This window comes from Crateriforma conspicua (assembly GCF_007752935.1).
Lineage (GTDB): Bacteria > Planctomycetota > Planctomycetia > Pirellulales > Pirellulaceae > Crateriforma > Crateriforma conspicua.
The window spans coordinates 6,134,289-6,191,959 of the sequence record NZ_CP036319.1 but is presented as its reverse complement, the minus strand read 5'-3'; the positions used below and the strand labels follow the sequence as shown (position 1 = coordinate 6,191,959).

Annotated in this window: 33 protein-coding genes (2 of these 33 cut by a window edge); 14 read left to right on the top strand and 19 right to left on the bottom strand. The window is 57.9% G+C overall.

Annotated elements, in window-relative coordinates; translation table 11 throughout:
• Positions 1 to 1,423, top strand: the 3' portion of a protein-coding gene (locus Mal65_RS22655) for an Ig-like domain-containing protein (RefSeq protein WP_145303006.1). 413 nt of this gene lie to the left of the window's left edge; the window shows 1,423 of its 1,836 coding nt (coding positions 414–1,836); its start codon lies beyond the left edge, outside the window; the stop codon is at positions 1,421 to 1,423.
• Positions 1,424 to 1,499: 76 nt separating this feature from the next.
• Here Mal65_RS22655 and Mal65_RS22650 read toward each other — a convergent pair whose 3' ends face one another.
• Positions 1,500 to 3,074 carry a hypothetical protein gene (locus Mal65_RS22650; protein ID WP_145303003.1) on the bottom strand — a complete coding sequence of 525 codons (1,575 nt, stop codon included), beginning with the start codon at positions 3,072 to 3,074 and terminating at the stop codon, positions 1,500 to 1,502.
• 278 nt (positions 3,075 to 3,352) lie between these two features.
• On the opposite strand from Mal65_RS22650, the gene Mal65_RS22645 reads away from it, so the two are divergent.
• Positions 3,353 to 5,791 (top strand): HzsA-related protein, encoded by a 2,439-nt coding sequence (locus Mal65_RS22645; protein ID WP_145303001.1) that lies wholly within the window; start codon positions 3,353 to 3,355, stop codon positions 5,789 to 5,791.
• A 14-nt stretch (positions 5,792 to 5,805) separates the two neighbouring features.
• Positions 5,806 to 7,650, top strand: coding sequence for a c-type cytochrome (locus Mal65_RS22640; protein WP_165701468.1), 1,845 nt, complete (start codon positions 5,806 to 5,808; stop codon positions 7,648 to 7,650).
• Positions 7,651 to 7,718: 68 nt separating this feature from the next.
• Here the strand turns inward: Mal65_RS22640 and priA are convergent, their stop codons facing one another.
• Positions 7,719 to 10,064: a replication restart helicase PriA gene (gene priA, locus Mal65_RS22635; RefSeq protein ID WP_145302995.1), complete on the bottom strand. Its 2,346-nt coding sequence runs from the start codon at positions 10,062 to 10,064 to the stop codon at positions 7,719 to 7,721.
• A gap of 237 nt (positions 10,065 to 10,301) precedes the next feature.
• Here priA and nadD point away from each other — a divergent pair, with 237 nt between their 5' ends.
• Entirely contained in the window at positions 10,302 to 10,922 is a 621-nt protein-coding gene (gene nadD, locus Mal65_RS22630; RefSeq protein WP_145302992.1) for a nicotinate (nicotinamide) nucleotide adenylyltransferase, read from the top strand.
• Between the two features lie 114 nt (positions 10,923 to 11,036).
• On the opposite strand, the gene Mal65_RS22625 is transcribed toward nadD, so the two are convergent.
• The 3 genes from Mal65_RS22625 to Mal65_RS22615 form a co-directional block, all read right to left on the bottom strand.
• Positions 11,037 to 12,644: a calcineurin-like phosphoesterase C-terminal domain-containing protein gene (locus Mal65_RS22625; RefSeq protein ID WP_231131218.1), complete on the bottom strand. Its 1,608-nt coding sequence runs from the start codon at positions 12,642 to 12,644 to the stop codon at positions 11,037 to 11,039.
• 196 nt (positions 12,645 to 12,840) lie between these two features.
• Positions 12,841 to 13,392, bottom strand: a complete 552-nt coding sequence (locus Mal65_RS22620) for an NADPH-dependent FMN reductase (protein ID WP_145302988.1) — start codon at positions 13,390 to 13,392, stop codon at positions 12,841 to 12,843.
• A 109-nt stretch (positions 13,393 to 13,501) separates the two neighbouring features.
• Positions 13,502 to 14,212 carry a hypothetical protein gene (locus Mal65_RS22615; RefSeq protein WP_145302985.1) on the bottom strand — a complete coding sequence of 237 codons (711 nt, stop codon included), beginning with the start codon at positions 14,210 to 14,212 and terminating at the stop codon, positions 13,502 to 13,504.
• 511 nt (positions 14,213 to 14,723) lie between these two features.
• Here Mal65_RS22615 and Mal65_RS22610 point away from each other — a divergent pair.
• On the top strand, positions 14,724 to 16,520 hold the full coding sequence (locus Mal65_RS22610; protein ID WP_165701467.1) for a transglutaminase domain-containing protein: 1,797 nt from the start codon (positions 14,724 to 14,726) through the stop codon (positions 16,518 to 16,520).
• 7 nt (positions 16,521 to 16,527) lie between these two features.
• Here the strand turns inward: Mal65_RS22610 and Mal65_RS22605 are convergent, their stop codons facing one another.
• Complete coding sequence (locus Mal65_RS22605) at positions 16,528 to 16,974, bottom strand: bis(5'-nucleosyl)-tetraphosphatase (protein ID WP_145302979.1); 447 nt, start codon at positions 16,972 to 16,974, stop codon at positions 16,528 to 16,530.
• Between the two features lie 207 nt (positions 16,975 to 17,181).
• Here Mal65_RS22605 and Mal65_RS22600 point away from each other — a divergent pair, with 207 nt between their 5' ends.
• From Mal65_RS22600 to Mal65_RS22580, 5 genes are all read left to right on the top strand, one after another.
• Positions 17,182 to 17,730: a cob(I)yrinic acid a,c-diamide adenosyltransferase gene (locus tag Mal65_RS22600; protein WP_145302974.1), complete on the top strand. Its 549-nt coding sequence runs from the start codon at positions 17,182 to 17,184 to the stop codon at positions 17,728 to 17,730.
• Between the two features lie 235 nt (positions 17,731 to 17,965).
• A complete protein-coding gene (locus Mal65_RS22595; RefSeq protein WP_145302971.1) occupies positions 17,966 to 18,304 on the top strand; it encodes a P-II family nitrogen regulator in 339 nt (112 codons plus the stop codon).
• A 267-nt stretch (positions 18,305 to 18,571) separates the two neighbouring features.
• Positions 18,572 to 21,217 (top strand): [protein-PII] uridylyltransferase, encoded by a 2,646-nt coding sequence (gene glnD, locus Mal65_RS22590; RefSeq protein WP_145302967.1) that lies wholly within the window; start codon positions 18,572 to 18,574, stop codon positions 21,215 to 21,217.
• A 651-nt stretch (positions 21,218 to 21,868) separates the two neighbouring features.
• Positions 21,869 to 22,675, top strand: coding sequence for a hypothetical protein (locus Mal65_RS22585; protein ID WP_145302966.1), 807 nt, complete (start codon positions 21,869 to 21,871; stop codon positions 22,673 to 22,675).
• A 409-nt stretch (positions 22,676 to 23,084) separates the two neighbouring features.
• Positions 23,085 to 24,110 carry an ROK family protein gene (locus Mal65_RS22580; RefSeq protein WP_145302963.1) on the top strand — a complete coding sequence of 342 codons (1,026 nt, stop codon included), beginning with the start codon at positions 23,085 to 23,087 and terminating at the stop codon, positions 24,108 to 24,110.
• On the opposite strand, the gene Mal65_RS22575 is transcribed toward Mal65_RS22580, so the two are convergent.
• The 7 genes from Mal65_RS22575 to Mal65_RS22545 form a co-directional block, all read right to left on the bottom strand.
• Positions 24,107 to 25,105: a glycosyltransferase family 2 protein gene (locus Mal65_RS22575; protein WP_145302962.1), complete on the bottom strand. Its 999-nt coding sequence runs from the start codon at positions 25,103 to 25,105 to the stop codon at positions 24,107 to 24,109. The two genes, Mal65_RS22580 and Mal65_RS22575, sit on opposite strands and share 4 nt — an antisense overlap.
• Before the next feature lie 38 nt (positions 25,106 to 25,143).
• Positions 25,144 to 26,577: an O-antigen ligase family protein gene (locus Mal65_RS22570; protein WP_165701466.1), complete on the bottom strand. Its 1,434-nt coding sequence runs from the start codon at positions 26,575 to 26,577 to the stop codon at positions 25,144 to 25,146.
• Between the two features lie 435 nt (positions 26,578 to 27,012).
• Complete coding sequence (locus Mal65_RS22565; protein ID WP_145302958.1) at positions 27,013 to 27,672, bottom strand: PEP-CTERM sorting domain-containing protein; 660 nt, start codon at positions 27,670 to 27,672, stop codon at positions 27,013 to 27,015.
• 93 nt (positions 27,673 to 27,765) lie between these two features.
• Positions 27,766 to 34,578, bottom strand: a complete 6,813-nt coding sequence (locus Mal65_RS22560) for a DNRLRE domain-containing protein (RefSeq protein ID WP_145302956.1) — start codon at positions 34,576 to 34,578, stop codon at positions 27,766 to 27,768.
• A gap of 436 nt (positions 34,579 to 35,014) precedes the next feature.
• Positions 35,015 to 36,091, bottom strand: a complete 1,077-nt coding sequence (locus Mal65_RS22555; protein ID WP_145302954.1) for a DUF1559 family PulG-like putative transporter — start codon at positions 36,089 to 36,091, stop codon at positions 35,015 to 35,017.
• An 85-nt stretch (positions 36,092 to 36,176) separates the two neighbouring features.
• Positions 36,177 to 36,341: a hypothetical protein gene (locus tag Mal65_RS22550; RefSeq protein ID WP_165701464.1), complete on the bottom strand. Its 165-nt coding sequence runs from the start codon at positions 36,339 to 36,341 to the stop codon at positions 36,177 to 36,179.
• An 88-nt stretch (positions 36,342 to 36,429) separates the two neighbouring features.
• Positions 36,430 to 37,503: a DUF1559 domain-containing protein gene (locus Mal65_RS22545; protein WP_145302952.1), complete on the bottom strand. Its 1,074-nt coding sequence runs from the start codon at positions 37,501 to 37,503 to the stop codon at positions 36,430 to 36,432.
• 202 nt (positions 37,504 to 37,705) lie between these two features.
• Here Mal65_RS22545 and Mal65_RS22540 point away from each other — a divergent pair, with 202 nt between their 5' ends.
• Entirely contained in the window at positions 37,706 to 38,377 is a 672-nt protein-coding gene (locus Mal65_RS22540) for a hypothetical protein (protein ID WP_145302951.1), read from the top strand.
• Between the two features lie 54 nt (positions 38,378 to 38,431).
• On the opposite strand, the gene Mal65_RS22535 is transcribed toward Mal65_RS22540, so the two are convergent.
• Positions 38,432 to 39,292, bottom strand: a complete 861-nt coding sequence (locus tag Mal65_RS22535) for an SDR family NAD(P)-dependent oxidoreductase (protein WP_145302950.1) — start codon at positions 39,290 to 39,292, stop codon at positions 38,432 to 38,434.
• Positions 39,293 to 39,418: 126 nt separating this feature from the next.
• Here Mal65_RS22535 and pyk point away from each other — a divergent pair, with 126 nt between their 5' ends.
• Positions 39,419 to 40,858, top strand: coding sequence for a pyruvate kinase (pyk, locus tag Mal65_RS22530; protein WP_145302949.1), 1,440 nt, complete (start codon positions 39,419 to 39,421; stop codon positions 40,856 to 40,858).
• Between the two features lie 51 nt (positions 40,859 to 40,909).
• Here the strand turns inward: pyk and Mal65_RS22525 are convergent, their stop codons facing one another.
• Positions 40,910 to 41,542 (bottom strand): thymidine kinase, encoded by a 633-nt coding sequence (locus Mal65_RS22525; protein WP_145302947.1) that lies wholly within the window; start codon positions 41,540 to 41,542, stop codon positions 40,910 to 40,912.
• 95 nt (positions 41,543 to 41,637) lie between these two features.
• Between Mal65_RS22525 and Mal65_RS22520 the strand changes: the two genes are divergently transcribed.
• Complete coding sequence (locus tag Mal65_RS22520; RefSeq protein ID WP_145302945.1) at positions 41,638 to 42,507, top strand: hypothetical protein; 870 nt, start codon at positions 41,638 to 41,640, stop codon at positions 42,505 to 42,507.
• Positions 42,504 to 43,202, top strand: coding sequence for a class I SAM-dependent methyltransferase (locus Mal65_RS22515; protein ID WP_145302943.1), 699 nt, complete (start codon positions 42,504 to 42,506; stop codon positions 43,200 to 43,202). The genes Mal65_RS22520 and Mal65_RS22515 overlap by 4 nt, the downstream gene beginning before the upstream one ends.
• Positions 43,203 to 43,215: 13 nt before the next feature.
• On the opposite strand, the gene Mal65_RS22510 is transcribed toward Mal65_RS22515, so the two are convergent.
• From Mal65_RS22510 to Mal65_RS22495, 4 genes are all read right to left on the bottom strand, one after another.
• Positions 43,216 to 43,644, bottom strand: coding sequence for a hypothetical protein (locus tag Mal65_RS22510; RefSeq protein WP_145302941.1), 429 nt, complete (start codon positions 43,642 to 43,644; stop codon positions 43,216 to 43,218).
• Positions 43,645 to 43,652: 8 nt separating this feature from the next.
• On the bottom strand, positions 43,653 to 48,185 hold the full coding sequence (locus tag Mal65_RS22505) for an Ig-like domain-containing protein (protein WP_145302940.1): 4,533 nt from the start codon (positions 48,183 to 48,185) through the stop codon (positions 43,653 to 43,655).
• Positions 48,186 to 48,434: 249 nt separating this feature from the next.
• Positions 48,435 to 51,014 (bottom strand): dockerin type I domain-containing protein, encoded by a 2,580-nt coding sequence (locus Mal65_RS22500; RefSeq protein ID WP_145302938.1) that lies wholly within the window; start codon positions 51,012 to 51,014, stop codon positions 48,435 to 48,437.
• Between the two features lie 262 nt (positions 51,015 to 51,276).
• Positions 51,277 to 57,671: the 3' portion of a dockerin type I domain-containing protein gene (locus tag Mal65_RS22495; protein ID WP_165701463.1), read on the bottom strand. The gene runs 8,344 nt beyond the window's last position; 6,395 of the gene's 14,739 nt are visible here — the last part of the coding sequence; its start codon lies beyond the right edge, outside the window — the gene reads right to left on this strand; the stop codon is at positions 51,277 to 51,279.

Below are 57,671 nucleotides of genomic sequence, written 5' to 3'. Positions count from 1 at the left end.
GTCGGATACGCAATTCCATCACTGGAATTTGTTCGACAGTCCTCCACACCGAGTCAATATCATGGATGACTCGTTTCGAGAGATCGGCGTCGGCGCGGTGGCGATCGACGGCGATGATCTTCTGACGCAGGTATACGGCACCAGGAACGGGAATGCCTTCTTGACGGGCGTGGCGTTTGCCGAAGGCAACTTTGATCGGATGTACTCGATCGGTGAAGAGTTAGCGGAGCTTCGAATCGAAGCACGCAATCAAAATGGCGGTGTGTACGAGACCGTCACAGGACCGTCGGGCGGGTATGCATTGGCGGTTCCCAACGGTGTCTATGAAATGACCGCGACGGGTGCAGGGCTTGATCAGCCGATTGTGGTGTCGGGGGTTACCATGGCCGGTCGAAATGTCAAAGTCGACTTTGTCACGGGGATGACGGAGATTGGCCCCGATTCGTACGAGCCCAACGATGGGTTTGCCAAGGCTGTCGCGATCGACAGCGGTTCTGTTGTGATCAACGATCTGACCATTGATCATGCCGGTGACTTGGATCATTTTCGGTGGCAATCCCGATCGGCGGGCACCGTCACGGTCTTGCTAGAGGGCCAGTCCGATGGTGGCGACATCGATTTGTCGGTCTACGATGCCGATGAGGCGTTCGTTACAGGATCGACGAATTACGGTGACGAGGAATCGGTGCTGTTTCAGGCCGAGGCGGGGGCTGTCTATGTCTTGAAAGTCGAAGGATATGCGGGCGAATTGCATCCCGGATATCGTTTGATTGTGGAGGCGCCCCGACCACCGAAACTGAACGATGATGGTGCGTTGACCGCGGCAGGCACCTCGGTTCAGATCGATCTGCTTGCCAATGATGTTGTGGGCGATCAGCCATTGGATGCCTTGACGATGCGGATTCGTGTGCCAGCCAACAACGGAAACGTCGAAATCGATGAGGCGGGGATCGCAACGTACACTCCGGATCCGGAATTCCTTGGCACAGATTCATTCACCTACGATGTCGCCGATGAAATGCAGCGGGTCGGCGAACCCGCCACAGTATTTATTCATGTCGGCGTTCAGCCAGAGCACAATCCCCAGAATCGCTATGACGTCAGCGGTGAAGGCGACGTGTCGGCGTACGACGCGTTGCTGGTCATCAATCGGCTTGGCAGGGAACTTGGATCCACGCAGTCGGAGATCCCTGTTTCTATGGCCGGTCACGGTTATCCGTTCTATGACGTCGATGGAAGTGGAACGATATCCAGCTACGACGCATTGCTGGTGATCAATCAGGTATCGCGTGGTCGCTATGCCGCGGAACCAGAATCGACGGAGGCCGACGTGCAGCGGCCGAACCGTGTCTCACCAGCGATGCAAAGCAAAGATGACCCGTTCGTCCAATGGATCGACGAAGGATTGAAGCAGCTGTTTTAGGACTTGGGTAGACGCGTGCACCGATCGACACGGTGGAGGCTTCGACAAAACGTGCCGTAGGAAGGCTAGGGCGATTTCAGTGTTCTTCCATCCACTGCGATGCCCAGTGGTTCGCTTCGACGCAATGCGATCGACCGTTGATTGTGATTTGGATCGGCTTGTCATTAAAATTTTCCACGACCCAGCTTCCGTCACTGTAGCAATAGATGGCTGTTCGCTGCGGCGCGGTGATTGCCAAGTTCAACGGCTTGAGAACTACGTCGCGTAGCATCGATAATTCTTTGACGGGCAATGAGTAGGCGTTTTCCACATTGCCATCCAACGTCAATATCGAGAAGTGGTCGTCTGACAGGTCGATATCTTTAGCGATCTTTTGCGCAAGCGAATCCGTCAGAATCACCGGTCGTTTGGATTGCAAAAATTGGGCAAGCTTCTTCACGAAGTCTGCATCGTGCAATGCATGCACCGAAAAGAACGCGGCGTCCGCGTCATTCGGAAAGCGATCGGTCGTGACAAACGGAATGCCCATCATCCCGACGAATTCAAAGACACGCCGTTCATTTTCGCCCTCGCTGTTTGGTGGTTTGTACATGGTGACGCCAATGGCTTGGCGCTTGCGGACCTGCGTGGCGAGTCGCAACAGTTCGGGGAGGGCGTCTTGCAATGCCTCCGCGTCGGAGCGTCCGGGATCTTTGAAACGCAGATTTCCAGCGTTGAACAGCATTGATTCATTGGCGCCACCCAAAATGGTTTGCCTGGCTTGGGAAAGGTAAGTTGCGGGGGTGGTCCCGAGAGTGTCATACCAACCGCCGCCGCATTTTCGGCCGCTGATTCCCTCCAGCCAGGACTGCAAAAAGTAGGCGGTCGTGCGACCACGCCCGCCCCAACGCTCGTCAAATTCGTCTCGGATCTCGGTGCCCACCCAAGTCTGGTCAAAGACCTCGGTTTGACGGACGACGTCGTATCCTCGTTCTTGAAAATTGTCGTACCACTGTGGGTATTTGATGATCACCGAAACGTTCGGATTGACTTCTCTTGCCGGTTTCAGGACAAGGTTTTTGGAAACCTGAAGCATCAGTTCGCGTCGATAATCACTCCACTGGTCACCGTCGACATCAAACGTTTCTCCATCGACAACGACGCGCCCATTCGCTCGTGCTTTTTCACACTGTTCACACTGGCAATCGGTGAACCAGAAGTCATCGATCATGATTTCGTCAAACAGGCCTGCGGTAAACTCGAAGATCTGGCGAGTCTGCTGTTGCGTTTCCTTGGCCGTGTAACAGGAAATCAGATCCCATCCGGTCGAAATCTTGCCGACCCGCGTGGTGGTGACACAGCCAGAGACAAGAAAGCCGGCTTTGCGAAATCGGTCTCGAGCGTGGGCGATGGTTTGTGAGTCCGCCCAGTGCTGCGTGCGAAACGTTTCCAGGTAGACCTTGGTGATTCCCATTTCGCGGCACCAACGAATCGCTTGATCAATGTCGTCATCGTTGGCCAAGTCGGACGTGACCTGCTGTGCCGTGAAGAGTGTCGAAAAACGATGCGTGTCCGCATGTTCTTGCGCCAGGTTCCACAGGTCGGTTTGTGCGTCTGCAGAGGTGCTGAACGCAAGAACGCCGACGATCAGAAGGGCGGGGATGCGTGACATGGTGTTCGGCCGGAAGGCGGGAGGGAATTGAGGGAAGGCACGGATACTCTTGGACATCCATATTTTAGGCATGCGAAGTTTACGGTCGGAAAGTGCATGCCGTCCTGCACCGTGGTGCGTCGATTTGACCGCGTTGATCTGGCAGTGATCCGTTCGCTGTTTGCTACACTGGGATCACACGTGGAATCGTCCTCCATGCCCGCCCCCGCCAAAGAATCCAACCGTCACGGACCGTCGGATCGAATTCGCCGACATGCTCCGGTCGTGGATTGACCGCTATGCCCACCGTTAAGTCTTGTTGTGCGATCGGCATCTTGTTTTGCAGTTTCCGCTTTTTGGATGCTGCGTCTATTGAACAGGATTTGTTGCCAGGCGATGTCGCGCAAATCGTGTTTGCCGAACGGTCATTGAACTATGACGGGCATTGGTACGCCAATTTTGGATACTATGCCGATGACCGTGATCGCAAAGCGTACGGGGCTTTCGGGCGTTTGGCGAAATTGGATGTCGCAACAGGCAAAGTCACCGTCTTGTTAGACGATCCAAAGGGGGCGGTTCGCGATCCGGTGGTGCATTATGACGGTCAAACGATCGTGTTTTCATACCGCCCCGGCGATAGCGATTTCTATCATCTGTACGAGATTCAAACCGATGGCACGGGGCTTCGGCAGCTGACCGATGGACCCTTTGATGATATCGAACCGACCTGGATGCCAGACGATTCGCTGGTGTTTGTTTCCACACGTGCCAAGCGATGGGTGAACTGCTGGCTGACGCACGTCGCGGTTTTGTATGCTTGCGATCGAAACGGTCAAAACATTCACCAGTTGTCGGCCAACATTGAACACGACAACACACCATGGCCATTGAATGATGGTCGTATCTTGTACCAGCGTTGGGAATACATCGACCGATCGCAAGTCGACTATCATCATCTTTGGACGATGAATCCCGATGGTTCCGGTGCGATGGTTTTCTATGGAAATCAAAGCCCGTCAACGTTGATGATCGATGCCAAGCCCATCCCGGGAACGGACAACGTCGTGTCTATCTTTTCGCCCGGCCACGGACGCAAGGAACATGCCGGCGCGGTGTACGTCGTCAGTCCCAAACAAGGGCCGGATCAAGAATCGTCAGCGATTCGAATCACGCCAGAGAAGGATTTCAACTATCGCGACCCCTATGCTGTCACGCCCGACCTGATTCTTTGTGCCCGAACCAGCAAATTGCTTTGGATTAGCCCTGATGGCCAGCAGGGTGAACTGTATCAAGTGGACGCCGAACGCGCCGAGCAATCCGTCTGGGTTCACGAACCACGTCCCCTGGTCCCGCGGCAACGCGAGCCCGTCATTCCATCGCGGGTCAATGCACGACAAGCGACAGGACGAATGTTTCTGTCGGATGTCAAGCAAGGACGGCGGATGAAGAAGGGCGGGAAACCGATCACTCGTCTGCTGGTGGTCGAATCCTTGCCAAAGCCGATCAACTACACCGGTGGTATGGAACCGATCAGCTATGGCGGAACCTTTACGCTGGAAAGACTGTTGGGAACGGTTCCGGTCGAATCAGACGGATCTGCATTCTTTGAAGTGCCGGCGTTGCGATCGTTGTTCTTTATCGCGGTCGATGAGGATGGGGACACCGTGAAGCGAATGCAGTCGTTCACCAACGTGATGCCTGGTGAGACCACCGGGTGCGTCGGATGCCACGAGCATCGGACACAAAGTCCCGACATGATCGACACCACTCAGGACTATCTGGCCATCGGCCGGCCGCCAAGTCAGATCCAACCCATCGAAGGTGTTCCCGACGTTTTTGATTTTCCGCGTGACATCCAGCCCATCTTGGATCGACATTGCGTCACTTGCCACTGCACCGAACGTCGCGAAGGTGGTGTGATGCTGACGGGAGACCATGGGCCGGTGTATTCGCACAGCTATTACATGCTGACGTATTTGAAGCAGTTCGTTGACGGACGCAATGAAGCGAAAAGCAATCTGTCACCCTATTCCATCGGTGCCGCGGTCAGTCCGTTGATGCAAAAGTTGTCAGGCGAACACTACGGCGTAAACGCAACCGAGACGGAACGAAAGATCGTAAAGTACTGGATTGAGACGGGGGCACCCTATCCGGGAACCTACGCGGCGTTAGCCAGCGGCATGATTGGTGGCTATCAAGAAAACAAACAGGTGCATCACACGGGTCGAGAGTGGCCGGAGACGATTTTGGCCGCTGCTGCGATCCGGCGACGATGCGTTTCCTGTCACGAGAAGATTCCGAAGGATCTTTCCGACAATTCCCAGATCTCGTTTTGGCGTCCGACGTGGGACGAGCCGAATTTGGGGAGAACACGTCACATCGTTTTCAATCTGACGCACCCCGAGAAGTCTTTGGTGTTGCGTGCACCGCTGGTCAAGGAAGCGGGGGGCGAGGGCCGATGTGGTGGCAAGCCAGTGTTTCGGTCCAAGCATGATCCCGATTATCAAGCGATTTTGTCAATGATTCGCGCCGGGCATCAAGATTTGCAGAAGCGAAAGCGATTTGACATGCCGGGTTTCGAACCAACCGCCCCGTATGTTCGCGAAATGAAGCGGTTCGGTATTTTGCCTCCGGAATTTCAGCTCGGACGCGACGCTATTGATGTGTACGAAACGGATCGAGCCTATTGGGAATCGCTTTGGTATCACCCGGTGGATCACGAGGTCACGGTGCCATGAACAGGTTCGGTCGGATGCCAAAGTTGCTCGTCGTATTCTGGTTAGGATTGCTGGCCTGGGGATGTCGATCTGGCTTGGCGGAGTCGGCCGATGCCGGTGAATCTGGATTCAAATCTCCGATGCATTTGCTAGTGTCGGAAGACCAGCAGAGGTTGTTTGTGTGTGAGACGACCGGACGAGCGCTCTCGGTCATTGATACTGAAAGTCGGGTGTTACGTAAGCGAATCCGTTTGCCGCAGAATCCAACCGGGGTGGCGATGCTGGATTCCAATCGTTTGTTGGTGACCGCGGGTGCCGCTGACGGGGTGGTGCTGGAGGTGGATGTCGATTCGTCAGAGGTTCGTTCGGTCCAACAGGATTTGCATGCGCCGGTTGCTCCCGTGGTCGATGCAAAGCGGAAACGGATCTACGTCGCCGACCGCTATCGATCCAGCATCGTCGTGATGGGGTTGGACGGCAGGGTGATCGATCGTGTGGCGGTATCACGCGAGCCCTGTGCCGCGGTGATGACACCCAATGGCCGGGCGTTGGTCGTTGCACACGAATTGCCCGATGGCACCGCCGACGGTCAATACTTGGCGGCAAAGGTGGTATTGATCGACCTCGATTCGCTGCACACGGTCACGCTGGAGCTGCCCAACGGATCCAATTCGCTACGGGATGTTTGTGTGGATGCCGATGGCCGGTTCGCGTACGTGACGCACGTTTTGGCCAGGTATCGGTTGCCGACCACTCAATTGGAACGCGGTTGGATGAACACCAACGCGGTGACAGTGATCGATGTTCCGGATCAGCGAGTGGTCAATACGGTTTTGCTGGATGAAATCGATCGTGGGGCTGCCAATCCTTGGGGCGTTGCGGTTGATGGGGGCGGCAATCGACTTTGTGTTGCCCATGCGGGCACGCAAGAAATCAGCGTGATCGATCGCGCCGATTTGCATCGCAAGTTGAACGATGCGGCGGCCGGACGAAAGGTGACCGAGGTGTCGAATCAAGCGAAGAACGTTCCCAACGATTTGGCATTCTTGGTGGGGGCTCGGCAACGCATCGACGTGGAAGGCAATGGCGCGCGGTCGCTAGTCATCTTTGGTCATACCGTGGCGGTCGCCATGTTTTTTACGGACGAAATCGTTTTCGTTGATTTATCGAGAACGAATCCGAAGCAAGTCGACCGATTGAAGCTTGGCGATGATGTGGAAATGACGCCGCAGCGTCGAGGCGAGATGTATTTCCATGATGCTTCCCTGTGTTTTCAGACTTGGCAAAGTTGCTCCAGTTGCCATCCCAGTGATGGGCGGGTGGATGGATTGAACTGGGACTTGCTGAACGATGGGATTGGCAATCCGAAGAACACCAAATCGTTGTTGCTATCGCATCAGACACCTCCGGCCATGGCGTTGGGCGTTCGTGCGAATGCAGAGGCCGCCGTGCGAGCTGGGATTCGGCACATTCAATTCGCCGTGCGTCCGGAGGCGGATGCGTCGGCGATCGACGAGTATTTGAAAAGCCTGCGTCCGCTGCCCAGCCCCCACCGCATCGATGGCGAACTGAGCGAAGCGGCCGAGCGAGGCCGCGAGGTATTCGCGACGTCGGGCTGCATCCACTGTCACGCTGGACCGAATTTCACCGAAGGCAATGCCTATGACGTGGGCACTGGTTTAAGCCGGGAACGTGGAAAGCGGTTTGACACGCCGTCGCTGGTGGAAGTGTGGCGTACCGCGCCGTATCTGCACGACGGACGTGCGGCCACCATCAAAGACGTCTTCGTGAAATTCAATGAAAACGATCGTCACGGACGAACGTCCGAACTGAGCGACGAACAGGTCAACGATCTGGTCGCGTACGTTCTGTCGTTGTAATCAGGTGGGAAAGTCGCTTGGGGATCCGATGCGGGCACGAACGCGTGGCAGCGAAGGAGCCAGTTTGGCTACAGCATGTCCATCGGGTCGATGTCCACCACGTACTGAACGTCATCCTTTTCGGGGATACGGAAATCCTGGCAAGCACGCCGAATGGTTTCACCCAGCGGGCCAGATTCCGGGCACTGCAGCAGAGCGTGGAAACGAAACTTGCCGCGCAGACGGGCGATCGGGGGCGGGGCAGGGCCCAGGATGCGAATTTCGTGTTTCAGCAAGTCCCGCGTTGCTTCGATGCGTCCCACCAATTCTTCCGCGATACGTTCAGTGGTTTCTTCTTCGGTGCCACGGATGATGATCCGGGCGACGCTACCCCATGGCGGGTAGTTGTACTTTTTTCGATTGACCAGTTCGTCTTCGGTAAACCCGATGTAATCGTGTCGCGATGCCGCTTGGATGGCGGGATGTTCCGGTGAATAGGTTTGCACGATCACGCGACCACCGCGGTCACCACGGCCGGTTCGTCCGGCGACTTGGGTGACCAGTTGGAACGTCCGTTCGGCGGCGCGAAAGTCGGGGAAGTGCAGGGCACTGTCAGCGTTGATCACGCCCACCAGCAAAACATTGGGAAAGTCCAAGCCTTTGGCGATCATTTGTGTTCCCAACAGGATGTCGATCTTTCCTGATCGAAACGCCGAGAGCACCTTTTGGTGGCTGCCCGGTCGCCGCATGGTGTCACTGTCCATCCGCGCGACATTGGCGTTGGGGAACCGTGCTTTGACTTCGACTTCCAGTTTTTGTGTGCCCAGGCCTCCGTATCGGATACCGTCGAATCGGCATGCCGGGCACCATGGGGGCGTCGCGATGCAAAAGTCACAGTAGTGGCACATCGCTTTGCCGCCGTCGCGATGGTGCGTCAGTGGCATGTCGCAATCCGGGCACGCGACCACATGACCGCACGATGGGCACTGGATGGTGGTCGCGAACCCTCGCCGATTTAGCAGCAAAATGCATTGGCCATTTTCATGGATTGTTTCTTGAACCGCCTGGTGAAGCGGGCGGCTGATCGCACCCACGGTTCGATCGTCTTTGATGCGCATGTCGACCAATTGAACATCGGGCATGGCCCGGTCACGCACTCGATCCGGCAGCGATAGACGTTCGGCGTGGCCGGTTCGTGTGGCATGCCAAGATTCCAGCGACGGCGTGGCGGATCCCAACAGCACGGGAATGCCCAGCGAATTCGCACGAGCGATGGCCACCTTTCGAGCGTGGTATCGTGGCTGGGTGTCTTGTTTGAACGACCCGTCGTGTTCTTCATCGATGATGATCAGCCCCAGTTTGGGCAGTGGGGCGAACACGGCGCTGCGTGGGCCGATGACGACTTGAACTTCGCCGCTGCGAATACGCTGCCACTGGAAATGGCGTTCGGCGGGCGTCATCTGGCTGTGCAACACCGCAACGCTATCGAAGCGTCTTTCGAAACGTCCTCGTGTTTGCGGAGTCAGACTGATTTCGGGCACCAACACGATCGCGCCGCGGCCAAATTTCACCAAGTGTTCGATCGCACGGATGTAGACTTCGGTTTTTCCACTGCCGGTCACACCATGCAGCAGCATGACTTTGGTTTTCTCCGATTCAACGGCTTGATTGATCTGTTTCAATGCGTCCGATTGCGAGTCGGTCAGGTGGTGTGTTTTTTCCGCTTCCCCGTCGTTGATTTGCCAGCGGGTGGTCATGCCGCTGTTTTGTTCACGTCGGCGTTCGCTGGACAGCAGTCCCTTTTTATGTAGACGCCGAATCGGGTCTTCGGTGCAACCGACTTGGATGCTGATCTGGGCCGCCGTCATGGGGGCGTTTGCGGCCAGCAGCATTCGGGCGACGGCTTGTTGTTTGGGCGACAGGCCCGCCACAATTTCTTCAGTCAAATCCTTGGGGTCGGCCCGGAAATACGTCTTTTGTTTCGTGCCGGCGCTGCTTCGGACACTGGAAGGGATCAGCGTATCGAAGACTTGTCCCGCGGGAGCCTGGTAGTAGTGGGCGATCCAAAGGACCAGTCGAACCAAAGCCGGATCGCACAGAGGTTCCTCGTCCAGCAGTTCACTGATTTCACGCAGTTTGTGGCGGCTTTTGCCAGCCATGTCGACATGAATGCACCAGCCCATCGTGCCGCCCCGTCGTCGCCCCAGCGGGACACGGACTCGCGACCCGGGTTGGATGTGTGACCGTATTGCATCGGGAATCGCGTAGTCATAGGGACCGTGCGGCGACTGGCTGAAGACAACGCGGGCGATTGCGGTTTCTTCGGCTGCGACCAATTCCCAGGGCGGCGGCGATTTATCGAACAGATCCACCTGACGCGACGCGTCATCCCCGCGGTTGCGGTGGGGCGGATCGTGGTCAAAATCGTGCGTCATGGCGTTGCCCGACGGCGGACTCGTGTCGTGGGGGGCGTGATTGCAGGCATCTGTCAACATAATGCATCCCTTCGAAAGTGTCGTTGGCTGGCATTTTGCCGACGTCGTTGACACGTTTGGTCACCCGCGGGGCGATCTTGGACATGCCGATGCGTTGGGTTCCCCGACTTGGGGATGATTCACGGTCGAAAGTTGGGCGTTGTTGCCCGGACCGATAAACGAGAGTGACATTTCATCATGCGTATTGGCGTTTTTGGGGGATCGTTCGATCCGGTGCATTTGGGGCATTTGTGGATCGCCGAATCAGCGATCGAAACGCTGGGGTTGGACCAATTGAGATGGATCCCGACGGCGAAGTCTCCACTGAAACAGGATCGGCAGGCGGCCGCGGATGAGACCCGCGTGGCCATGCTGCGGTTGGCATTGGGCGGCGCCAGCCAACACGTCGTCGACGATCGCGAAATTCGCCGGGGTGACGTCAGCTATACCGTCGACACGTTGTCGGAGCTGAAGGAAGAGTTTCCCAACGATGATCTCGTGTTGATCGTCGGCAGCGATTTGGTCCCCACCTTGCCAAAGTGGCGTCGACTGCAAGACATCTTGTCCCTGGCCGATCTGTCGGTGTTTCATCGCGGTGGCGAGCCGCCGATCGACTTTGGGGGGCTGGAGCAGGCGTTGGGGGCTTCGGTCGTGGGGCGACTGAAAGGCAGTCTTGTCGAAGTCCCGCGAATTGAAGTTTCCAGCAGCGAGATTCGCCAGCGGATAGCCGACGGAAAAAGCATCCGGTTTCGTGTGCCCCACGCGGTCGAAGTGTTGATCAGAACCGAATCGTTGTACATGCGGTCCGCGGAGACCTGAGATCCGCGACCATTGCGATACTTCGGTCAGGTCAACGGATAGATTCAGGCTTTCAATCACAGCAGCATCGCACCGGTGTAGCGATCACCGGTGGGAACCAATGCTGGAAGCTAGTTATTCGACCCGCATGATCCGGTGATCGATGATTTCACGGCCATCGGCAAAGACCGCTTTGACTTCGATGCGGTGCGTGCCGGCCGGCAAATGTGTCGGCAGCATGCCACGGAACATGTGCGGCGTTGCGTGTGGTTTGGGAAGGTCGATCCACGTTCGCTCGGGCAACGCTTCTTCAACCTGTTTGGCACGAACGTACGCCGGGTCTTCGATGCGGATCGCGTCCATGTCCGACCAGTCAGCATCGTTCACACGAATTTGGCACTGGGTGTTCGCATCGGCGGCGAACACGTTGGCGATCGCAACGGTGGTTGCCAGATCCGATGACGCGGCCTGTTCGGGCAGGTAGATGTTCATTTGGTGTTCGGCGGGACGACTGGCCGCACGAAATTCCAACGAATAATTTTGGCCGTCGAACGACATGATGGAATAGCCGTTGGGGGCACCGTCGCTCATCGTGGCGTGCGGGATTCCACGTTCATCAGGTTGGCCACGCCACCAACTGCCACACACCGTGACGTTGATGATGTGGTGATGAGGCTTGGGGCCTTGCCAGCCGTCTTCGTCACCGATCAGCACGTGTTCCATGTAGTGGGTGTGAGCGGAGATTGACACCGTGGCGGGGCGTTTTTCGATCAGTCGATAAAGATCTTGGCGATCGTCGACGTTTTGCAGCGGGATGTGCATCATCAGCACGACCAATTGGTCTTCCGGGATCATGGCCAAATCGTTGCGGATGAAGGTCAATTGATCTTCACCCAATCCACCGTGATAGTGGGCCCGCTGACCGTCGTGTTTGGCGACCCAGGTCACGTCATCCAAAACCAAGAAATGCGTCGGGCCGTGGTCAAAGGAGTAATAATTCGGGCCGTAATGACTTTCGAACGTTTCATCGCTTAGCCGATCGTTCGGTGCGTCGTAGTTGATGTCGTGATTGCCGATCACGTTGTACCAGGGGATACCGATCAGCGCGATGGCTTGATTCAACGGTGGCATCACCGACAGGTCATCAAACACAATGTCGCCTAGCGTGACACCGAACGAAGCGCCGTGACCATCTTCGGCAATGATCTGTTCGATCACATCGTGCGCCATGTATTCGACTTCCTTGATGTTGCGTGGTTGGGTGTCACCGAACAACAGAGCTTTGAATTGGTCTGGTTCGTTGCGACGCGTCAAAGGAAAGTCGACGGATTCGGGCAGCGGACCGGTTGGTTCGACGCCGGGATATTGAAAGTCCTTGGGTGATCCGTTCGGTTTGTGGATGTAATAGAACTGAGGCAGATTGTCGGAATCGACCGGTGTCATCCAGTTGCGAGGTTTGATGACGAACAGAATCGTGTCGTCGGTGACCGGCAAGCTGTACTTTCCTTGCTGGTCGGTTTTGACGATGTGCTTTCCGTTGCTGACCTTGATGTTTGCCAGTCCGGGTTCGTCTTCATCGCGAACGCCGTTCGCATTGATGTCTTCGAAAACAATGCCGACGGCGGTTTGGCCGTTAGCCAGGGCGTGATGCGAATCGTGCTGGTGGGCGGTCAGGTTCTCGCCACAGATCGCGACAATCGCGACTGCAACGCAAAACCGAGTGCGAGGGAACCGAATGTTCACGAGGGGCCTCAGGCGGGTGCATGGTTCGGACTACGAAGCATCGGCCGCACCGCCACTGGGAAGTTTTAAATCTGGACAAGGCGGGCGACCGAGTTTCCTTTAAAGACAGAACTGTACTCGTTGGTTTCAGAATGATCGCCGCTGGATCCGTAAAGGACCGATGAAGATTTCCTGTGGCTCACCTCCGTCGTGGGGCCTAGGTGTCGTCAGAGGCTTCATCGGAGGGCTGAGCCAGCAGGGCGTCGGAGATCGTCAGCGTTTCGCGGATCAGCAGGTCGACACGGTCAGAAATGCTGTCGTCGGCCAGGGAGTTGCCTTCGAAACTTTCGCCGGTCGCATAGATGAAACGCGGCACGATCAGACAGCGAAAATCCAACATCAGGCTATTCGCCAGCCCCATCGCTGACATGTAACTGCCGGCACCGCCGGCGGCCAGCATCAGTCCAACGACCTTGCCGGTCCAAGCTTTGCCGGTCAATTCCACCGCGTTCTTGATGGCCGCGTTGACGTCATAGTTGTAGACCGGCGACGCGATCAGAACGGCTTCGGCGTCGCGAATCCGTTGGGCCAGATCGGCCACGTTCTCGTGCCCATAGGCGGTGGCGCCGTCGCAGGGAGGCAGTGGGGTTTCGGCCAGGTCAAAGAAGTGACACTGGCGGCCTTGTTGGACCAGGCGTTGATGCGTCGCCTTGGCCAAAATGCGGCTGCGGCTGGTCGGGTGCAGGCTGGAGCTGAGAACAAGCAACATGAACGAATCCTTGGCGTCGTGAATCGCCAATGATTGTTTCGGACCTTACGTCCAGGGGGAAGGCCGTCGGTGATGGCTTTCCCGACGTGATTGCTTTTTTCGAGAGGATTCAAACGCCCCAGGATTCCGCATCCAAACTCGTTTCGGAATCCATCCCCAGGCGGTTCTTCAGCATGGTGAATCGGTTCAGGTAGGCTTCGCTGCTGCTGTGGACGTGTTCCGCCTCGGTGATGAATTTCAGTTTTTCATCGGGGTACACGTCGCCTTGGATCAGCACTTGCCGAAAGTCGTCCAGTGGTTCGCCGTAGGCGATCAACAGTTTGTGTTCATCCAATTGGACTTCCTGTTTCTTGGCCGGGTTGATCACCGCGATCCCGGTGCAGCCGTCATTGAGCAACAGGTCTTCGAATTCCCACAGGATGCTGTTGAGCACCGGGACATCAATGTGTTCGCGGTACAGATCTTCGTCGCGGCCGCGGGCGTGATGGCTGGATTCCAACGCGACGTCGACCACCGCGCCGAGTGGTTCGATCAGCTCCAGGAACAGTTCCATCAGGCTGCCGCGTGTGGCCGAAGCCATGATCACCGGGGTCCGTGTCTTGCTGGCTTCGTCGACGTATTCGTCGTAGCGGAAGCCTTGCCTTGGCTTGATTTGCACGTCGTAGGACGGTCGGATCGCGTCGGTCAATTCGAACGCATCGTAGGTCCGGATGCCCATGTGGACTTGCAGTTCTTCGTCGCTTAACGATTCAAAGCTTCCCGATGCTTTGCCGGTGGCGTCGCTGGCGTTGGTTCGAAGGATGCGTTTCAGGAAGCCCATGATTGAAACTCTGTGGCGTTAGCCCTTGGATAATGACGACCCCGTCTTGGTCGCCTCGGATGCCGTGCGTGTGCGAAACTTGATCGACCGCACCGACGACCCTGTACACCCAACGCTAGGCCCCGATCCGCCCGCAAGCGTGCCGAAGTGAACCGCCGAACGGCAAATCTGGGAACCGAAGGTCACCCCAAGCGTCAAAGGCGGAAGAGTTGATACGACCGCGCTGATTGCGATAGCCGACGAAAGATCGCCCTCCCGTGGCCGACGGCGACATCGAATGGTCCAGCGGCGGAGGGACAAATCGGGTAATCGGGATAGACTGGTGGGGGCACCCGGCGTTGCTTGTTGCCCTTGGGCAGGTCATTGGCCCGACCGGCCCGGCGGTTTTCCGATGGGCGTTGGGCGTGTTCCAATGGTGCGATCGGATGGACCGAATGTTCACGCGACATCATTGAATCAAGTCTTTTCTTCGATCCCCCATTGCTTCTTACTGGCACGGTTAGGACCCAACATGATCGATCCCATCGCAGATTCGCCGCACGCGATCCGACAGGCCGCGTGGGCTTTGCCGCTGACGCACGGACTGGGGGTGATATTGGCACTCGGGCTGTGCGTGGGATGCGATTTGCCGGAACGACCGATCGTGGATAAGAAACCCGCGGCTCGGCCGACCGTGCCCAGCGACGAAGAGACGTTCGAGGTTCCCACCACGGTGTGGAACGATGACTGGGATGCCTGGTTTTACTACGTGATGGATCAGCGACCGGTCGGGTACAGCCACATTTCTGCCCGCATGGGTGGCCAGCGACGCGACGACTTTCTGATCGATGTACCTGCCGCGCCGGCGTTGGAACTGATGCGGACCGAGACCCGTTCCAATTCGCTGTGGTTTGATGTCCGCGACGTGATCCGGTTTGATCGCGGAAATGCATCCTTTATTCAATCACTAAGCCAGGTGACGCGTGAGTCGGTCGAGGGGGAACTGCGTTCGTTTTGGAGTCAATTGCGCGTGGGCCCCGCCGAAACACAATCGATCGGCGTGGTCGAAAATGATCAGCTGTCGATTGAAACGTTTCGCGGTCAACGCCGGATCACGCAAAACGCTCCATGGGAAGACAGTGTGCGGGGGGCGATGGCGGTGATTCAGTCGCTGCAGTCCAGCCCCATGCAGCCGGGGGAAACACGAAAGATCAAACACATCCTGCCGATCACCAATGAACTGGCCACGGTGAATCTGAGCGCCATTTCCAAGACATCCGTGCCCTGGCACGACGGTACCACGCGAATGTTGTTGGAAGTCATCGAAGAAGTGAACACCGGCGGACAGACCAGTAATGAACTGGTTTTGTGGGTCGACGATGAAGGCCAGATCCAGCGGACGTTCACACCTGCGCTTCGATTGTTGTCATACCGCGTGAACGAAGAAGAATTGCCCGACTTGTTGGAACCGGCGGACGGCCCGGGAGCCCAACTGGACACTGACAACTTGGCGATGACGCCCCCGGCATGGGCGGCGGTCGAAGGCAAAAAGATCGATGCCCCCGAGCGGGCGTCCCGAGTGGCGTTTGTGATCACGCCGATCCGCGAAAATCCGGACCAACCGACGGTCCTGGAACCCGCACCGGATCAATACTTCAATCGCATGAAGGATGGGCGGATTCGTCTGTTGATCAGCCGCCAACGTGAAAAGATCAGTCAGGGATTCGAGCCGTACGAGACCGAATCCGGCCCCGGTGACACTCGCCCGACGTCCTTGTTGAACTTCAACGCATCCAACGTTCGAGAACTGGGACGCGTTGCGTTGAAAGGGTTGGACCTGACCGAGCGAGAAATGGCGGTGGAACTGAATCGCACGGTTCACACTTTGGTTCAGCAGTCCACCTACGCGGGACAGTTCACCCGCGCGTCGGATGTTTTGCTGGCGTCCCAGGGCGGTGCGATGGAGTCGTCGGTCTTGCTGGCCGCTCTTTTGCGTGAACGCAAACTGCCGTCGCGGTTGGCACTCGGGTTGGTCTATGTGCCGGGAGACCAATCCAAGTTGGCATTCACCGTCTGGACGTTGGCGTTGGCCGATGGCAGCTGGATTTCATTGGACCCGGTGACCGGACGCGAAGCTCCGGCCGATCGTATCGTGCTGAAGATGTTGGACACGACCAAGCCGATCGATCGCGATGTGTTCGTCCCGATCTTTCAATGGATGCAGAACACAAAAATTCGTGTCCAAGGGTTTTCCCTGAAGAAGGAAGAAGAACCTGTGGCGGAGGACGATGATCTGAACCCAGAACTATTGTTACCGCTAAGTCAGTGACCGGTGGCTAACGGGAATCACCCCAGAACTGCGCAACGCTTTGCAGCAATGGGTCGATCGTTTGCGTTTGTATTTCGTGTGGCGGCGCCCAGGTCCACCATCGGAATCCTTCGTGTTCGGTCAGTTTGATTTCGGGCTTATGATCGATGTGCCCTAAGAAGTAGGTCACCACTTTCTCAAACGATTGTCCGGCCCATTTCTTGTACTGGACGGGATAGCGGATTTGAAAACGAAAGTCCGGGTCCCATCGCACAAGGTCCGGGGAAACACCGATCTCTTCTTCCATTTCCCGCTTGGCGGTCTGCAAATCGTCTTCGCCCGGATCGCGATGCCCTTTGGGTAAATCCCAGCGATTCGGGTGTCGCATCAACAGGAACTCGCTGACCGGATCACCGGTAACCAACAGCACCCCCGCCGCGTAAACCTTGCCGTCGTCAGCGATGTGTTTTGTCATACGGGTTCAAGCGATCCGAACAGATGTGAAACGGAAACGAGACACGCCAAGATGACCCGCGTTGGAATCCCACGGCCAGGCGTTTGGGGGACTTGTCGTCTTGGTGCGAACGTCTACAAAGCAATCGATACAAACAGGCTTGGCCCCTTGCCCGAGGCGAGTCAAGTCGACACGAATCACCCACGAACAAGCGAAAGCCCGGCTCAAGTGAAAATCTATACCCGAAGCGGTGACGGTGGCAGTACGGGATTGTTCGGTGGGCCTCGTGTTGAAAAGGACGATGTCCGGATCGAAGCTTACGGAACCGTCGATGAACTGAACGCCGTTTTGGGATGGTCGCGGTCGGCGGGATTGCCCGATGCGATCGACGGCCAGGTCGAACAGGTCCAAAGTGAATTGTTTTCATTGGGCGCGGAATTGGCGACACCCGATCCGGACAAGCACGGCTTGCGGGTGATCGGATCCGATCACATCGAACGGTTGGAATTTTGGATCGACGATGCCGAGCGGTCACTGCCCGATTTGAAGTCGTTTATCCTGCCGGCCGGTGATGAGGCGTCCACCCGGTTGCACATCGCACGCGGGGTTTGCCGCCGAGCCGAGCGCCGGGTCGTTTCGCTGCGTCGCCACGTCGGCGATGCGATATCGGAAGACTTGGTGATCTATTTGAACCGGCTCAGCGATTTCCTGTTCGTCCAGGCAAGGGCGGCCAACCATCGGACGGGGCAGGGTGATCAGCCCTGGCGAAAACCCTAGCGAAAGGCCCCCATTTTCGCTCTGCGACCGCCATTGTGGCGATGGTCCGCCACGGCTTTCACATCGGTGTCGCCCGGCTGTTCCCAAGCCCTTGACGTTGTACAATGCAAACCGAAATTGGGACCCTCGTTCGGACGATTTGATCTGTCGTTCGGCGGCCCACCCGTCCATCGGCTCGCCGCATCTCTGCCGGTAGCCACCCCTATGATCAGCTGCCTGTTAGAGGAAATCGGTCGTGAAGAAAGTCGAAGCCATCGTCCGCCACTTCAAATTGGAAGACGTCAAAAACGCGTTGACTGATCATGGGATCCACGGAATGACAGTCAGCGAAGTTCGCGGTTTTGGCCGTCAAAAGGGTCACACCGAAATCTATCGCGGCACGGAGTACGCTATCGATTTCGTGCCCAAGGTGAAGATCGAGGTCATCTGTACCGACGAAAACCTGCAAACGGTGATTGACACCATTTTGCAGACCGCCCAAACCGGCCAGATCGGTGACGGTAAAATCTTCGTGACCAACTTGGAAGATTCGATCCGGATCCGTACCGGTGAACGTGGCGAAGAAGCGCTGTAGGCAACGCCGAAGCATCACGCCGATGGTGATGGTCGGGGCCTGCCGGTTCGAACCAACGTCTGTTTCAGGCGATCAGCCGTCTTGCGGTCGATAGATTCGCCAAGCGGGGCTGTGTCGCAGCCGACGTTTGTTTTGCCTTATGCCGCAGCCCGGTTGGTGTGTCAGGTTTTTGGCCGTCACGCCGTGTGAAGGTCGATGAGAAAAAAGGGCGGCCGCTGTGGATCGCGACCGTCTTGTTTGCGGAATTGATTCACTGAATTCAATTACATGTCTTTTCAACCAGTCGTTCTAGCAGCGCGAGAGCGGCTGGCTCAGGTACGCGAAAAGATCCGTGGCCAACACGCCGACGGGTCGCCCGGATTCCAAGTCGCCAACCGTATGGCCGACTTGTACGACGATGTCGTTTTGATGGTTTGGGAATCCGCGTCGCGGAAGCTGCAGCATGATCTGGGGTTTCGCGGTTTAGCGTTGGTCGCGCACGGTGGATTCGGACGCCGCGACTTGGCGCCATTTTCCGACGTCGATTTGATGTTGTTGACGACGGCGAGATCCGCGGGTTTGGCGACCGAAGTAGCCGGCATTCTGACACGTGATTTGGTCGATGCCGGGCTGGACCTGGGGTTTTCCATTCGCGGTCCGGCCGAAGCCTGCAAGCGGGCCTGGACCGATCCGGTCATTTTTTCATCGCTGGCGGAATCACGTTTTCTGGCGGGCAGTTCCACGGTGTTCGGTCAGTATTTTGATCGGCTGCGAAAGGGCAGCATCCGACGCCAGTATCGTTTGACCAAAACCGTGGTCGAAGCGCGAAGAAGCGAACGCCTGAAATGGGGCGAGACTAACTATCTGTTGCGTCCGAACGTCAAGAAGTCGCGTGGTGCACTTCGTGATATCCAGCTGGTCCGTTGGATCGGGTTTGCCCGCAGTGGCGAATCGGATTTGGAGAAGCTGTATCGGCTGGGAGCGCTTCCGGCAGAAGATTTACGACAACTACGTCACGCATACGCGTTCATGTTGCGATTGCGGAATGAGCTTCACTTTCGAGCCGGTCGCAGCCAAGACGTGCTGGATCGCGCGACGCAAATGGAGATCGCTGAACAGTGGGGGTATGAGAACAGCGAAGGCGTGCTGGCGGTCGAGCATTTCATGCAGGACTATTTCGAACACACACAGAACGTCCGCTATGCCGCTGCCTATTTCACCGACGACACGCTGTCGCAATCACGATTGTCACGCGTTAGTGAACGGGCTCTGTCACGCAAGTTGACCGAAAACATCCGGATGGGGCCGACGCAAATCTGGGTGGTCGATTCCGATCTGGACCGCTTCGCCACCAGCCTGCCGGACGTGTTGCGGTTGATGAATTTGGCCAACCAACACTTCAAACGGATTTCGCACCGAACCTGGCAAGCGATTCGGCATTCGATGGCCCGTCGCAACCCCAGTCCACCGGATCCCGATTCGATCAATGCGTTTTTGGGGCTGTTAAGCAAGCCGGGGCGGTTGGCTTCGCTGTTGCGACGGTTGCATGAATTGCGTGTCTTGGAACAGCTGATCCCACCGATGAAACGGTGCCGAGGCTTGTTGCAGTTCAACGCGTATCACAAGTACACGGTTGACGCACACTGCATTCGCGCGGTCGAAGCGGCGACGAAGTTAGAAGAGTATTCGTCGTCGATGGCGCGGCGGTATGCCCGACTGAAGGACAAGGCCATTCTGCACTTGGCATTGTTGATTCATGACCTTGGCAAAGGCTATGAAGAAGACCACTGTGAAGTCGGGCGGCGGATCGCCGGTGAAATCGCGGATCATCTGGAGTTGGACGACGCCAGTCGCGAAACTTTGCAATGGCTGGTTCACAAACACCTGATCGTCAACGTCGCCGCATTCCGCCACGATTTGAATGATTCCCAAGTGGTGTTGTCGTTCGCCGCGGAAGTCGGGTCGATTCGAAGGCTGGAGTTGTTGATCGTTCACGCCGTGGCGGACTTGATTGCCGTCGGCCCCGGCGTGGCTTCCGATTGGAAAATGAATCTGATCGAAGACTTGTATTTGCGGACCCGACGCTATTTCGAATCCGGGACGTTACCCGATGAGATGGATGCCGAAACCGCCAGCCAACGCAAACAGATTGCCGAGCAGTTGGCGGACTCGGGTGCACCGAAGATCGGTTTGGATATTCTGAACGCATTGCCGTTATCGATTCTTCGGCGAATTACACCGGACCAATTGGTCGGCGAATTGACAGGCATCGCCCAGTGGTATGAAACAGGGCGTTCGTCGTGCTGTGTCGCAAACTATGATTCCAGTTTCTTGGCGATGCGATACACCGTGTTGCATCGCGAAGCACGCCGAAATATTGGAACGTTCGCACGCAGCACCGGCGCGCTTAGCGGTTTGGGGTTGCAGATCATGCGTGCCGATGTCGACACGATCGAAGTGGATGATCAAGAGGTGGCTTGGGATTCGTTTTGGGTGTTGGATCCCGATCATGAAAACCCACCACCTCAACACCGGGTGAATGAAGTCTGCAACCACGTTTGCCGATTGCTGGCCGATCCGACAGCGCCGGTGACTGCCCACCGAGATACTTGGCGCGGTGCGTCAATTCGCGAGCCTGATTCGGTGAATGTTTTGCCGACGAAGGTCACCTTTGATAACGACACTTTGGAACAGTACACCATATTGTCGTTGTTCGCTTATGATCGTCAGGGCTTGTTGTATCGCGTGGCTCGTGCGATGGCCGAACTGTCAATCGTGCTGCACTTTGCCAAGATCGACACGCACCTGGATCAGATCGCCGACGTCTTTTATGTCACCGAATCTGATGGCAACAAGATCGTTGATTCGACGCGTCAAAAAGTCGTCCAGCAGTCCATCTTGGAATCGCTGGAAATGGCCGGGCGTCGCGTGTAAGACTTTGCCGGTTTTACGGCAAAGATCGATCGACGTCATCGAAACGGGATAACAAATTCAAGACGATCGATCCGGATCGAAGGATCACCAATGTTGATGCGAATCAGCGAACGATTTTGGATCGCATTGGTTCTCACGCGGGGGGCTTTCAAAGCCTACGCCAAATTTCTTCAGCTTGTTTGCACCGGCGCAACGGCGCGGCAATGGTTTGGTGGTTCAATGACCGCCTTCGTTTGTTGATTCCCCCCGCCGCGGTAACCAACCCGCGGATAGATGTGGTTCAGGTTACCACGATTCCGGGACGCGAATCCGACGCGGTGATCGAACAGCTATATGCGTTGATTTCGATTTGGTTTGGCCTGGCAAGCAGATGCACGCCAAGCGAGTCGATTTCGACTGGCCGTCATCCATCCCGGTGCATTCGCCCATGCCACGCGACGTGGCGTCGGCAATGCACCGGGGAATGACGCAACGTGTGACGCATGGGATCAATCATGGCCGGTGGCAAACACCATGGCCGTTGTGATCGACCGCGTCACCGCCACAGGCTGTTGGGTCTTCTTTTGAATTCCGCGTAGGAAGACTGTGGGTTTTAGACGCCGACGGGATTCTGTTCGAACAAGTGTTCCCTTTCAACAAGGAAGTCTGTTTATGCGTACCTTCGCGACACTTGCCATCATTTTGCTGTTGGTCACCCTGGCGGTTCCAGCATCGGCCGATGCCGATTTGGATGCACTGCTGGGCGAATTGTCTTTCGGAGAATCCCAATTAGTCAGCGACAACGCGATGCCGTCGGACGCTGAAGAAGCCATTGATCAGTTGCCACCCCCGGACGCCAACGTTGCCAGCGAACAGCCGGAATTGGGGTTCGCCAGCGATGGCATGATCGAATCGGATCAAGATGACCTTGCCCTGACCGACCCGATTCCGGCGTCAGGAACACTGGTTCAGCAACAGCCGGCGTATCAGGCGACACCGTCCGTTGAACTTGCACCGCAAACGGCCATCGGTCCCGCTGTCGAACAACCCACCGCATTGCCACAGCCGATCGTATCGGAAAATACTGCCATGGCCGGGGCCGCCCATCAGGCCGCTTGTTCGTGCAATCAGTGCAGCGGACATGGGGCGAACATGCGGGGTCAGGCAAGCTATGCGGGTTGTAGCTCGGGGCAATGTGGTTCGGCCTATCAATGCACGCCGCACCGCAAGCCGACTCTGCCGCCACCATCAACGTTTCAACAGGTGTTCCACAGTCGATCGGCCAACGCCGATCTATGGGCCGGCTATGAAGCCGAGGCGGCGCATCGCGAAGCACACGCCTACAAACATGTTCGCGGCGAATGCGACTGCTTTAAGAAAAAATCCTGTTTCCTGCACCGGGCATCGCCGCCGGTGTACCGAGGGGCCTGTGACGAGTGTCAATGTTCGTCAGGGGGCTGTGACTGTTCACACCATTAGCGGGTTGTGAAACCGAAGGGTCGGCGTTCATGAAGGACGCCGGCCCTTTTTTTCGTTGTAGACAAACGCCCCGTGGTTGGACGGCTTGCAATGCCGCGTCTCGGGGGACTTTGATCCACCGCCGAAAAAAGGCCGGAAAAAAATTGCCGGCCTGAAAATCCGCTACAGGATTCGGACCGAGGTTGCCGATCAGTCTTATACCATGGATTGGGAGGGTGGAACGATCGGTGCCATCGTTCCAGCAATGATGGGCCATGGTGAGGCAGGGAGGGCTTCACCATGGCCCTTCTCTTTGCGCTAAGGCGATTTCGTTGGTGAATCGATGCCGGGCTGGCTTTTGATCGGCGCCCGATGGGTGTTTAATGAGCGGCTGATCCTGTCGCATGAACCCCGTTGAGCCAGCTACGCCATGTCAGAACCGAATCGCAGCAACGAGAAAGACACCGAGAAGTCGGACAAGTTTTGGATCGGCTTTGATCTTGGCGGGACCAAGATGCTGGCCATCGCCTACGACCAAAAATGGAAAGAACTTGGCCGCCGCCGTCGCAAGACCCGCGGACGTGATTCGTCCGACAGCGGTTTGGACCGCATCTGTTCGACGATCGAACGATTGCTGAATGAAAACGATCTGTCGGCAGATCAGATTGCGGGCATTGGTATCGGTTGTCCAGGACCAATCGATGTGGACAAGGGGCGTATCTTGGTCACACCCAACTTGGGTTGGAACAACTTGGACGTTCGTGACAAGTTGACGAAGCGATTCGATTGTCCGGTGGCCGTGGTCAATGACGTTGATGCCGGTGTCTATGGCGAATATCGCTTTGGTGCCGCGAAGAAGGCCCGGTGCGTGGTGGGAATTTTCCCGGGCACCGGCATCGGTGGCGGCTGCGTGTATCAAGGCCAGATTCTTCAGGGCGCCGGAATCAGTTGTATGGAAATCGGCCACACTCGGATTTCCAGCAGCGATCGAGCAAGCGGTTATGACCTGCCCGGCACTTTGGAAGCCGAAGCCAGCCGATTGACCATTGCCGCCGAAGCGGCCAAGGCGGCTCATCGTGGCGACGCCCCGGCGTTGAAAGAGATCGCCGGGACTGATCTGGCGGAAATTCGCAGCGGTGCGCTCGCGGAATCCATTCAAAAAGGGGATACCACGATTCACCACTTGGTGGAAACGGCCGCTGAAACGGTCGGCATTGCGGTTGTCAACATCGTTCACCTGTTAGCACCCGACAAGATTGTGTTGGGCGGTGGCTTGGTCGAAGCGATGGAAGATTTGATTGTCGGCACGGTGAAACGCACCGCACGCAAACGCGTGATGAGTGTCTACCGTGATCGATTCGACGTTGTACCGGCAAAGCTGGGCGACGATGCGGGGGCACTCGGGGCCGCCGCCTGGGCGGCCAGTAGCTTTGGCGACGAATCGGACGAAGTCTAATCGATTCGCGATCGGAAACGTCGTCCGATCCGATTCAACGTTCGGCGCGGATTCCACAGCGAAGCTGACAGTAATCGCATGCGGCCTCGCAGCGGCCTGTGGCCGTAGGTTTCACCCATCGCGCGACGATAGTTTGCCAACGCGATGTTGTCCAAACGCTCGCCGATTGACTTTGTCATCGGTCGGTTTTTTCGTTGCGATTGAAATTCAGCCAAGTCACATGTCGGTATGCCTTCGCGACGACGCTTGGCTTGGTCGATCGCATAATCGTAGTGCAGTCGCATTTCTTCCAATCGTCGGCTGCTAAGACTGGTGTCATGGGCGCGATACAGATACAGGCTGTGCGGAACATTCATCAACTTTCCGACTTCTGCCATCCGTAGGAACAAATCCCAGTCTTCAAAGAACCGGTGTTCCCAGTATCCGCCCACCGCCCGCATGCATTCGGTTCGCATCATGCTGGCGCCATGAACCATCCCATGGTCCCCACGCAACAGGGCGCGATAAATCGAATCGTGGTCCTGCGGCATCGGTACCGGACGTCCCGCCGTACGGTCACCGAAGTACGCAAAGCTGCTGCCCACCATGGACACGTCGGGGTTCGCGTCCAAGGCATCCGCCAAGCGTTCCAAGCGACTGGGGTCTGACCAGTCGTCCGCATCCATTCGCGCCAAATATTGTCGGGTGCAATGAGCTAAACCGACATTCCCCGCGGCGGCCGTTCCCCGATTGGTTTGGGGGATGATTTTAATACGCGCGTTATTGACGCTTCGCAGATACGCCAGGGAATCGTCTGTCGATCCGTCGTCGACGATGATGAATTCAAAGTCCTGATAGCTTTGGTACAGGATCGATTCCACTGCGTCGACCAAATAGGGCATCGCGTTGAAAACCGCCATCTGGACGCTAACGCCCGGGCGCAGCGGACCGCTGGCCTCAGATATTCTTGCGAATGTCTGCGGTTCGCTGGTCGACAGTGTTCCGGATGCGGGCACGATGAATGGAAGTCAGACGGACGAACGATAAAGCAGGATCATTGAACCGACGATTGGTCGGAGGGATGCTTCGGTGCATCAACCGAAGCGGACGCAGAAACGGTGAAGTCGGCGTTTCCGATAAGCGATGGCCAGCTTGGCATTCCGAACCTTTTATCGCTGGCCAGGTTCCCATAGATCACCGGCGCAAACAGTCCGGTCATCCACAGCAACGTGGACGAAAATGGAAACGTTTCAAAAACGGTGTCTTCGAACATTCCCGAAACGAGGACGTAAGCGGAGATTCCTCGTACGAATGGTTCGTTGGACGTCAGGCCTACCAGCAGTGTCCAGCCGACCAAGGCCACTGCAAGAATGCCGGCGAAGATGCCGCCGGAAAATAAACAGTGCAAAACAAGGTTGTGTGTGTGCTGGGAAAACTCAGCCAGAAGGATCGGCGCACTGTTCAATCCCCATCCCGTCCATGGGCGTTGGGCAATCAACGACAACGCTTCGGTCCAGATAACAGTCCGCCCCGTCGCAGTGGTCAGTTCCGATGCGTCGCCCGTTTTGGTGCCCAGCGAAACGATGGTCGAACCAAAGTCTTCTGCTCCGTTGCCCAGCCCATAAACCAGTATTGCGGCGAAGAAGCCGACGCCGGCCATGGCGGCCAAGATTCGTCCGAACCGACTGGCCGCCAAGTCGATCAGCATCACGATGGTCGATGCCATACCAGCCGCGATTGCGGTGCGGCTTTTCGTTTCAATTGCCGTCGCGATGGCCAATGCAATGAGGGCATACAGGATCAATCCCTTCTGCGGCGACACCGTGCCGACACGACCACCACGCAACAAGGCGATGCAAATCACAATCGCAAGCACGGCGACCCGTCCGACCGAGTTCGGGTGTGCGGTGCCCGACATCCGCATGACAACGGTTTCACCGATCAGCCGTTCTTCGAAGACGCCAATCTCGGGGACGAACAAATACAAAAACCATGACACCACCATGTGCATGACGAGACCGGTCAAGACCATCAGCACGATGGTTCGCAATGACAGGAATGACAGTGCGGTCGGGATGAATAGAACGTAAATGCAATAGATCATGGCAGCGACGCGGCACACATTGGCGACCTCGTCCAGGGCAAACAACGACGTCCCCAAGAAGACGAATCCTAGTGCGACGAAGAACATGCCGGGCAAACGGGCCAATGCATCGCGGACCCGCCAGTTGGTCAGAAAGCCCAGGAAGCCGACGCCACCGGCAATTCCCGACACGACCAGTTTGAGCGCGACTTGCCAGTCCAAGCCGACCGAATCGCTCTCCGCCGCGTTCCGGAAACCCACGTCCAACGGATTGACCAACGCGGCAGCTAAAAGAGCCAGTGCACAAGCCAATGGTGCCAGCGGCGCAGCAAGGACCGCTTCCAACCGCGATTCGGGCGGTGATGGGGCGGAACTTGAGACGGGGATCGACAGCGGACGACTCATGGGGAAACAGTCTGATTCAAAGCCATGCCGTGGCCAGTGGAAAAGGGGCCCCAGTGGCGAATGCGGGTTGGCCCTGTAGGGGTTGCGCCGGATCTTCGTGCTGACGAACGGGCCGGCCATCTCAGACGTCACCGCGGACTCCTCTCCGGCGGGGGCAAGCTCAGTATTGATGCGACCACGCGTCCGGGCAAGCACCTGCGGTGATTCAACGGTGCGACGTCATTGGCCATTTTTCAATCGCAGACGCCGACGACGAACCCCACGGTGATGCGTTCAAAGAGATTCGCGATGCCAACAAGCGTTCGCGTGGAATCACCCGCGGGAGCGCACGAAAAAAGCGGAACTGGTCACTAAGGGCCAGTTCCGCCTTGTCGGGTTGCGAGCGGTTATCGGCTGCGAGCCGACGATCATCCGCGGTTGAAGTCTTAGATCGTTTTACTTCTTGGCTGCCGTCTTGCGACGACGACGCATGCGATAGGCAACGCCACTGCTGATCAGACCCAACGCGGCCAACGACGTCGGTTCGGGAACCGCGGTTACGCTGGCGCCGTTGAAGATGACTTGCGAAGAATCAATCACAAATCCGTTGCCATCAAGGAATCCGTCCAGGGTGGGATTGATGAAGTCGGCTGTGATGTCGAAGTTGCCATCCACACCGGATCCGAGGAATCCGAAAGTGGCTGATCCAACAACGACCGGCGAGTCACTGGTGAACGATCCAAACAGATTCAAATAATCGAATCCATCAATCTGGGTTGTGTTGTCACCAACCTGCGGATTCGTTCCTGCATTGACAATAATGTTGGAGCCATCGATGGGGGCGGATGGGGCACCCGGCGCTTGGGCAGCAGCCTGTCGCACCTCAAGCTCGTCTGCATCGATCACAATACCGAATCCGTACCCGGCGATAGCCTGGCCAGCACTCAATTCCAAAACAAAGTCAGCAAAGACTTCTTCGCCAGGAGCAAAGAAGGCCTCGCGTTGGATGCCTGGTGTGGTGGGGTCGACATCGACGCTAACGGTGACGATTGCGTGAGCATGCTGTGAAAGAACGGACAAGGCAAAGAAGGTCGTTAGTGCAAACAGTTTCTTCATGGTAATTCCAGGTAATCAACGTGATGGTTGGTTTGAAAGGCTAGTTATTTCGCTCCACCTGGAAAGATGGAGCGAGGGAGATTCACCAAGAGTTCACACGATGGTTCCGAAACGTGAACGGAACTGTGCGAAATCACTGATTCCGATACCGCCACCGTCGAAATCGAGGTTGGGGTCGTAATTCTCTGCAGAGGGGAGAGTGCCAAAGAGTGCACGGAATTGAGCGAAGTCACCAATTCCGACGCCCGGTTGTCCGTCGACATCTCCATACTGCCGGAAGAAGTCATCGACGCGGTCATCAGCCATCGACATGCCACCGGTCACGCCGGTGATCAATTCGCGGTTGATCGTCAGTCGATAGTTACCATCGGTCAGCGAATTGGTTGCGTTGGCTTCCACCAAGCTTCCACCGAAGGTCAGGATCACTTCCCACTGGCTAGTCGCTGCGTTGAAGACGGCATCCGATGCGGTCACATCGACCATGCCACCACCGTCGCCAAGCTTCTCCAGTTCAAACGCACCGGGTTGAACATTGACGTCTTGATCGAACGACACCGTGACTTCGCTGACCATCGAACGTTGGTCGGTGCCATCGGCGATGACCACATCGCCGACCTGCGGTGCCGTGCCGGCCGGTGCATCGGTGTAGTAGATCTCCAGACGTGGGCGTTCGGTGATTTCGGATGCTTCCGATGATTGGAATCCCCAACCGTCGGTGCCGCTTTCCCAGTGGTTGATGAACCATCCGTTGTTGTCGGTCGTTCCGTTGACCCAGGCTTGAACATCCGTGGTCACGTCCCAGTCATGGAATCCGCCTTGGACGTTCGGGTTGCGGCTTTCAAAACCGGCTTGGGTATTGAACACGTCGGATGCTTCGGTTCCATCGGTGCTGACGCCGTCGACCAACGTGTTGTACGTGTCGGTGTCCGACCAAGTGGTCAGCATGGGATAGAACCGTCCGCCGTCACCTTGGGCGTTGCTGGTCGTGCTAGCGGTGCGAAGCCGAGCCGAGATGATCTGTGATCCGGCGGGGATTTGGCCGACCGCTTCGCCGATGATGTCGTCGAAACGAATCAATGCACCGGAGCTCGGCGAATCGATGAACAGGGTCGTGGCGGCGGACAGGTCGCTATCCGCACCATTGCTGTCGATCTCGGTGTCGACCGTGCCCTCGTATCCGTCAACGCCGTCTTGGAAGCTGGCAACGTCGACCGCATCGGCCGGCAGCCACTCGATACTCAAACGGGGGCGTGCCAGTGGTGTTTCGTCTTCGGATGAACTAAAGAACCATCCGTCGGTTCTTCCGTCCCAACCTAGGATTGCCCAGCCGTAGTTGGCCTCGCCGGCGGCCCACGCACGAACGTCCGGAAGAACGCTTGTCGTCAATATGCCGGTTCCACTGTCTCCTGACCCCGACGCGGTTCCGACTTGCGATTCAAACTCGGTACGAGCTTCGATACCGTCGGGAACTCCGCCGCCATCGATCGCTTGGTTGACCAGTCCGTCATTTCCGAACGAATTCCAAGTGGCCGTTGTATCGTCCCAGTCCTGGAGCATGCGGAAGAATCGGCCGCCATCGCCGGGAGCGTTCGTGGTATTCGGATTGGTTTCCACGATCAAGGTGGCCGACGTAATGATCGATCCCAGCGGAATCTGCCCAGGTCCGTCGCCAAAGATGTCTTCGAACTTCAATACGGCCTGAGAGGTGTTCCCGGATGTATCAAAGTCGATCAGGAAATCGGCGGCAGGATCGATCACGCTGTCGGCGTCGGCTTCACGAATTTGGGCGTCAGCAGCTGCGGTGTAGGTGCCAAACCCATAGTCGACTCCCTGTTGGAAATCGCGTGATCGCAGATAGCCAAGTGTCACCTGGCCGGTTGCCGGTTCCTTGGTTCGTCCGCCGCCATCGACCAAGCCAAAGGTGACCTCGCGAGTACCAGGCAGAATTTCACTGTCGGTGTTGTTGAACGTGATCGTCTGCAGCAATCGTTCGGTGATCGCACCGTTGGCCGAGGCGTTCAGGGTGATGACCAGCGGGTTGGTGCCATCGCCACCGGTGAAGGATCCGATCATCGTTCCTTCATAGGTGATATCCCCACCGCTAACACCAAATTGGCCCAGGCCCGTCCCTTCGTTCCGGATCGCCAGTGCGTCGGTGGCAACACCGCCGCCGGTGATTTCCACCGTGATGACGGCGCCGTCGACGTTGGCATCGTCGATCTCAACCAAGTCAGCAAAGGGGGCGATGCCCACGGGAGAATCGCCAATGCCGAAGTAAGCCGGGCCTGTCCCCAGGTCGATCTCCGGAGCCTCGCCAAAGCCATTGATGTTGACCGTAACGGTGGCCGTATCGGACCCGCCGAATCCGTCGGTGGTCGTGTAGCTGAAGGTGTCGACAACCGATTCATCCGAGTACAAGTCGTCGAACAGAGTCCCCGGTTGATACAACAGCGTGCCATCGGCATTGATCGTGACGCTTGCACCCAAGGCACTCGTCGCGTCGACCGATTGGATCGACAGTGGGCCGGTAACCGGACGGCTGACCGGCTTGGCGGTGCCGTCAAACGGGACGAACATGAACGTGAACGGCTGGCTCTGGCGACCCAGGCCTGGCATGTCGTGGTTGCGGATCAGGAAGCTGCCCGAGCCATCCGACTCGTAAGACAGATAGTTGTCTTCCAATTCGTTGTTGTCTTGATTCGCCAGAACCAGCATGCCCGTGTCGGGTGACTGGCCTGGGATCGTCAACTTCCACTGCTGGCCACCATCGGTGACGTCTTGACGCTCCAGGGTGAAGTCGCCGATCGCAAGGCTGACCGGATTGGCCAAGCCCGATCCGGCATCAACGGTCCCGGCGACCAAGTTTTCAGCGTTGCGCGGAACAAACAGAAAACTGAAACCACCGTCTTCCCCGTCCCCGAAATCCTGTTGGTTGTCACGCACGGCGACTTCGTACATGCCCGATCCGGAAATCGCTCGCGACGACACTGCGTTGTCGGAGTCTTCGTTGCCGATGACGAACAAGAAGCCGTCGATCGAGGAATCGGTGACACCGGGGATGGTGACTTCATAGCGTCCATCGCCGGTACGCACGATGTCGGTCGCAACCAGTCCGTTTCCGGACGTCAGGACACCACCGGCATCCACATGTCCGCCGACCCAACCATCGGCAAACGGGAAGTATGCGACCGATACGTCGGCATCGGTGCTGGTGTCCGACGCAAAGGCTTCGATCGCCAGTGACGTGCCGCCCGAACCGTTCGCAAAGGCCTGCACCAAGCTGGCGTTGGGGCCCGCATCGTCGTGGTTTTCGCGGATGGTTGCCAGGGTGATGCCGCTGGCTGGCGCGATCGCACCGCCGTCAACTTGGACTTCGACTTCACCAGTCGCACCGGCACCCAGAGTGATTGCGTTGGTGGTTGCACTGGTTTGGGCGACGCTCCAAACGCTCGACTCGTCAACCGACAAGTTACCGGCGGCGACGCCTTGGATCGGGCCACGAAGGTCGATGACGTCCGGGTCGGTGTCATTGCCCAGGACCGTCAAGACGGCACCTTTGCTGTTTTCCTCGTTCAAGTTGACCGTGTCGTCGACAGCGTCGGGATCGCGGTTGGGGCCTTGAACGGTTACCGTGACGGTCGCGGTCGATGTCCCACCACGACCATCGGTGACGGTGTAGGTGAAGGTGTCTTCGACAAATTCGCCATTGCCAAGCCCGGTAATCGATGCGTTGCCGGTGGACGGATCGTATTGCAAAGATCCATCCGGACCGGCCGTGATCGTTCCGCCCAGTGCCGACGTCGTGTCAAACGACGTCATGCTGAAGTCGAGATTCTCGACACGTTCAAGTGGCTGGTCGAACGGCAAGAAGATGAACTGGACGTCCGGGGTCTCGACGCCTTCGACCGTCAAAGGAATCGCATAGTTGCCGGATTGCTTCAATTGAATGCGGAAACTGTTGCCATCGGCGACGGCGACGGTTTGGTGATTGGCCGGGACCTGAGTCGGGACACCGCCGATGCTGGAGAACACCGAACCGGAGGACACGGCAATCAGCGCACCGTCATTGGGCGTGTAGCCCGGGATGTTGACCAAGTAATCGCCGGATTGCGAACTGAAGTCGAGCGACGCGCCCCCGAACGACTGGACCAAGCTGACAAAGCCTTCTTGTTCCTGCGTTCGACCGCCGATCAATCCGGCGGTCGACGCCGGGATGTAAACGAAACTGAACGCATCGTCTTCGAATCCGTCGATGTCGCTATCGCTGTCCATCTGGCGGATCTGCCAGGTGTTGCCGAACGCCGATGGCATGACCGAAACAATGTTGTCATCGTTGTTTCCACCGATGGCAAACAGCATGCCGTCGAACGATGCGTTGGTGACACCTGGGATCGAAATCTCAAACAGACCCGTTCCCAACTTGGTCACGTTGGCTTGGGAGACACCGACGCCGCCCAGCAATGTGCCGTCCGATCCCACATGGCCGCTGGTCCAACCTTCCGCGAACGGAAAGAACGCGGCGTGCAAGGGTGAGTTTCGCTCGCCACCACCGACACCGGTGTCGGTAGCGAAGCCATAGCTGCTGAAGGCTGCATAGGCGTTGACCGTCTGGAACGGATCCGTGTTATCACGAACGGTGCCCAAGAAGACACCATCGGTCAGCGACAGATCGCTGCCACCACGTCCGACCGCCACGTCACCGCGGTTGGCCGGGCTTTGGATCGTCAGGTCGTTGGGGGCCGTCGTGGTCGCATCCACCGTCCAAACGGTGTCACCGTTGCCGGTCGCTTCGGGGTTTCCGCCGATGTGAGCGGCGGCAACCGAGAACGGAGTTGTGTCCGGGTGGTAATCGTTGGCTAGGATCGCAATGTCCAGCGGAGTGACATTGTCGGTCACCGCCGCATCGTCAACAGCGACCACGTCATCATTGTCAACGGGAACCAGGTTGAACGATGCGGACAAGGTCAATGTCAAGCCCGTGCTATCGGTCGCTGTGACCGAGACGATCGTGGACCCGAATGCATCGGGCGTCGGGGTCACGGTCAACGTGTCACCGACCACTTCGCCAGAAAACAGGCCGCCGATGCCAGGATTGAACGAGTAGGTCAGTGAATCGCCGTTGTCCAGGTCATCGAAGATGGCCGCCAGGTCGATCACTTCGGTTTCGTCTTCGTTGATGTCGCGATCCGCCAATTCACCGATGGCGATCGGGGCATCGTTGGTTCCACGCAGCGTCACGGAAACCGTCCCGATGGCCGATTCCATGGTCGCCGGGTCGCTGGCTTCGTAAACGAAAGTGTCGGTGTGGACGTCGCCTTCGACCAACGCAGCCAAATCAAAGTCGTAGTTGATCGATCCGTCGGCATAGACCGAGACCGGAACGCCCCCATCGCTCAGGCCACCCAACGCGCCCGGTGCATCGGTGGTTGCCCCCAGACTGGTGACCTCCAGATCCGACGTCACACCCAGGTTGTTTTCAAACGGGATGAAGAAGAACACAAAGTCCGTGTCCAAACGTTCTTCGGTGTTCCCGTTCCACGCAAACTGGCGGATCAGGATCGACGACGGATCATTGGGGTCGGCGTCGTAGGTGAAGTAGGTGTTCCGCGGTTGGGTGACCGTCAGGTCATAGTTTTCCATGATCAGGACACCGGAAGTGATGTCGTGACCTGGGACGGTCAGCTTGTACAAGCCGTCGCCTTGCGGCAGCAGGGTGAAATCACCGAACTCGTCCAGCATTGAATTGGTGTCGGTGCTGTCGCCATCGACGACACCGCCGATCAAGCCTCGCGTGGTGCGAGGGATGTACAACACATTGAAATCGTCGCCTTCCGAACCACCGATCTCCGCGGCGTTGTCGCGGTGCTGGACGGCCCATTGGTTGTCGCCGATCGGACGAGTCCGCGTGTAGTTGTCTTCGTTGTCGGCCCCCATGCCGAACAAGAATCCGTCGGAGAACGAATCGTTGACCCCGGGAACGGTCACTTGGTAGACGCCCCCTGAGCCGGTTGCCGACAAGATCCCGTTTCCGTCAGCATCTTTGGCACCCGTCGTGAAGCTGGCACTTCCGTTAAACGTGGCACCGACCCAGCCTGCGTCGTAGGGGAAGAACGCGGCTGAGGTGTCGATGGAAAGTTCGCCGTTGTTCTCCGGTCCCGCCGCGATGGCAATCCATGTTTCTCCGCCGCCTTCGCTGGCGTATTGGGGAACGCCCAGATTGACATTGGAAGCGTCCACCGGATCGTTGCTTCGCAGCGTCGCAATCACCATCCCTTCGGATGCGTCCAGGCGGTCGCCCGGCGTCGTTGGATTCAGTCGGTTGCCGTTGGTCAGCAGGTGGTCGTTGGTGAAGTCGGCGTCGTCATCACGCAATAAGTCGATGTCGCCGTTGTTGGCACCGCCGTTGCTGACGTCCTCGCGTTCATCATTGAACAGCACCGCGCCTTCAAAGATCGATCGCTGCGGGATTTCCTTCGAAGGATCGTTCGGATCCTGACGCATCGGAATGAACCAGTCCGAATCGTTGACCGGAGCCAAATCCGGCAGAGTCGTCAGGTCGACCTCGGCATTGAACGCCGAGACGGTCTGAGCCTCGTTCCCGGTGCTGTCGTTGATCAGAACGTTGAGGCCTTCCGAGTTGACGCTGGACAGTTCCGTGGAATCGATTACGTCGTCCATGACGTTGGCGGCCATCAGCTGGCGGTCTTCCAGGTTCTGGACCAGGAGGCTGCGGCTACGTCGGCTTCGCCGCGATCGCTTCTTGTTTTCTTTTCGTGATCGAGATGCTTTGGCAACGTGAGGCTTCTGCGAGGCGCTCATTGAATGGGGCCTTGAGGGTGAGTCTATAGGATTTGGGGAATCTGACGGTTTGTTGCGGGAGAGTACCCGCTGCGTCTTTCCCTGCAAGAAACAAACACGGTGGTGATATGCCCCCCATCCCCCTTGAGGTGCGTGTTCGTTTGTGGACGGTCATCCGCGTTCAGAGCAGAAAACACGAGGAAACTGAAAGTACCCCAAGTCTTTCTGTGCTCAATCGTCGCGGAACCTTTATGGAATTCTCATCTTCATATATGAGTGTTAAGTAGTGGGTTCTATAAGGATCTGGTTAGCTCCGGTCCCTTCCCGTTCTCTTTGCCCGACAGACTTCACCAACTGCAGTGATGGAATCGTTGATCGGGGCGATGTGGAGTTGAGGCCGTGAGGCGACTTGCGGAAAATATCTGTTCTTGCGTGGCGGATTAGGCCTGTCAGTCTCTCCAGACAATGAAAAAACCTCAGGCTCGAAAGTCGAACCTGAGGTGATGATTGATGGATCGAATTGCAAGATTCGTTCGACGTGTTCTTACAGGGCTTCCTCGTCGATGGTCGCGTCGTCATCACAAATGCATAGGTACATCCACACTTCTGGATCAACCATGTAAGAATAGAAATTTACACTTCCATCCGCTCGGGTAGCATTTAGGCCTTCTGCGTGGGCAGCCCCAAAATACCGCCGCCATGCGGTGCTGCCCGTGGTACCTGGTTTGTAAGGCGGCGCCTGTGCGTCTGGAATGGGCGGGAAATGATATCGGAGGTCGTCGACATCCCATCCGGCGTTGTTCCAGCGTTCATTGTCCCCACCATCAACACCATGGCGATCCTTGGGAAGGCTCTTTTCGCCAAACATAATGGTGTTGGAAAGCCCGTCGGTGATTTCAGATAGCAACCGTTTGGCCCCCAGTGCAGGGTTAACGATCACGCCTTTTCGTCCCGGTGTGTCACCCATATTGGGTGAACCGCGTTCGCTAACTTCAGGCCCTTCGCCCAACGGGGCCTCGGGGATGTCATTGGTGCCGGCGATGGTCGGTCCGTGCATGAATCCCGCACACCCCGCGTAGTCAACACGTGCGCGAAGGTTGTTGTCATAAAGTTTGGGGCTGCGACGTGAAGGGCAATGGTATCCCCCGATTGCAACCTTGGCGACATCGTCTTCACCCGCGTTATTGGTGACATAGGGCCAATACGGCGGATCATCGCGGCTTAACTCATAAACCACTTGCTGTTCCATGAAGGGCAAAATCTTAAAAAAGTGATTCCAGCCACGGCGGGTGGCGGCACGGCAGCAAACCGTCCCACCGTACGTCGGGGCGCGTCCGCCGTGGTTCCGGCCGGCATGATTAGGGCTTCCATCCAAGTTGATCGCTTCCGGATCGCCGTCCATCGGACCGGTGGGAAGGTGCTTGTAAGCACTTTCGAAGTTCAGGGCCGCCAAGCCCATTTGTTTCATGTTGTTCATGCACTGGGTGCGGCGGGCGGCTTCTCGGGCACTTTGCACGGCCGGCAACAGCAAGCCGACCAGAACCCCGATAATGGCGATCACCACCAGTAATTCGACCAGGGTGAAGCCGTCGTATTGAGGGCGGTTTTTGCGGTGTTTCATGGAATTGATTTCATGCGAAAATGGGGCGATGGATGAACCATGCCCCAGAACGTGTAAAGTCATTTGTGACCGAACGGGTCTAAGATCAGCCGCCTTCGGCCGCATCAATTTCGTCGTCGATCTGCTTGATGTAAGCTTCGTCTTCGGCGGACAGCGGTTCGTCATTGATGACATCGCCGCCACCACATCCGAGGCTGGTGACGGTGATCATCCCGGCGATCACACAGATGCCGAATTTGGCAGGCGTCATCCAAGTTTTTGCAACGTTTAAAATGTTCATTTCTTTTTGTGGTATTTTACGGTTTGAATGTTGTGATTTGATGAACTTGATCGGGCGTTTATTCGGTTTCTTGGATTTGTTCGCCGTCATCGATCACGCATAGGTTTTTCCACAGTTCTGCGTCGACGGTGTAGGCGTAAAAGTTGACACTGCCATCGCATCGCACTGCGTTCAAGCCTTCCGCGTGAGCCGCGCCGAAATAGCGGCGCCAGGCGGTGCTGCTAGTGGTTCCCGGGCGAAACTCAGGTGCCTGACGGTCGCTGATCGGGGGGAAGTGCCAGCGAATGCAGTCTTCGTCCCAACCGCTGTTGTTCCAACGTTCGTTGTCACCGCCGTCGGTGCCATATCGCTTTTTGGCGATCGATTTCTCCGCGAACATGATGGAGTTTGACAATCCATCGGTGATGTCGCCCAGGGTTCGTTTGGTACCAAAACCGGGCCAAACAATTGCGCCTTTGCGACCGGGGGTGTCGCCCTGGTTGACGTTGGAGCGTTCGTCGCCACGGGGGCCCAACCCCAAAGGAGGTTCCGGGATATCGTCGGTGTTTTCAATCGTTTCGCCTTGGAAGAAGCCGGCACAGCCCGCGTAATCCAGACGTCCGCGAAGGTTATTATTGTAAAGCTTGGGAGGACGACGGCTGGGGCAGTAATAATGGCTGACGGCTACCTTGGCGACGTCGTCTTCGCCGCCGTTGTTGGGTTGATTCGGCCAAAACGGTGGGTCATCCCTTCCGAGGTCATAAACCTGCGGGAGCTCCATGAAGGGAAGGATCTTGTAGAATTGGTTAAATCCACGCCGTGTTGCCGCACGACAGCAGGTGGTACCGCCGTAGGCTGGGGGTGTTTCGCGGTAGTTGTATCCGGCTGGGTTCGGTGATCCGCTGTAGTCCACTGCTTCGGGGTCACCGTCCATCGGACCTTCGGGCAGTTTCTTATAAGCACTTTCAAAATTGAGTGCGGCCAGGCCCATTTGTTTCATGTTGTTCATGCACTGGACGCGTCGAGCGGCTTCCCGTGCACCTTGGACGGCTGGAAGCAGGAGCCCGACCAGAACGCCGATAATGGCAATCACAACCAACAGTTCGACCAGCGTGAAACCGCCGGGTCGGTTTGTGCGTCTTGAAGAAGACATAAGGTTTTCCAAAGGAATGTGTTTATGGAGATTTGATGAAGTGGATTGATTCGGCAGCAACCAGTTGCTTCGTTGGTGTTGACAGGCGGGAAAGTTAGTAGCGGCCATCCGGGCGTGCAAAGCCAATTCGGTCTTTTCCGAGAGACTTCACGATGGCTTCACAATGAAGCACTTTGTTAGGTCTCGATGTTCAAAGGTTGCCTTGCTTCTGGTCGCGGCTCTAATGGCTCGCTTCGTGATTCAACGCTCTCTTAGATCCCAAGAAGGTTTGGTTATGCCCCCAAGAGTCCGGCTGGCTGTGCTGTCGATTTCGTCTTTGTTCGTGTTGTCGACGTTTGTGCAGGCGGGGCAGCGGTCCGCTTCGCAGCGGGAGAATCCCGTGTACACCGCGTGGGAGGCATTTCCCGTCGGGACCAAGGTGGTGGTTCGTTCCGTCACCGAGCGCGACGGCAAGCAGCAGATCGAAAAGACGTCCAAAGAACTCTTGGAGAAGACCGATGAGGCCGTCGTGATCGGCCGGACCGTGGTCATGGTTTCCGAGGACGGATCAGAGTCCAAGCTCCCGCAGATGAAGTTGCGTAACCCGCATTACTTCCGTTTGCCTCCGGGGATTGACCCGAAGCAGTTCGGTCAAGCCAAGGGTGTGAAGGAGCAGGGCGAGCAACGTTTGCAGGTCGAAGCGGGCACGTTCGAAACCACTTGGAAGAAGATTGAATCCAAGGTGGAAGCCGGGATCACGTACACGCAGACGTGGTCCAGTAACGAAGTGCCCGGCGGATTGGTCAAGGCGATCAATCGCACGCCGGCGACCGAGGTCATCAACACGATGGAGTTGATCACGCTGGAGATTCCCGGCCAGTCGTCGACGCAGTAGGACGGATTCGCAGCGCGTCTTCGCTTGGCGGCGATCAAGGAGAGTGCGATCGGCTTAGTTTCCGCTGGTCATGCGCAGCAAAATCCGGTCACCCCAATCTGGGAAGATTGCCCGCAGGATGATCAGTAGCCTTGCTTTGCCGGGCAAGATAACTTCGCGTTTGCGTTTGGCGATGCAATCGACGACGGCATCGGCAACTTTCTGCGGCGGCAGCCCTTTGATTTTTGCACCACCACCGGGGGCAGCGGCTTCTGGTGGCAGATCGTCTGCCAGCAGTTTGTCGTAGCGATGTCCGGCATCTTGTCGTGCGATAGGTCCTGGGCAAACCAGGCCGACATGCACGTTGTGTTGCCGCATTTCCAAGCTCAGTTGATCGGTCCAGCCGCACAGCGCGTGTTTGGCCAGGCAGTAGCCACCCAGGTACCGGGCCGGGATTTTTGATGCAAGCGATCCAATATTGACGACACTGCCCCGGTTTTCGCGAATCAACGGCAGTAAGGCTTTGGTGCAGATGACGGTCGAGTGGACGTTCAGGCGGACCAGTTCGTCGATTCTCTTCAGGGTGATCTCGCTGGCCAAGCCACGGTCGCTTTGGCCCACCACATTGACCAAGACATCCAGCCGGCCGAACCGATCGGAGACGAACTCGGCAAGCTTGGCAACTTCGTCGAGATTGGTCACGTCGCATGCGTATTGGTGCAGACGAACGGCGGATGAATCTGTTCGATCTTCCTCGGACGTCAATCGGTCTGCCGTCAGACGCAACCGCTCGGAGTCCCGGCCCACGATCAAGACGTGGTAGTTGCGATTCAGCAGCGCCTGGGCGATTGCCGTTCCCAGCCCCGCCGAGCCGCCGGTGACCAGGGCGACCGGGGATTCGAAACGCAACGAATGGGAATCGTGTGGTTGTGTCATCGAAAAGCCTGCGTGCCATGATTGCCTAGCCTGGATTGCCGTGGCGGACTCGCATGATAGCCGTCGACGTTTACATTCATAGAACGGACGAACCGTTTCGCATCTTGCCAGAAAGACCCCGACCCGATGACGCGACCACGATTTGAAGAAGCATCGACCAAGATTGTTGCCACCGTTGGACCGGCCAGTGACAGTGTCGACCGGTTAGCGGAATTGATCGAGGCGGGCGTCGATGTGTTCCGGATCAACACGGCGCACGGAACTCGAGAGGATCACGATCGGGTGCTGGCCGCCATTCGCCAGGCGGCCGAACAGACGCGATTTCCCGTCGGGGTCTTGTTGGACTTGGCCGGCCCCAAGATGCGACTGGGGCAGTTGGTTTCCGATCCGCTGCAGTGCGATTGGGACATGCGTGTCAGCTTTGTCCGCGGCGATACACCGGGATCGCCGAATGAGCTGACCAGCAGTTACAAGCGGCTGATCGACGAATTGGAAGTCGGCGATCGGGTCATGTTGGCCGATGGCACCGTGGCCCTGAAGGTCGAAAAGGTGACGGCCGATCGTGCGGATTGTCGGGTGACTGGACCGGGCGAAGTTCGCAGTCGCCAAGGCATCAATCTGCCCGGCGTGAAGCTTTCCGTTTCGGCATTGCTGCCCAAAGACATCGACAATGTGATTTGGGCGGTGAAGAATGACATCGACTTTATCAGTCTGTCTTTCGTGCGTTCGGCCAGCGACGTGAAGTCGTTGAAATCGCTGTTACAGGGCTATGAATCGGAGGCCTTGGTGATCGCGAAAATTGAAAAGCCTGAGGCGTTGGAGGACCTTGAAAACATCGTGGAGGAGTCCGACGGTGTGATGGTGGCACGTGGCGACCTGGGCGTGGAAATCGATGTCGCCGACACGCCGGTCGCCCAGAAGCGGATCATTCGCGTTTGTCAGGACAAGATGAAGCCGGTCATCGTGGCGACACAGATGTTGGAATCGATGCATCACAGTCGTCGGCCGACGCGGGCGGAGGCCTCGGACGTGGCCAACGCGGTGCTGGACGGAACCGACGCCTGTATGTTGTCCGGCGAAACGGCCATCGGCGATTATCCCGTCGAAGCGGTCAAGACGATGAATCGAATCATGCGACAGACCGAACGGCAACTGTTGGGGCTGCAACGTGTCGAGCCACCGGAAAACAATCATGTGCACCCGGTGACCACCGCGGTCACGCTGGCGGCGACGGGAATCGCCGAAACGATCGCCGCGAAGGTGCTAGTGATTGCGACGCACAGCGGGGGGACGGCATGGGTCAAAAGCAAAAGCGGGATGAGAAGCCTGATCCCGACGCTCGGTGCCAGCGATGACCCGAAATCGGTGCGCAGGATGAGTCTGTTTTGGGGGATCAAGCCGCTGTTGATGCCACAGATTGACGATGCTCAACGACTGATTTCCGAAATCTGTCAGTGGGGTCGGATGCACGACAAGCTGCACGCCGGCGACAAAGTCGTTTTCGTTGCGGGTACCGGTGTGATGAAGCGGGCCAACAACTTTGTGTTGGTTCACACGGTGGAATGAACCGATCGCCGGTGGGATGTGTGGATGAACGTTGGCGCCGAACGCGTCGACCTAGCCAATGCCGTTGTCATCCAACTTGTCCAACAGCGGCAATTCGTCGGGACGCCGTTCGGCCATGCCTTGTTGAAAGTGCAAACGGCAAACCGATGCATAGCGTTCATTGCCGCCGATTTGAATTTGCTGGCCGTGTTTGATGGCACGCCCCTGATCATCGATCCGCATGTTCATGGTGGCTTTGCGTCCGCAATGACAAATCGTCTTGATTTCGGACAGCGTGTCGGCCCAGCCAAGAAGCATCTCGCTGCCTTCGAACAAATGCCCCTGAAAGTCGGTTCGCAAGCCGTAGGTCAGGACAGGGATATCAAGGCTGTCACAAACGTCGGCCAGTTGCCGAACTTGAGTGCGGGTCAGAAACTGGGCCTCGTCGATCAGGACACAATCCACCGGCCCTTGTTCCACCAGACGTTGGACGATCGCGAACAGGTTGTCGGCGGTGGTGAAGCTGATGGCTTGTTGCGATAGGCCGATGCGTGACGAAACGGTGGACCGTCCTTCGCGGGTGTCAATTTCGGGGGACAAAATGACCGGCGTCATACCCCGTTCGCGATAGTTGTACGCCGACTGCAGCAGCATGGTCGACTTGCCGGCATTCATTGCCGAATAATAGAAGTACAGTTTGGCCATCAGTTATCAATGAAACATCTGATCGGGGAAAAGTGGCGTCATCGAAATCAGGAGGGCCGAGTCGAACGAGCAGGCTGTGGCGGCTGATTCTTGTGTTGAACGTCACCAGTTTGGATGCACCGATCGTGGCGGTCGTCTGGTTCGTCGTGCTGATGCGCGAGAATGACCCCAGTGCGAACATTTTTAGCGTAGCAAATCGCAAGGATATCGCGACGGGCTTGGTTCTGGCGATGACCGTTTGGCTGATCTACTGTGGCGATCGGCTGTTGGATTCATTCCGCAGCGACGCAGCCTTGCGTTCGGCCAGGCATCGATTTTCGCGTCGAAACTGGCGGTTGTTGCTGCTTGTGTGGACGACGGTGTTTGGCATCGATGCGGTGGTGGCGACCACCTGTCTGCCTTTGGCGGTGCAAATGTTTGGTGTCGTTTTGGCTGTGGCCGTTGGGTTGTACTTGTTGTGGGTCCATGCCTTTCGTCGCCGGTCGGCAATGCAATGGAAGGAACCGATCGTCGGAATCCTGTTTGCCGCCGGTGTCGTCGGGGCATGTGCCACAAACGTAGGCATGATGGACGGGGGCAGGGGCGTTTCCGTTGGTGCTTTGCTGGCCGGTCTGTTCACACTGAACTGCTGGGTTGTTTCCAGGTCGGAAAGCGTGTGGCTGTTGCGGGGCGGCGCTGAATCCGTGTCAGCGGGCCACATCGACGTTCGCTTTCTTTACGCTTGGGCGATCGGTTTGGTCGCGTTGTCGCTGTGGGGGATGACGACTGAGTGGCTGACCTGGACCTTAGGGGCGGCCGTGGTCGCATCCTCATTTTCTTTGATGGGCCTGGTCTATCAAACGCGATACCTGACGCGCGGGAGTGCTTCACGGTTCGCCTTGCTGGCCGATCCCGCTTTGATTGTGCCGCCGATGTTGGTGGTCGGGGCACAACTGCTGTACCGATCGTGGATGCAAGTCCGATGAGGCAACCCGACGGTTATGATCGGCTGGCCAAGTGGTATCGCTGGGTGGAATGGAGTCGTTTCGGTGGCCGGTTGCAACGTGCCAGGCAACGTGGCCTGGATGACCTGCCTGCCAGTCCAAACGCGGTGCTGTTCGTCGGTGACGGTGACGGGCGTTTGCTGGAAGCGTTTCTTCAACGGTTTGCACCGGAGCAAGTTGTCAGTGTCGATCGTAGTCGCCAGATGCTGTTGTTGCAGCGAAGGCGAATCGGCGGCGCAGGGCGGTCGCGGGATTCAAACGTGCCGAAGGATCACCGGTCAGCTGTCCGTTTCGTCCAAGCAGATTCAAGGCAGTTGCCGATTGAGAGGCGTTTTGACGTGGTCGTCACTGCGTTTCACTTGGACTGCTTTGTGGATGCCGAATTAGACGACGTTGTGCAACAGATCGGTCGTTGCGTTCAACCCGATGGTGTTTGGTACGTGGTTGACTTTATCGAGCCACGTGGCGGACCGGCGCGATGGTGGGCGGTGATGTGGATCAACCTGATGATCGTGTTTTTTCGTTACGCCACGGGGCTGAAAGCACGCCATTTGCCAGATGTCTCCGGTGCAATGGGGCGTGCCGGATGGCAGAAGCTTTCGCAGCGCCGCGACTCTTTGGGATGGATCGACAGCAGCGTCTATCGTCGAGTGATCGACCCGAGCATCGACGGTTAACGCGAAATCTGGTTCAGGCTGGATTGGAAGAATTGTTTTCAATCAACAGATAGACTTCACCGCTTAGAAGAGCCTGTTGATCGGTCGCTAGCAGTCCGATCCGCAACCGATTGCCCGTTTGCAGTGAAGATGTGACATCGATCCGCAGGGGCGCGTCGGTTTGGGCAATGTCGTGGGCAAGTACTTCGCCGTTCAGATCGACGCCCACCAGATGCCCGGCCCAACGGTCGATCTGAAGATGAACACGCGTGGCATCGGCGATGCCGGTCGGTCGATTGAACGTTCGCTGATAGACCAAGAACTCATCTGTGCCCGACGGTAACACCGACGTATCGGTATCCGGGACGTCGGATTTGAACGCGTCGACGCCCAAAGGTTGATCATCCAAGAAAGAAGCCGTGGTCGCTTTCAACCACGGCTTGCGTAAACGAATTCGGTGCATGTGATGGATCAGACGCTGCTGCCCAAGTCGGCCAGGACTTCATCGATCGCGTTGCGGTATTGGTCAAATTCCGCACGCAGCAGATCGATGTCGGCGGGGGCGAAGTCAAAATCGTCCACCGATCCAAAGAATTGAACACCGGTGCCCGCGTCGTTGACCACGAAGTGATCCTGCGACAGGCGAGCCGTTTCGATGACGCCATTTCGAATGATCGTTAGCAATGCTTCGTCATGGCTGTCGTTCAGCACCAGTTCGGCAAAGTCGACATCGTCGAATCCTTCGTTGGGCTGGAAGAATTCTTGAGTGCCGTCTTCATGAAGGGCAACGACACCGCCTTCGACGCCGCCACCGCTGAGTTCGTTGATGGCGCCGTTTTCGTTGATGTGCTTGGTGGCCAGCAAGTTCAGGTAACCCAGGCCGCTGCTACGGACACCGTACAGGCTGAAGTTCAGGCCGCCGATTTCCTCGTCACCTTCGTCATCGATTTGCACTTGCATGGTGCTGCTGGACAGCGGCATCGCCGACCCGGTGGACATGGTCGTTCCGACGATGATCGATCCTGGCGCGTCGTACACCACTTCGTAGGTGCCGGGCGCGACGTTTTCAAACTTGAAGCTGCCGTCCAGGCGGGTCAGGACATCCAGTTCGATGTCTTCGCCAAGGATGTTGTTCGCCGCGGATGAAACCAGTTTGACTTCCGCGCCGCCGAGTCCGTTTTCGTACGTGTCTTTGACGCCGTTTCGAATGGGGGTGACGTTCAGCGGATCCTGGCTGTATTCGACGATGTTGTCGACCAAGTCAAAGAAGACAAAACCTTCGACGGTCGACGGACCGAACACACGGACGACCACGTTAACTTCCGCGGTGATGGTGTTTTCACCGTCGCTAAGTTCATACGTGAAGGAATCGTTGCCTTCGAAGTCGGTGTTTGGTGTGTATGTGATCGTGCCGTCGCCATTGTCCACCGCGGTGCCGTTGGCCGGGTTGCTGACGCTGACGATGCTGAGCGTATCGCTTTCATTTTCCGCACCGGATGATGCACCGGCCAGGACGTTGAACGTCACCGACGTGTTTTGCGTGGCGCTGACATTTTCGGTTTCAGGGTCGGCGACCGGTGGGTCGTTGACGGCTTCGATATTGATGGCGACCGTCGCGGTGTCGCTGCCGGTCGAATTGGTGGCCGTGAAGCTGACCGAGTCTGCGCCGAATTCATCGGGGGCCGGTGTGTAGTTCAACACGGTTCCGTTCAATGTCGCCGTGCCACGCGCGGGAGACCCATTGAGCGTGATGCTGAAAGTGTCGCCGGTTTCCACCGTGACCAAGGTGGCCAAGTCCAGCGTGACTGTTCCCGCGTCTTCGACCGCATCGAGCGTTCCGTTGACGGCGGTCGGCGGATCCAAGACGTCGGTCACGGTGATGTTGACCGTCGCGGTTGCCGTTTCCGTACCGTCGGTAACGGTGTAGGTCAGACTGTCGGAGCCGAAGTAGTTGGTGTTCGGCGTGTAGACGATCTGATTTCCGGAAACCTGTGCCGTCCCGTTGCTCGGCCCGGAGGCGATCCCGGTGATCGTTAGCGAATCGCCTTCGTTGGCCGGTCCGGCGCTGTCGTTGGCCAGCACGTTGATCGCGACCGGTGTGTCCTGTTCGGTCAGGGCCGTGTCGTCGGTCGCAACGGGTCCATCGTTGACCGGATTGACGGTCACGGTGACCGTCGCTGTATCGGTATCGGTTCCGTCGGTGATGGTGTAGGTGAAACTATCCGAACCGAAGAAGTCGGCGGCTGGGGTGTAGGTGATCGTGCCGTCACCGTTGTCGATGGCGGTACCGTTGGACGGGGTGCCGACGGCGGTGATCGACAGCGTGTCGGACTCGTTGGTCGCTCCGTCGTCGTCGTTGTCCAAGACGCTGATCACGACGCTGGAATCTTCGTCCACGGACGCGGTGTCATCGACGGCGACCGGCGGATCATTGACCGCATTGACGGTCACGTTCACGGTTGCTGTCGCGGTCAGTTCACCATCGCTGATCGTGTAGGTGAAACTATCGGTGCCGTTGAAGTCGGTGTTTGGGATATAGGTGATCGTGCCGTTGGCATTGATCGAGGTGGTTCCGTTGGCACCATCGGTCACGGTGGTGACTTCAATCGCCTCGGTTTCGTTGGCCGGGCCGGCGGCGTCATTGCCCAGCACGTCGATCACGATTGCGGTGTCTTCGTCACCCGACGCGGTATCGTCGTTGGCAATCGGTTCGTCGTTGACCGGATCGATCGTGACGGTGATGGTCCCGGTATCGGTTCCATCATTGTTGGTCGCTTGGTAGGTAATCGTGTCGGTACCGAATTCGTCCTCGCTCGGGACGTAGGACAGAATGGTTCCGTTCAAGGTCGCCGTTCCGCGGCTGGCCCCGGTCGCAATCGAGATCGTCGCGTCGCCACCGGAGTTGATCGACACCAACGTTTCTAGGTCGATCGTCACCGCCGCCATGGCGTCTTCGGTGGTGGTCAGGGTGCCATCGGCGGCCACCAATCCGGTGTTCACTTCGTTGACGGTGATCGTGACCGTCGCGGTCGTCGAATCGATACCGTCGGTCACGCTGTATTCGAAGCTATCGCTGCCGAAGAATCCGGCGATGGGGGTGTAGACGACCTGGCCGTTGCTGATCTGTGCCGATCCGTTGGCCGGTGCCGTCGAAATCGATGTGATGCTAAGCGTTTGGTTCTCGTTGGCGGGACCGGCGCTGTCGTTGGCCAACACATCGATCGTGACGTTGGTGTCTTGGTCCAGCGTGGCCGAATCGTCTCCGGCGACCGGCTCGTCGTTGACCGAGTTGATCGTCAGCGAAATGGTTCCCGAGTCACTGCCGGCGTTGTTGGTCGCCGTGTAGACAAGGGTGTCGCCGCCGAAGACATCGGCGTTCGGAGTGTAGGTCAGCGTGCTGCCGTTGATCGTGGCGTTGCCGAGCGAACCGTTGTCGGTCAGGCTGAAGGTCGGGGTGTCGCCACTGTTGACGGTGGTCAAAGCCGCCAGGTCGATCGTGATCGGATCGGCGTCTTCGTCCAGCGATACCGAGGTGTCACCCGCGGTCACGCCGATTGCATCGCCTGTCGCGTTGATGATGATCTGGCTTTGGGATTCGTTGACGAACACCAAGTCGTTCGGAACCTTCTCGTCACGACCCAGCAACAGGATCGCTTCGTCGTCTTCACCCTTGGTCATCGTGACCACCAAGCCGGTGACCGGCTGGGTAATGGTCACGGGGATGCTGAAGGTGTCAAACGGTTCGGGCAGGCTGCTGGTTCCCACGGCGCCGAGAACGCTATTGGGACCGGCAACACCAATTTCGTCAAAGACGCCGGTGTTCTGGTCAAAGGTGCCGTATTTCAGGCTGCCGTAGACTTCTTTGCCGAACGTATTGAGGATGTCTGCTTGCGGATCAGAATTGCTGCGGGTGTCGACATTGTCACCGGCGGCATCGCCGTTGATCGCACCGGAGCCGTCGATCGGCGGTGTCGCCGAGCTTGCGGCGCGAACGTCAATGTTCAGACCGTCAATGACTTGTTGCCCGCCCGATTCGGTCGTCAGAATCGAGATGTTGGGCACATCTTGGTTGGCAAACTGATTGATGTCGTAACGAATTTCCCAAGTCTGGTTGGTCGGGTCGACATCATCCGGCTGGCCAGCAAACAGTACGCGGTTGTCGAATCGGCGTAACTGGTATTGATCGCTAGACACGCCAAGCGATTCGATGGCTGTTTCCAGAGCGGCGGCCCCTTGGTCCAGATAGTCCTGAATTGGAATTTGCGCCGAGCCAAACCCTTCGCGTTCCAGGGTGATTGTGCCACTGGTGGCGCTACGGATGTTGCCTTCAAAGGTCAGTTGCTGCGTTTCGCTAAGGACCGGGATCAGGAAGCCCGGCCGGTCGACTTCAAAATCGGTACGAACCTGGAACGCACCGATATCATCGCCGGCGGTGCGTAGGTCGCTGTAGCTGACTTGCAGATAGAAGATCTCGCCGACTTCGACATTGATCTCACGATTGGACGCATCGGTCAGGATCTGTTCTGTGGGCAGACCCGGCACGATCTCGGAGCCTTCGATGGTCGCATTGGCGAACAATTCCACCAGTTCGCCGGCCCCTTCACCGCGGTTCAGCGAATTGATCACCAACAGGGCATCGGACGCACTGACCATGCCGTCGGCGTTGACGTCGGCGTAAGAATCGATCTGACCGGCGTGGGTCACCTCCACCGCGCCGCCGGACCGGTTCAGCAGGTTGATCACTCGCAACGCGTCGCTGGCGGTCAGCTGCTGATTGTTGTCGACGTCGGCGGCGTGCCAATAGTTGTGGGCAAAGGCATAGTCGCTGGCCAAACCGATATCGCCGGCCAACAGGTTCCGCTTCTCCAAGGTTTCGCTTCGCAGCTGGCGATCGGCATAGGAGCCGCCCATCGCTTTGGATCGGCGACGCTTCGGGGCGTTTGCCCGCCGCGGTGCACGTGCCATCCATCCGGTGCGGCGAAGCAAATCACTCAGATTTTTCATCTGTAAATCTCGGGAGGTGATCGAAGATTTTTGGGGAAGGTGGGGAGAAGCGAAGCCGCCGAATCGTGGGAGGTACGGCGGCTATGCGATATCGCGTGTGTCAAAGTGAGACGAATAGGCGACTCTGGGTAGCGCAAAACCACAGAATCGGGGTTGGGTGTCGGCCCCTATCTTATCTGGGCGACCTGTTTTATCAACTTTCCGGTTTCGTGAAGTTCGGTCCGACCGATCCGATCCGCGTACTCACTGTTAGGCGTTGGATTCGCCCGTGCCCGGAAAGTTCCAAGGATCTGTGTGATCGCTGGAATGAATTTCTTGTCCCAATTGGCCAAAGAAAAAATCTCGGGGCTCGTCGATTCCGTCCTCATGATCGGAAGAATCCGCACCGGAACGGCCCGAGGCAAGGGGCGACATGGCGCCGTTGGTCGATTCTGTCTGGCTTTGCGAGCTTTCCCCTAAGCCTTCTTCACCCTCCGCGGATGCCAAAATCGCCGTATCGCCAAGGACGCTGTTGGACGATCCGGTGGAAGAGGTGACGGATGCCCAAGCATGGGGGGCGGGGGGCAAGGTGGCGGGGGCCGTCTGATCGGCTTCGCCACCGGCGGCGGTGCCCGCGGAGGTGGCCCCGCGGGCCAAAGCGTTGATCACACGCAGTGCGTCGTTGGCGGTGACTTGGCCGTCGTTGGAAACGTCGATGTCCAGCCCCGACATTTCATCGAGACCCAACGTGCGATTTCCGTTTCGGTTCAGGTCATTGATGACCAGCAGAGCGTCCAAAGCGCTGATTTCGTGATCACCGTTGACGTCGACTGGGTTGTCGGCGTTGAAACGGGGGCTGTCGACGACCTGCACCGGAATCGTTTGCTGTGCGGCAACGCCGCCGATCACGGTAACGTCGATCGATTCGGAAAGGGTCTGCAGGGTCAAGTTGTCGGGCGTGATTGCGACTTGGTAGGTGCCGTCGGCCAGTCCGTCAAAGCGAAACGATCCGTCGTCGCCCAGCGATGCATCGAATGCTTGTCCGAAATGCAGGCCTTCGATGCCGATGGAGGTTCCGGCGTGACCACCGACGATGATTTTGGCGATGCGTCCCTGAGGGTCGTCGACCACCAGTTGGAAAGATTCGCCGGGGCCAAGTGGCGGGCTGGCCTGACGGGCGATCAGGTTGCCATCGACGTCGTAGGCCTCGATCCTGCCATAGGACCCGTCGGAATAGCCGATGACGTCGGCCATGGCAGTGCCGACGGTCTGGGCGGGCCGGGCCACCAAGCCGGAGCGATCGTCCCAGCGATCAACCCAGTTGTTTTGAAAGACGTTGTAGGGTTGAAAGACGCGTCGAATCGTTGCGTCAGGCCAGAACGTGTCGGACACCGCCACACGATCGTTGATGTAGTCACCGGTCGCCGAAAAGGCACCTGCGGGGTGGTTCGATCGAACTTCGTGATCGGGCAAGTCGGCTGCGCTAACGCTGGCAGAAAACAGCGGGTCGCCGTTGGAATCGCGAAGGGTCACGTCACCAAGGGCCAGCCACGATTCGCCGGCATCACGCACACCGTTGGCGTCGGCATCGATGAAAACGCCGCCACGGACGGCTGATTGGCTGATCGCCAGGTCGTTGCGTTCGCCTTCGATGGTTGGGCTGGTGATCCCCGTGGTGTCATCGATGACGCGAAAGCCGATCGACTGGAAATCCGTTCCAACGTCCAAGTCCAGGCTGAAATCCCAGGTCTGTGTTTGTGGCGATTCGGCGGTGATCCATGGGCCGTCGTCCAATCGGTATTCCAGACGGCTGATTTCGTTCAGCGTGATGTCGCTTTGATTTCCGGAACTGTTCGCGTTCAACAGCGGGACCGCCGACGCGGAGCCTTGGATTCGATACAGGCCCGAATCGGCATCCAGGCTGCCGATCAAATCCAGTTCCAGCGGGACATCGGCCACATCAAAGACGCCATCACCGTCGCTGTCTCGCCAGCCGATCATGGCCAACGTGGACGCCGGGGTGGTCAGGGTGTTGTACGCCAGCGATGCCAATTCGCGGCCACCCATGATGCTGACCTGTTGGACAAAGCCGGGTGTCGGGTTGTCGGCGGCGTTCCAGTTTTGCGCGTCGTAATAGCCGCGTGTGTCGGTCCAGGATCCACCGCCGGAGTATTCATCGCGGGCCCAAAAAATGTGACCCATTTCATGGGTGATGGTCGACGCCGGGCGGGTCGACGGCGTGACAATGTATTGCCCACCGGGATACGCAAAGGCGGTCGAAAAAGAACCGCCGGATGCGAAGGCGCCGTCGGGATCGTCCGAGGCGTCGGCGATGAAAATCGTGAACGCCCAATCGGTATTCAGCTTTTGACGTTGATCGTGATTGAAGCGGACAACGGCATCCCCCAGCGACGCGGAATCACCGTATCCCAGCGGGCTTAGGAAGGACGACGCCGGTTGGTTGTGGTCGTTGCTGGTCAGTTCGATCGTTTCATAGGGAACCACCACGGGTTGGCGGGCCCACGTGTCATCGATGACGAATTCCAGTTGATGCACCGTGTCAAAGGAATCCAGCAAATCCGACCACCACGCGACGCCGTCGGCGATCTTTGCCAAGGTTTCATCGATTTCTTCGGTGGTCCAGTTCTGCGTGTTGGTCGTCGCCTGTGAGCTTTCGAAGAAGACCGGCGTGACGGCGACCCGGCCCAGCAAGAATTCGCCGGTGTCGGTGGGCGTTGCCCCTAGGGGGATCCCATCAGCGGCCAACATCTGACGCGGCTGCAACGCCTGAAGCTTGGGCAGGCGTCGCGCCGAAACGCGTTTTCGCGGACCGTTCGGTCGTCCAGCCATGAGCGATAAGGGGATCTGCTTGGGATAAGTGGGTGGCCTGCGGCACTGACGCATCATCAGCCGATTCGCCGAACCGCTGCACCATTATCGTTCGCCCGGGGGAAAACGATCGCGCGCAAGTCCATCAAGAACGACTGCGAAGTCGCGATGGACTCGCAAAATCGTTGGACGCGTTAAAACCCGCAAGGGTTCCCACCGCCAATCGGGCGGCGACAGACGCACGCGTCTGCCGCCGGCCCGAATGGCTGGAGGCCTATCGCTATCAAAACTCGCTAAGGACTTGGTCAAACAGGGCCGAATCCGAATCGTCGTCATCGTCCTGTGCCGCGTTGGCGGCGGCGATCAAATCGACGGTGTCGTCCAAGGCGACAACCGCTGCGTCGTCGAAGACGCTGGTCGAACCGGTCGTAACCGGTTCTTCGCCTTCGGCGATCCCCACGCTGGGGATCGAGTCGGATTCGGTCGACGGGTTTTCGGCGATCAGCAAGTCACCTTGCACCGTTGCCGCACTGGCCATGACCCCCGATGCCACCGGTTGATAGGCGGTCGTCGCGGCGGCTTCACCTTCGCCTTGGCCGAAGTTGTTGCCTTGCATGCGGTTCAAGTAGTTGATCACCAACAGGGCGTCGAATGCGGACACACTGCCGTCGCTGCTGACGTCCGGATAGATCGCCGGCGGCGGCAGGACATCGCTGGGTTGCAGATCGATCGTGTTGCCACCATTGCGGTTAAGCATATTGATGATCTGCAACGCATCGAGCGGCGTGACGGCACCGCTGGCGTTGACATCCGGTCCGAGCGACGGGTTGGTGAACGGATTCGACGAAACCACCAATCGGTAATCTTCGACTTCGCCGGTCGCCGCATCGCCGGTGCTGCCCAGGTTGTCGACTTCGCTCAACCGGAACCGAGCGTAGGTTTCACCCAGCACCGCGTTGACGGGAACTTGAACCGTGATGGTGTCGCCGTCGCTGATCAATTCGCGACCGTTGCCCGCCACCGATCCGTAACGTTCAACGGTTTCGAACACGCCGTCGGCGTTCCAGTCGAACCATGCGTCGAAGTAGAACGGGCGGCCGTCGGTGTTCAGGTCAACGGTGAACGAAGCGTCGAAACCGTTACGTACCACCGAGGGAACCAAGACGCCGTCGTCATCGTCGGCGTTGTCCAATCGGGCATCCGAATCGGGCGACAGGATGGTGCCGATGCTGAAGCTGGTGTCGACGCCGTGTCGTGCACCGCCGTCGGCGAAACTGCTGGCGTAGGGCGCCGGAGCGTCGCCGTAGTCGAAGCCGCCACCGATAAAGATCGTCAGCTCGGTGCGTCCGTTGATTTGGTTGCTTTGCAGCGGGTTGCCGACGTCATCGCTGATGGTCGACGACACGACCGATCCGTCACCGGTCAGTCCCGCGGTTCCTTCAACAAAAACAACACCGCTGATCGCATCGGCGGTGACACCGAACAGTCCTGCGCCGTTGATCGCATCGGCGATTCGCTGTGCGGCCTGTTCGTCGGTGGCATCGACGGGGATGACGACCGGAACCGAGGCACCGTCGCCTGGTTCGCCGATTTGGGTCAGCCCCGAATCGTTGAACGATAGGGTGACATTGTCGTTCCCGCTAAGTGCGACGCGGCCGAACCCGGCATTGGACGCCGTCAAGCCAAGGCTTTGTCCACCGATCGCACGGACCATCGCGTCGGCGATTTGATCCAGCGACGCTCCCAATGGGATCGTGACCGGAACCGCGCCCGCGGTGGTCGTGGCACCGTTGTTGTCGAATTCAAAGATGACGGTGCCGACACCGTTGGCCGTGATTTGGAACGTGTCGCCGTCACCCAAAGCGGAAGCCGGTTGATTGCCGTTGACCGGAATCTGGATTCCGAATCCGGGGCTGACGCCGATCGATCCGCTGTTGGTACCCAGGGCACCGGTGATCGCGACCGTCGATAACGGGTTGGTTCCCAAAAGTTGCACGACGTTGTCCGCCGATGCCGCGTCGACGTTCAACCCGACGCTGTCGATGGCCGCCGCGATCTTGGCGGCGATTTCGGTCGAATCGTCGTCGCTTTCGATGGCGATCCGAATGTTGCCACCGGTGCTGGCGTTGTTACTGTCCAGTTCCAGCGTCAGTTCGCTGACGCCGTCGAACACGACCACTTCCATGCCGTCGACATCGGCACCGGTCAATGCGGAGTCGACCGTAACCGTGATGCCCGATTCGTATTCAAAGGTGGTTGCCGTTGCCGTGGCGTCCGCCAGGCTGAACAGGCTGCCGTCGACATAACCGGTGCCCGCCGAAGCCCGGATCAGTGAATCCGATCCGGAAATCAGCCGCACGGTGTAGGTGGATTCTTCTTGCCAGACGCCGGCGATCGGTGTCAGGCGGATCGTGTTGCTGCTGGGGTTGTATCCGAAGCGATAGTCGACGCCTTCGGTCAACAGTTCGCCGTCACGCAGAAGGATCAAGCTGTTGCTGCTGACCGTGCGATCGTCGATTCCCGTTCCCGGGGTGACGTCGGCCGGCGCCAATCCATCGATCAGCTGAATCTCAAAAGCGTCCGGGGCGTTACCGAACACCGAAACGGTTCCGGCGCCGGTTCCCAGTCCGGCAGCCTGCGGTGAAACCAAAACGGCACGTGGGCCGGCCAAGTCACCACGGTCAACGGCGCCACGGTCCTTGAAGACACGTTCGCCCAGACCGCTGGGTGTTTCGACGTTGGGATCATCCACACGCAGTTGGCCGTTGACGTCCAGGCTGGGTGCCAGGATCGGCGACGGCGGCAAGCCGATCGGGTTCTTCACCGTCACCAGGCTCGGCCGGTCTTCCAGCGAATCAATACTGCTGTCGATGATTCGTGAGTTTGCCGCGGGCGAGAACACCAAGTCGGACGGTGCAACAAAGACGGATTCGCCGTCGTTCAACAGCAACGAGAATTCACCCGGCGTCACACCGGTCGCGTCGTTGGCGTTGCGGTAATACGCGTTGCCGCCCAACACAATGGTTTCCGCTGGTGTGTCCGAGGCGATGCCGGTGTCGGAGTTGGCCACCAAGTTGTTCAGCAACGTCGGGGCGACGGCACCGACCAAGTTGATGCCGGTTCCACCGCCGGTGAACTGATCGGCGGGAACACTGCTGATCGCACCCACCGCATCAATGTCAGCACCGCGTGAAGCATCGGCGGCGTCACCCTGACCCAAGTCGGTCAGTCGAACGTAGGCCACGCGGTCACCAGGGCCGAAGCCGGCCGCGTCGATGTCCAAGGTCTTGTTGTCACCGAACACCATGCCGACGTCGATGAAGTTGATGCCGTCACGGCTGAGTTCCACCATGACTGATTCGATCGATCCGACTTCGAAAATCGCCAAGTCGGGACTGGAATCCCCGCTGCCGGTCAACAAGTTGTCGGTGAACTGCAGCGTGATGGATCCACCCAGGCCCAACGAGGTGGTGAAGTTCCCGTTGGCGGGTTCGGTTGTCGTTGCACCTGCATCGGGAGCGCCCAACGCACGGGTTGCGTCATCGAAACCGGTGTCCGGGGCATTCGTTCCGGTGGCCGGGTCATAGCTGACGACCACGTCCGCAAAGGCGGTGTCGCCAAGGTCGAACAAGATGTCGTCAAAGATCTCCGCACCCGATGCGGCGCCGGCGGTGATCGTTCCACCAACGATCGTGTTGTTGATGATCCGTTCGAATGACAATGGCGGGTTGCTGGTTCCGTCGCCGCCGGATGCCAGGCCGGTGACCTGCAGTCCGCCGGTTTCGTTGTACGCCAACACGTTGCTGCGGACGACGACACCGGGGACCAAGCCTTCGGTGTTCTGTTCGATCAAGTTGCGTGGGTATCGCTGGATCGAATCGCTGGTCACGCCCGCAACGGTCGCCGTTGCGTCGTGGTTGATGTTGATGCCGTACTGGCCGTTGAACAGGAATTGACTGTTTTCGACCAAGATGACGCCCTGGCCGCCGCGATCACGGTTGGAATCACCACGTCGAGTATCAAATTCGACCGCGGCAAAGACACCGTCGTCGTCGATGATTTCCACATTGCCGTACAGGTTGATCTTCGGATCCGCGGTGCTGTCAATGCCGCTGGCGGGCAACGCACTGACATTAACCACCGATTGAACATCGGCACGGTTGATGGCCGCGATGATCGCCGCACCGACTTCGCCCGCCGTTCCGGGACGCGTCGTGGCGGTGCCGGGAATCGGCTGGCCGGTGGCCGGATCGATGTCTTCGGTACCGGCGATTTCCTGTTGCAAGGTAAACGGCACTCGGACATTGCCGGGCTGCACACCGTTGTCGGCTTCGACCAAATCAAATTCGAACGTCACGGTGGAACGACCGTCATGGATCTGGAACGTCTGGCCGTCGGACAATTGATCGGCCGACATCGCCGTGACGCTGCGCGAATCGCTCAAGCGATCATTGGTGTCGAACGTGCGGAACCGCTTGTCCAGTCCGTTGGGTGTCGAGGACACGACGTATTCGCTGGCATCGCGAATTTCGACCTGATACGTCCCGGTGTTCAGGTTGCTGGTTTCGTCGTTGGGCTGGGCGAAATCGGGACGAGCGTCGGTGATGAACGAGCCATCGACGATCGCCGATCCGGTGGCGATTTCACCACGTTCGGCGAAACCGATGATGAAATCGTCCAGGTAAACGCCTTCGACTTCGTTGTCCAACACGCCGTCGCGAATGGTGCGGGTGTCATTCAGGTTGACACCGAATCGATCGCCATAGCGGTCGCCTTCCAAAGCCAGCGGGCCGACGTCGTTGACGACGTGATTGCCCAGTTGGATCGACGATCCGGCGACCGGGACCGCGTCGGTGTTGCCACCGTTGAATCGATCCGCAATGGCCTGGCTGATCGCTTCGGCAACTTCCGCCGCCGACATGCCCATGGTCACCTGAACCGGTGCACCGACGATGCCCTGTGTTCCGCCGACCATGAATAGGGACGAATCGGACACTTGCAGGTTGCCGATGTTGGTCAATTCCAACACGCCACCGGTGACGCTGACGCCGCCCGGTGTGGCGATCGAAACGCTGGCGGTGTAGGTGTCGATTTGGCCCGGCGACGCCGAACCTGGATCACGGATATCGTACGATTCGTTGCCACGGCCACTGATGCCGATGTAGATCGTTCCTGATTCCGTTGCCGTGTAGCGGACCACACCGCCGGTGGACGTCGTCGTCAGCGGATTGCCAGCGGCATCAAAGAACCGGACCGCTGCGGTCAGTGACGGGTTGATGTTCAGACGAACGTCGACATCGATGACGCTGCCTGCGATCACATCAACGGTCAACAAGTCAACGTCATCGGGCCGCGTGGGATTGCCCAGCGAATCCAAGCCGCCGATGCGGCCGGTTCCGTTGATCTCCACATTGCCGCCGGTGTAGGGCAGGGGAGTCGCTTCGTAAATGAAGTCGTTGGTGCCGTCGGTGACGGTCGGCGAATCCGAAGCATCGGAGAAATCGAATCCGTTGGTTTCGAATCCTTGCAGCGGAGCGATCGCCAGGGAATTGGCAATAGCCTGTGCGATGTCTGCACCGGACAAGTCGCTGAGCGTCGTGCCGGCCGGTTGTTCGGCCAGCAGGTCGATCGAACGTTGACCCGGCAGCACGGTTCGCGTGCCATCGTTCAGCACGAACGTGTCGCCTTCGATCGTGATCGACGCCACCTCGTTCGGGTCGACATACAGTTCGGCCAGCGTGCTGCCGGCTGGCATCACGACCGTGGGAGCGAAATCAAATTCAAAGACTTGGCCGTTGACAGTAAACGTCTGGCCTTCGTTCAACTTGTTGGCCGGGACGGCACGCAGTTTGGTCGAACCGGTGACGACCGCGCCGGCGGTGGAGAATTCGACTCGCAGGCTTAGACCCGACATGCCGGCGAATTCGCCCAGCGGCACCCGGGCTTGCCGCCAAGTGCCGGTGTTGTCGAACAATTGTTGGACTTGCAGATCGATGTCATCGGCATACACCCCGGTTTGCGGCGGGTCGTCGAATTCATCGTCGCTGAAATTGCCACCGCGTGCGGTGTTGTTGGTTGCGACCAGGTGTTCGACACCTTCATCGGTCACGACATAGACACGCAACGCATCACGATCGCTGACTTGTCCGTTGCGGTTGGTGCCGTCGACGCCATCGGTTTCCAGGAAATAGCTGAAGTACAGCATCGGCTGGTCGGTCGACGAATAGCCTTCCAGATCGAAGGTGTTGGTTTGCATCACACCGTGGGCACCACCGGGGAAGTTGATGGTGTTTTCGATCGTCTGGCCGTCTTGCCGCGGGTTCTGGACGACGTTGTTGTTGTTCAGAACGACCGGGTTTTCTTGCGGGCTGAACAGGCCGCCGAAAACATCGGTTTCGTAATTGAAGCCCAGGCTGTAGTCGTCTGCTCCACTGGGGCCCGGCCGCGTGCTGTTGTTGATGTCCAACGGCGTTTGGCGGTGTCCCGCATCGGTGGTGCGTTCTTCGCTGGTGTGCCACAGGTTGAAGTCCAGCGTGCTGAAGTCCAAACCTTGGGCGCCGCTGATGCCCGTGGAGATGCTGGTTTGGCCGCCGGCAAAGATCGGTTGCAACACGCCATTGGTGTCAAAGGCGTGGATGTCTCCCGACGCAGTGATCCCGAACAGGATCTGTTGCAGTT

Bases quoted from the DNA above. Each gene is read 5' to 3' on its own strand.
- Mal65_RS22650 (WP_145303003.1), bottom strand. From the start codon at position 3,074: ATGTCACGCATCCCCGCCCTTCTGATCGTCGGCGTTCTTGCGTTCAGC.
- Mal65_RS22645 (WP_145303001.1), top strand. From the start codon at position 3,353: ATGCCCACCGTTAAGTCTTGTTGTGCGATCGGCATCTTGTTTTGCAGT.
- Mal65_RS22640 (WP_165701468.1), top strand. From the start codon at position 5,806: ATGCCAAAGTTGCTCGTCGTATTCTGGTTAGGATTGCTGGCCTGGGGA.
- priA (WP_145302995.1), bottom strand. From the start codon at position 10,064: ATGACGCACGATTTTGACCACGATCCGCCCCACCGCAACCGCGGGGAT.
- nadD (WP_145302992.1), top strand. From the start codon at position 10,302: ATGCGTATTGGCGTTTTTGGGGGATCGTTCGATCCGGTGCATTTGGGG.
- Mal65_RS22620 (WP_145302988.1), bottom strand. From the start codon at position 13,392: ATGTTGCTTGTTCTCAGCTCCAGCCTGCACCCGACCAGCCGCAGCCGC.
- Mal65_RS22615 (WP_145302985.1), bottom strand. From the start codon at position 14,212: ATGGGCTTCCTGAAACGCATCCTTCGAACCAACGCCAGCGACGCCACC.
- Mal65_RS22610 (WP_165701467.1), top strand. From the start codon at position 14,724: ATGATCGATCCCATCGCAGATTCGCCGCACGCGATCCGACAGGCCGCG.
- Mal65_RS22605 (WP_145302979.1), bottom strand. From the start codon at position 16,974: ATGACAAAACACATCGCTGACGACGGCAAGGTTTACGCGGCGGGGGTG.
- glnD (WP_145302967.1), top strand. From the start codon at position 18,572: ATGTCTTTTCAACCAGTCGTTCTAGCAGCGCGAGAGCGGCTGGCTCAG.
- Mal65_RS22585 (WP_145302966.1), top strand. From the start codon at position 21,869: ATGCGTACCTTCGCGACACTTGCCATCATTTTGCTGTTGGTCACCCTG.
- Mal65_RS22580 (WP_145302963.1), top strand. From the start codon at position 23,085: ATGTCAGAACCGAATCGCAGCAACGAGAAAGACACCGAGAAGTCGGAC.
- Mal65_RS22570 (WP_165701466.1), bottom strand. From the start codon at position 26,577: ATGAGTCGTCCGCTGTCGATCCCCGTCTCAAGTTCCGCCCCATCACCG.
- Mal65_RS22565 (WP_145302958.1), bottom strand. From the start codon at position 27,672: ATGAAGAAACTGTTTGCACTAACGACCTTCTTTGCCTTGTCCGTTCTT.
- Mal65_RS22555 (WP_145302954.1), bottom strand. From the start codon at position 36,091: ATGAAACACCGCAAAAACCGCCCTCAATACGACGGCTTCACCCTGGTC.
- Mal65_RS22550 (WP_165701464.1), bottom strand. From the start codon at position 36,341: ATGACGCCTGCCAAATTCGGCATCTGTGTGATCGCCGGGATGATCACC.
- Mal65_RS22545 (WP_145302952.1), bottom strand. From the start codon at position 37,503: ATGTCTTCTTCAAGACGCACAAACCGACCCGGCGGTTTCACGCTGGTC.
- Mal65_RS22535 (WP_145302950.1), bottom strand. From the start codon at position 39,292: ATGACACAACCACACGATTCCCATTCGTTGCGTTTCGAATCCCCGGTC.
- pyk (WP_145302949.1), top strand. From the start codon at position 39,419: ATGACGCGACCACGATTTGAAGAAGCATCGACCAAGATTGTTGCCACC.
- Mal65_RS22525 (WP_145302947.1), bottom strand. From the start codon at position 41,542: ATGGCCAAACTGTACTTCTATTATTCGGCAATGAATGCCGGCAAGTCG.
- Mal65_RS22515 (WP_145302943.1), top strand. From the start codon at position 42,504: ATGAGGCAACCCGACGGTTATGATCGGCTGGCCAAGTGGTATCGCTGG.
- Mal65_RS22510 (WP_145302941.1), bottom strand. From the start codon at position 43,644: ATGCACCGAATTCGTTTACGCAAGCCGTGGTTGAAAGCGACCACGGCT.
- Mal65_RS22505 (WP_145302940.1), bottom strand. From the start codon at position 48,185: ATGAAAAATCTGAGTGATTTGCTTCGCCGCACCGGATGGATGGCACGT.
- Mal65_RS22500 (WP_145302938.1), bottom strand. From the start codon at position 51,014: ATGGCTGGACGACCGAACGGTCCGCGAAAACGCGTTTCGGCGCGACGC.